47 protein-coding genes (2 of these 47 running past the window's edge) are annotated in these 57,671 nt (G+C 74.1%); 33 read left to right on the forward strand and 14 right to left on the reverse strand.

The features are described 5' to 3' along the window. The 17 genes from GA0070616_RS28510 to GA0070616_RS25130 all read left to right on the forward strand — a co-directional run. A protein-coding gene (locus GA0070616_RS28510) for a non-ribosomal peptide synthetase (RefSeq protein ID WP_091088276.1) crosses the window boundary here: on the forward strand, positions 1–10,232 show its 3' portion. Its footprint begins 190 nt before the window's first position; 10,232 of the gene's 10,422 nt are visible here — the last part of the coding sequence; its start codon lies off the left edge, out of view; its stop codon occupies positions 10,230–10,232. A 50-nt stretch (positions 10,233–10,282) separates the two neighbouring features. Continuing rightward, positions 10,283–10,489, forward strand: a complete 207-nt coding sequence (locus GA0070616_RS25055; protein WP_091088279.1) for an MbtH family protein — start codon at positions 10,283–10,285, stop codon at positions 10,487–10,489. A gap of 205 nt (positions 10,490–10,694) precedes the next feature. Further along, entirely contained in the window at positions 10,695–11,144 is a 450-nt protein-coding gene (locus tag GA0070616_RS25060) for a cobalamin B12-binding domain-containing protein (protein ID WP_091088282.1), read from the forward strand. After that, positions 11,141–12,379: a methylaspartate mutase gene (locus GA0070616_RS25065; protein ID WP_091088286.1), complete on the forward strand. Its 1,239-nt coding sequence runs from the start codon at positions 11,141–11,143 to the stop codon at positions 12,377–12,379. The genes GA0070616_RS25060 and GA0070616_RS25065 overlap by 4 nt, the downstream gene beginning before the upstream one ends. Before the next feature lie 14 nt (positions 12,380–12,393). Further along, positions 12,394–13,401: an asparagine synthetase A gene (locus tag GA0070616_RS25070; protein WP_091088290.1), complete on the forward strand. Its 1,008-nt coding sequence runs from the start codon at positions 12,394–12,396 to the stop codon at positions 13,399–13,401. Then, the gene (locus tag GA0070616_RS25075) at positions 13,398–14,702 is read left to right on the forward strand and encodes a glutamate synthase-related protein (protein ID WP_091088293.1); all 1,305 of its coding nucleotides are present in this window, start codon (positions 13,398–13,400) and stop codon (positions 14,700–14,702) included. The genes GA0070616_RS25070 and GA0070616_RS25075 overlap by 4 nt, the downstream gene beginning before the upstream one ends. Next, a complete protein-coding gene (locus tag GA0070616_RS25080) occupies positions 14,699–15,628 on the forward strand; it encodes a 3-oxoacyl-[acyl-carrier-protein] synthase III C-terminal domain-containing protein (protein ID WP_091088296.1) in 930 nt (309 codons plus the stop codon). Before GA0070616_RS25075 ends, GA0070616_RS25080 begins: the two co-directional genes overlap by 4 nt. Before the next feature lie 24 nt (positions 15,629–15,652). Then, the gene (locus GA0070616_RS25085) at positions 15,653–17,035 is read left to right on the forward strand and encodes a preATP grasp domain-containing protein (RefSeq protein ID WP_091088301.1); all 1,383 of its coding nucleotides are present in this window, start codon (positions 15,653–15,655) and stop codon (positions 17,033–17,035) included. After that, positions 17,028–18,296 carry a type III PLP-dependent enzyme gene (locus tag GA0070616_RS25090; RefSeq protein WP_091088305.1) on the forward strand — a complete coding sequence of 423 codons (1,269 nt, stop codon included), beginning with the start codon at positions 17,028–17,030 and terminating at the stop codon, positions 18,294–18,296. Before GA0070616_RS25085 ends, GA0070616_RS25090 begins: the two co-directional genes overlap by 8 nt. 33 nt (positions 18,297–18,329) lie before the next feature. Then, positions 18,330–18,590 carry an acyl carrier protein gene (locus tag GA0070616_RS25095; RefSeq protein ID WP_091088308.1) on the forward strand — a complete coding sequence of 87 codons (261 nt, stop codon included), beginning with the start codon at positions 18,330–18,332 and terminating at the stop codon, positions 18,588–18,590. A 2-nt stretch (positions 18,591–18,592) separates the two neighbouring features. Continuing rightward, positions 18,593–19,552, forward strand: a complete 960-nt coding sequence (locus tag GA0070616_RS25100; protein WP_091088311.1) for a beta-ketoacyl-[acyl-carrier-protein] synthase family protein — start codon at positions 18,593–18,595, stop codon at positions 19,550–19,552. Further along, entirely contained in the window at positions 19,549–20,277 is a 729-nt protein-coding gene (locus GA0070616_RS25105; RefSeq protein ID WP_091088314.1) for an acyl-CoA dehydrogenase family protein, read from the forward strand. Before GA0070616_RS25100 ends, GA0070616_RS25105 begins: the two co-directional genes overlap by 4 nt. Next, positions 20,274–21,428: an acyl-CoA dehydrogenase family protein gene (locus tag GA0070616_RS25110; RefSeq protein WP_091088317.1), complete on the forward strand. Its 1,155-nt coding sequence runs from the start codon at positions 20,274–20,276 to the stop codon at positions 21,426–21,428. The genes GA0070616_RS25105 and GA0070616_RS25110 overlap by 4 nt, the downstream gene beginning before the upstream one ends. After that, positions 21,412–22,236, forward strand: coding sequence for a 4'-phosphopantetheinyl transferase family protein (locus GA0070616_RS25115; RefSeq protein WP_091088320.1), 825 nt, complete (start codon positions 21,412–21,414; stop codon positions 22,234–22,236). The genes GA0070616_RS25110 and GA0070616_RS25115 overlap by 17 nt, the downstream gene beginning before the upstream one ends. Before the next feature lie 215 nt (positions 22,237–22,451). Beyond that, a complete protein-coding gene (locus GA0070616_RS25120) occupies positions 22,452–22,781 on the forward strand; it encodes a hypothetical protein (protein WP_139128991.1) in 330 nt (109 codons plus the stop codon). A gap of 9 nt (positions 22,782–22,790) precedes the next feature. Next, on the forward strand, positions 22,791–24,191 hold the full coding sequence (locus GA0070616_RS25125) for an MFS transporter (protein ID WP_091088328.1): 1,401 nt from the start codon (positions 22,791–22,793) through the stop codon (positions 24,189–24,191). Positions 24,192–24,577: 386 nt separating this feature from the next. Beyond that, entirely contained in the window at positions 24,578–24,985 is a 408-nt protein-coding gene (locus GA0070616_RS25130; RefSeq protein WP_091088333.1) for a four-helix bundle copper-binding protein, read from the forward strand. Positions 24,986–25,047: 62 nt separating this feature from the next. On the opposite strand, the gene GA0070616_RS25135 is transcribed toward GA0070616_RS25130, so the two are convergent. Further along, entirely contained in the window at positions 25,048–27,501 is a 2,454-nt protein-coding gene (locus tag GA0070616_RS25135; RefSeq protein ID WP_139128992.1) for a glycogen debranching N-terminal domain-containing protein, read from the reverse strand. A 169-nt stretch (positions 27,502–27,670) separates the two neighbouring features. On the opposite strand from GA0070616_RS25135, the gene GA0070616_RS25140 reads away from it, so the two are divergent. Further along, on the forward strand, positions 27,671–28,456 hold the full coding sequence (locus tag GA0070616_RS25140) for an alpha/beta fold hydrolase (protein WP_175440200.1): 786 nt from the start codon (positions 27,671–27,673) through the stop codon (positions 28,454–28,456). Between the two features lie 66 nt (positions 28,457–28,522). Here GA0070616_RS25140 and GA0070616_RS25145 read toward each other — a convergent pair whose 3' ends face one another. Then, complete coding sequence (locus GA0070616_RS25145) at positions 28,523–28,903, reverse strand: YccF domain-containing protein (RefSeq protein ID WP_091091588.1); 381 nt, start codon at positions 28,901–28,903, stop codon at positions 28,523–28,525. 144 nt (positions 28,904–29,047) lie between these two features. On the opposite strand from GA0070616_RS25145, the gene GA0070616_RS29025 reads away from it, so the two are divergent. The 3 genes from GA0070616_RS29025 to GA0070616_RS25155 are packed head-to-tail and all read left to right on the forward strand — an operon-like array spanning position 29,048 to position 31,315. After that, on the forward strand, positions 29,048–29,704 hold the full coding sequence (locus GA0070616_RS29025) for an NYN domain-containing protein (RefSeq protein ID WP_245712893.1): 657 nt from the start codon (positions 29,048–29,050) through the stop codon (positions 29,702–29,704). Continuing rightward, the gene (locus GA0070616_RS29030) at positions 29,701–30,117 is read left to right on the forward strand and encodes an OST-HTH/LOTUS domain-containing protein (protein ID WP_245712894.1); all 417 of its coding nucleotides are present in this window, start codon (positions 29,701–29,703) and stop codon (positions 30,115–30,117) included. Before GA0070616_RS29025 ends, GA0070616_RS29030 begins: the two co-directional genes overlap by 4 nt. Before the next feature lie 58 nt (positions 30,118–30,175). Continuing rightward, positions 30,176–31,315, forward strand: a complete 1,140-nt coding sequence (locus GA0070616_RS25155) for a CaiB/BaiF CoA transferase family protein (RefSeq protein ID WP_091088340.1) — start codon at positions 30,176–30,178, stop codon at positions 31,313–31,315. Between the two features lie 34 nt (positions 31,316–31,349). On the opposite strand, the gene GA0070616_RS25160 is transcribed toward GA0070616_RS25155, so the two are convergent. The 7 genes from GA0070616_RS25160 to GA0070616_RS25190 form a co-directional block, all read right to left on the reverse strand. Next, on the reverse strand, positions 31,350–35,465 hold the full coding sequence (locus tag GA0070616_RS25160) for a SpoIIE family protein phosphatase (RefSeq protein WP_175440201.1): 4,116 nt from the start codon (positions 35,463–35,465) through the stop codon (positions 31,350–31,352). A 280-nt stretch (positions 35,466–35,745) separates the two neighbouring features. Further along, positions 35,746–37,137, reverse strand: a complete 1,392-nt coding sequence (locus GA0070616_RS25165) for a pectate lyase family protein (RefSeq protein ID WP_091088346.1) — start codon at positions 37,135–37,137, stop codon at positions 35,746–35,748. A 220-nt stretch (positions 37,138–37,357) separates the two neighbouring features. Beyond that, positions 37,358–38,557 carry a Gfo/Idh/MocA family protein gene (locus GA0070616_RS25170; protein WP_091088347.1) on the reverse strand — a complete coding sequence of 400 codons (1,200 nt, stop codon included), beginning with the start codon at positions 38,555–38,557 and terminating at the stop codon, positions 37,358–37,360. Continuing rightward, a complete protein-coding gene (locus GA0070616_RS25175) occupies positions 38,554–40,044 on the reverse strand; it encodes a mannitol dehydrogenase family protein (RefSeq protein ID WP_091088351.1) in 1,491 nt (496 codons plus the stop codon). Before GA0070616_RS25175 ends, GA0070616_RS25170 begins: the two co-directional genes overlap by 4 nt. Next, entirely contained in the window at positions 40,035–41,336 is a 1,302-nt protein-coding gene (locus GA0070616_RS25180; protein ID WP_091088354.1) for an enolase C-terminal domain-like protein, read from the reverse strand. Before GA0070616_RS25180 ends, GA0070616_RS25175 begins: the two co-directional genes overlap by 10 nt. Beyond that, positions 41,333–42,760: a glucuronate isomerase gene (gene uxaC / locus GA0070616_RS25185; protein ID WP_091088358.1), complete on the reverse strand. Its 1,428-nt coding sequence runs from the start codon at positions 42,758–42,760 to the stop codon at positions 41,333–41,335. Before uxaC ends, GA0070616_RS25180 begins: the two co-directional genes overlap by 4 nt. Positions 42,761–42,784: 24 nt before the next feature. Further along, positions 42,785–44,113 carry a Gfo/Idh/MocA family protein gene (locus tag GA0070616_RS25190; RefSeq protein ID WP_091088362.1) on the reverse strand — a complete coding sequence of 443 codons (1,329 nt, stop codon included), beginning with the start codon at positions 44,111–44,113 and terminating at the stop codon, positions 42,785–42,787. 234 nt (positions 44,114–44,347) lie between these two features. Between GA0070616_RS25190 and GA0070616_RS25195 the strand changes: the two genes are divergently transcribed. The 8 genes from GA0070616_RS25195 (at position 44,348) to GA0070616_RS25230 (ending at position 51,919) form a co-directional block, all read left to right on the forward strand. Next, positions 44,348–45,478, forward strand: coding sequence for a LacI family DNA-binding transcriptional regulator (locus GA0070616_RS25195; protein ID WP_091088366.1), 1,131 nt, complete (start codon positions 44,348–44,350; stop codon positions 45,476–45,478). Positions 45,479–45,498: 20 nt separating this feature from the next. Then, a complete protein-coding gene (locus GA0070616_RS25200; RefSeq protein ID WP_091088369.1) occupies positions 45,499–46,842 on the forward strand; it encodes an ABC transporter substrate-binding protein in 1,344 nt (447 codons plus the stop codon). A 28-nt stretch (positions 46,843–46,870) separates the two neighbouring features. Then, entirely contained in the window at positions 46,871–47,854 is a 984-nt protein-coding gene (locus GA0070616_RS25205) for a carbohydrate ABC transporter permease (RefSeq protein ID WP_091088374.1), read from the forward strand. 122 nt (positions 47,855–47,976) lie between these two features. Next, positions 47,977–48,738 (forward strand): carbohydrate ABC transporter permease, encoded by a 762-nt coding sequence (locus tag GA0070616_RS25210; protein WP_425413013.1) that lies wholly within the window; start codon positions 47,977–47,979, stop codon positions 48,736–48,738. Next, positions 48,722–49,333, forward strand: coding sequence for a hypothetical protein (locus GA0070616_RS25215; protein WP_091088381.1), 612 nt, complete (start codon positions 48,722–48,724; stop codon positions 49,331–49,333). The genes GA0070616_RS25210 and GA0070616_RS25215 overlap by 17 nt, the downstream gene beginning before the upstream one ends. Before the next feature lie 50 nt (positions 49,334–49,383). After that, complete coding sequence (locus GA0070616_RS25220) at positions 49,384–50,286, forward strand: DUF6807 domain-containing protein (RefSeq protein ID WP_091088385.1); 903 nt, start codon at positions 49,384–49,386, stop codon at positions 50,284–50,286. Continuing rightward, positions 50,283–51,290, forward strand: coding sequence for a sugar kinase (locus GA0070616_RS25225; protein WP_281188499.1), 1,008 nt, complete (start codon positions 50,283–50,285; stop codon positions 51,288–51,290). Before GA0070616_RS25220 ends, GA0070616_RS25225 begins: the two co-directional genes overlap by 4 nt. Continuing rightward, entirely contained in the window at positions 51,287–51,919 is a 633-nt protein-coding gene (locus GA0070616_RS25230; protein ID WP_091088388.1) for a bifunctional 4-hydroxy-2-oxoglutarate aldolase/2-dehydro-3-deoxy-phosphogluconate aldolase, read from the forward strand. Before GA0070616_RS25225 ends, GA0070616_RS25230 begins: the two co-directional genes overlap by 4 nt. Before the next feature lie 25 nt (positions 51,920–51,944). Here GA0070616_RS25230 and GA0070616_RS28370 read toward each other — a convergent pair whose 3' ends face one another. The 4 genes from GA0070616_RS28370 to GA0070616_RS25245 form a co-directional block, all read right to left on the reverse strand. Continuing rightward, positions 51,945–52,091, reverse strand: coding sequence for a hypothetical protein (locus GA0070616_RS28370; RefSeq protein ID WP_175440202.1), 147 nt, complete (start codon positions 52,089–52,091; stop codon positions 51,945–51,947). Continuing rightward, positions 52,088–52,696 (reverse strand): glycine zipper family protein, encoded by a 609-nt coding sequence (locus tag GA0070616_RS25235; protein ID WP_091088392.1) that lies wholly within the window; start codon positions 52,694–52,696, stop codon positions 52,088–52,090. Before GA0070616_RS25235 ends, GA0070616_RS28370 begins: the two co-directional genes overlap by 4 nt. Positions 52,697–52,708: 12 nt before the next feature. After that, a complete protein-coding gene (locus tag GA0070616_RS25240; protein WP_091091595.1) occupies positions 52,709–53,041 on the reverse strand; it encodes a hypothetical protein in 333 nt (110 codons plus the stop codon). 95 nt (positions 53,042–53,136) lie between these two features. Beyond that, positions 53,137–53,913 (reverse strand): LppM family (lipo)protein, encoded by a 777-nt coding sequence (locus GA0070616_RS25245; protein WP_139128993.1) that lies wholly within the window; start codon positions 53,911–53,913, stop codon positions 53,137–53,139. Between the two features lie 151 nt (positions 53,914–54,064). Here GA0070616_RS25245 and GA0070616_RS25250 point away from each other — a divergent pair, with 151 nt between their 5' ends. From GA0070616_RS25250 to GA0070616_RS25265, 4 genes are all read left to right on the forward strand, one after another. Next, the gene (locus tag GA0070616_RS25250) at positions 54,065–54,517 is read left to right on the forward strand and encodes an NUDIX hydrolase (protein ID WP_091088394.1); all 453 of its coding nucleotides are present in this window, start codon (positions 54,065–54,067) and stop codon (positions 54,515–54,517) included. 61 nt (positions 54,518–54,578) lie between these two features. Then, positions 54,579–54,794 carry a hypothetical protein gene (locus tag GA0070616_RS25255; protein ID WP_245713032.1) on the forward strand — a complete coding sequence of 72 codons (216 nt, stop codon included), beginning with the start codon at positions 54,579–54,581 and terminating at the stop codon, positions 54,792–54,794. Between the two features lie 231 nt (positions 54,795–55,025). Beyond that, the gene (locus tag GA0070616_RS25260) at positions 55,026–55,817 is read left to right on the forward strand and encodes an SDR family oxidoreductase (RefSeq protein ID WP_091091601.1); all 792 of its coding nucleotides are present in this window, start codon (positions 55,026–55,028) and stop codon (positions 55,815–55,817) included. A gap of 179 nt (positions 55,818–55,996) precedes the next feature. Then, entirely contained in the window at positions 55,997–57,262 is a 1,266-nt protein-coding gene (locus tag GA0070616_RS25265) for an MFS transporter (protein ID WP_091088401.1), read from the forward strand. 45 nt (positions 57,263–57,307) lie between these two features. On the opposite strand, the gene GA0070616_RS25270 is transcribed toward GA0070616_RS25265, so the two are convergent. Continuing rightward, positions 57,308–57,671: the 3' portion of a hypothetical protein gene (locus GA0070616_RS25270; RefSeq protein WP_091088405.1), read on the reverse strand. It continues 293 nt past the right edge of the window; 364 of the gene's 657 nt are visible here — the last part of the coding sequence; its start codon lies beyond the right edge, outside the window; the stop codon is at positions 57,308–57,310.

A 57,671-nucleotide genomic window follows, 5' to 3' on the forward strand; every position in this document is an offset into this window, starting at 1 on the left:
TGGACGCCGCCGTCGCCCGGCGGGCCGACCGGCTGCGCGCCGAGGGGGCCGGGCCGGGGCGGCTGGTGGCGGTCCACCGGCCGCGGGGCGTCGAGGCCGTGGTGGCGATCCTCGCGGCCCTGCGCGCCGGCGCGGCGTACCTGCCCCTGGACCCGGGCGCACCGACGGCGCGTACCGAGGCGATCCTCGCCGACGCGTGCGCGGGCGCCCCGCCCACCCTGGACGAGGTGGCGGCGCGAGGTGAGCTGGTGCTGCCCGGCGCCGCCGTGCCCGTCGACACCGCCTACGTCATTTACACCTCCGGCTCCACCGGCACCCCGAACGGGGTGGTCGTCGGCCGGGACGCCCTGGCCCACTTCGTCGCCGGGGCCGTGGACCGTTACGGCGTCACCCCCGCCGACCGGGTGCTCCAGTTCGCGCCGCTGCACTTCGACGCCAGCGTCGAGGAGGTGTTCGTGACCCTGTGCACCGGGGCCACGCTGGTGCTGCGCGCCGACGACATGCTCGACGTGCCCGACCTGCTGGCCGGCTGCGCCACGCACGGGATCACCCTGTTGGACCTGCCCACCGCGTACTGGCACGAGCTGGCCTACGCCCTGTCCACCGGCACCGTTTCGCTGCCCCCGGCGCTGCGGACCGTGGTCATCGGCGGCGAGGCGGCCCTGCCGGAGCGGGTGCGACGCTGGCGGCGGGCGGTGGGGGACCGGGTGCGGCTGCTCAACACGTACGGGCCCACCGAGGCCACCGTCGTGGCGACCGTCGCCGACCTGTCCACCCACGACGGCGGAGACGTGCCGATCGGGCGGCCCCTGCCCGGCGTGCGGGCCGCCCTCGTCGACGGCGAGCTGTGGCTGCTCGGCGGCGGACTCGCCCACGGCTACCTGGGCCGCCCCGAGCTGACCGTGCGCCGCTTCACCACCCTCGACGGCCGGGCCGCCTACCGCACCGGCGACCTGGTGCGGGTACGCCCCGACGGGCAGCTCGGCTACCTCGGCCGCGTCGACGACGAGGTCAAGATCAACGGACACCGGATCGACCCGGTCGCCGTCGAGTCGGTCCTGCTCACCCTCACCGGCGTCCGCGAGGCGGCCGTCGTCGCCCAGGAACTGGGCGACGGGGTGCGGCGGCTCGTCGCGTACGTGGTCGGCGACGTCACCGCCGGGCAGGTGCGCGCGTACCTGGCCGAGCGGCTGCCCGCCCCCGCCGTGCCCGGCGTGGTCGACCTGGTGGCGGCGCTGCCGCGCAGCAGCACCGGCAAGATCGACCGGGGGCGGCTGCGCGCCGCCGACCCGACCCGGACGGCCGGGCGGCCGGAACCGGCCGGGTGGCGTCCCGCTCCGGGCGAGGAACTGGTCCCGCTGTCGTACGCGCAGCGCCGGCTGTGGTTCCTGCACCGCCTGGAGGGCCCGTCGGCGACGTACCACGTGCCCGTGGTGCTGGCCCTGTCGGGCGTGCCCGAGCGGGCGGCGCTGGACGCGGCCGTGGCCGACGTGGTGGCCCGGCACGAGGTGCTGCGCACGGTGTTCCCGTCCGTGGACGGCGAACCCGTGCAACGGGTGCTGCCCACCTCCGGGGTGCGGCTGTCCGTGGTGGAGTGCCCGGCCGCCGAGGTGGCCGCCCGGGTCGCCGAGTTCACCGCCGGCACCTTCGACATCGGCGTCGACGAGCCGCTGCGGGTGCGGCTGTTCGTCACCGGCGCGGAGTCGACGCTGGTGCTGCTGCTGCACCACATCGCCACCGACGGCTGGTCGATGGCCCCACTGCTGCGGGACCTGGCCACCGCGTACGCCGCCCGCGTCGCCGGGCACGCCCCGGACCGGGAGCCGCTGCCGGTGCAGTACGCCGACTACACCCTGTGGCAGCGGGAGCTGCTGGGGGAGGAGTCCGACCCGGACAGCGTGCTGGCCACCCAGCTCGCCTGGTGGCGGGACACCCTGGCCGGCGCGCCCGCCGTGCTGGACCTGCCCACCGACCGGCCCCGCCCCGCCGAGCCCACCTTCGAAGGGGCGTCCGTTCGCGGCCTGCTCGACGCCGACACCCACCGCCGGCTGCGGGATCTCGGCGAGACCTGCCAGGCCACCGGGTTCATGGTCTTCCACGCCGCGCTCGCCGCCACCCTCACCCGCCTCGGCGCGGGCGACGACGTGCCCATCGGCACGCCGGTGGCCGGTCGGCCCGACGAGGCGCTGCACGACCTGGTCGGGTTCTTCGTCAACACGCTGGTGCTGCGCACCGACACCTCCGGCGACCCGGGCTTCGCCGACCTGCTGACCCGGGTGTGCGAGGCGGACCTCGCCGCGTACGCACACGAGGAGGTGCCGTTCGACCTGGTGGTGGAACGTCTCAACCCGGCCCGCTCCCTGGCGTACCACCCGTTCTTCCAGGTCATGCTCACCGTCGACACCCCACCCGGCGACGAGCTGCGGATCCTCGACCTCGACGCCCGGATCACCCCCGCCGGCCTCGACACCGCCAAGTTCGACCTCAGCGTCTCCTGCGTCCCCGGCGACGACGGCGGGGTCGAGGTGTGGCTCCAGTACGCCACCGACCTGTTCGACGCCGACACGGCGCAGCTGCTGCTGGCGGCGTACCTGCGGCTGCTGCGCGCCGTCGCCGCCGACCCGGCCGCCGCCCTGGGCACCCTCGACGTGCTCACCGACGCCGACCGCGCCGGCCTCGACGCCCGCCGCGCCGCCGTGCGCGCCGCCGTCGCCGACCGCGCCCGCAGCCACGCCGCCGAAACCGGGGACCCGGTGCGCACCGAGCTGCTGTGCGGCCTGTTCGCCGAGGTGCTGAGCCTGCCGTCGGTCGGCCCCGACGACGACTTCTTCGCCCTCGGCGGGCACTCCATGCTGGCGGTCCGGCTGGCCAACCGGCTGCGGACGGTGCTCGACACCGACGTCGGCATCCGGGACCTGTTCCTCGCCCCCAGCCCCGCCGCGCTGGAACGGCGGCTCGGCCAGCTGGCCGCCGCGGCCCGGCCCGCCCTGGCTCCCGTCGTCGCCCCCACCGGGCGGGTACCGCTGTCGTACGCGCAGCGCCGGCTGTGGTTCCTCGCCGAGCTCGGCGGGCCCAGCGCCGTCTACAACCTGCCCGTGGTGCTGCGTCCCGCCACCGCCCTGGACCCCGCGCCGCTGGCGGCGGCGCTGGCCGACCTCGCCGCGCGGCACGAGGTGCTGGGCACCGTCTACCGCAGTGCGGACGGAGAGCCGTACCAGATGGTCGTGGCCGGGGCCCGGCCGCCCCTCACCGTCCTCGACGTGCCGGCCGACGACCTCGCCGAGGCGATCGACACCGCCTGCGGGCACGTGTTCGACCTGTCCGCCGACCTGCCGCTGCGGGCCTGGCTGCTGCGCCCGACCGGCGGCGGACAACCCGGGCAGGTGCTGGTGGTGCTCACCCACCACATCGCCTCCGACGGCTGGTCCACCGGCCCGCTGCTGCGTGACCTCGCCGAGGCGTACGCGGCCCGCGCCGCCGGGCACGCCCCGGGCTGGGAACCGCTGCCCGTGCAGTACGCCGACTACACCCTGTGGCAGCGGGAGCTGCTGGGTGCCGCCGACGATCCGGACAGCCTGCTCGGTCGGCAGCTCGCCTGGTGGCGGGGCACGCTCGACGGCGTACCGCAGGTGTTGGAGCTGCCCACCGACCGGCCCCGGCCGGCGGAGGCCAGCCAGCGCGGCGAGATCGTGCCGTTCCGGCTCGACGCCGACACCCACGCCGGGGTGCTCCGCCTCGCCCAGGAGCACGGCGCGACGGTGTTCATGGTGCTCCAGTCGGCGTTGGCGGCGCTGCTGGCGCGGTTGGGGGCGGGCACCGACGTGCCGATCGGCACGGTGGTGGCCGGTCGTGGTGACGAGGCCCTGGACGACCTGGTGGGCTTCTTCGTCAACACGCTGGTGCTGCGCACCGACGTCTCCGGTGACCCGAGCTTCGCCGAGCTGGTGGCCCGGGTCCGCGACGCGGACCTGGCCGCCTACGACCACCAGGACGTGCCGTTCGAACGTCTCGTCGAGGAACTCAACCCGACCCGCTCCACCGCCCACCACCCGCTCGTGCAGGTGATGCTGGTGCTGCAGAACGCCGACGGCGGCGACCCGGAGCCGGCCAGCGCCCTGGCCGGCGAGGAACTGTCCTTCCGGGCCGGCGTGGCCAAGTTCGACCTGACCCTGGCCGTGCGGGAGTACCACGACCCGGCCGGCGGGCCCGCCGGCATCACCGGCGCCGTCGAGTACGCCGTCGACCTGTTCGACCCCGGCACCGTCAGCCGGTTCGCCGACACCCTCGCCCGGCTGCTCGCCGCCGTCGTCGCCGACCCCGGCACCCGCGTCGGCGACGTCGAGCTGCTCACCGCCGAACAGCGGCACGAGGTGGTCCATGCGTTCAACGACACCACCCCCGCCGGGCGGCCCGACGAGCGGATCACCGACGTGTTCGCCCGCCGGGTTGCCGCCGACCCGCACCGCACCGCGCTGGTGCACGGCGACGCCCGGATGTCGTACGGCGAGCTGGACGCCGAGGCCAACCGGCTCGCCCGGCACCTCGCGGCGCTCGGCGTGCGGCGCGGCGACGTCGTCGGCGTCCTGCTGGACCGGGGCCTGCCCATGGCCGTCGCCGTGCTCGCCACACTCAAGGCCGGCGCCGCGTACGCCCTGCTCGACCCGGAGTTCCCCGACGCCCGCCTGACCGCCCTGGTTCCCGACGCCTCGCTCACCGCCCTGGTCACCGACGCCGCCCTGGCCGCCCGCCTCGGCGCGGCCCGACCCGCCCGCACCGTGCTGCTCGACCGGGCCGCCGCCACCCTCGACGCGCTGCCCGCGAGCCCACTCGACCTGCCCGGCGACCCCGGCGACCCGGCCTGCGTCATGTTCACCTCCGGGTCGACCGGGCGGCCCAAGGGGGCGCTGTCCCCGCACCGGGCCGTCGTCGGCACCCTGTGCGGGCAGACCTTCGTCGACTTCGGCCCCGACCAGGTGTGGTTGCAGGCCGCCCCCGTGTCCTGGGACGCGTTCGCGCTGGAGTTCTGGGGGGCGCTGCTCAACGGCGCCACCGTCGTGCTGCACCCGGGGCAGCGGCCCGAACCGGCCCGCATCGCCGACCTCGTCGCCGCCCACGGCGTCACCACCCTGTGGCTGTCCGCCGGCCTGTTCAACGTGCTGCTCGACGAGCATCCCGACGCCCTCGCCGCCGTCGACCAGGTCGTCACCGGGGGCGAGGCACCGTCCGTGGAGCACCTGGCCCGCGCCCGCCGCCGCTTCACCGGGCTGCGGCTGGTGCACGGGTACGGCCCCGTCGAGAGCATGATCTTCACCAACTGCCACCCGGTCGACACCCCGCCGGCCACCGCACCCGTCCCCGTCGGCGCGCCGCTGGCCGACCGGCGCTGCCTCGTCCTCGACGGACGGCTGCGGCCCGTGCCCGTCGGCGTCACCGGCGAGTTGTACGTCGCCGGCACCGGCCTCGCCGACGGCTACCTGCACCGGGCCGGGATCACCGCCGCCGCCTTCGTCGCCGACCCGTTCGGCCCCGCCGGATCCCGCATGTACCGCACCGGCGACCTCGCCCGCTGGACCCCCTCCGGCGCGGTGGAGATCCTCGGCCGCGCCGACGACCAGGTCAAGATCCGGGGCTTCCGGATCGAACCGGGTGAGGTGGCCGCGGTGCTCGCCCGGCATCCCGACGTCGGTCGGGTGGCCGTGGTGGTGCGCGAGGACCGCCCCGGCGACAAGCGGCTCGTGGCATACCTGACCCCCGGCGAACCGGGCGTGCAGCCGACCGTCGCCGACCTGCGTCGCGCCGCCGCCGAGGCACTGCCCGCGCACCTGGTCCCGGCCGCGTTCGTCGTGCTCGACGCCCTGCCGCTGACCGCCAACGGCAAGGTCGACCGGGCCGCGCTGCCGGCCCCCCACCACACCGCCGGCACCCCGTCCCGCGCCCCGCGCACCCCCGCCGAGCAGCTGATGTGCGACCTGTTCGCCGAGGTGCTCGACGTCGACCGGGTCGGCGTCGACGACGACTTCTTCGCCCTCGGCGGGCACTCCCTGCTCGCGGCGAAACTGGTCAACCGGGTCCGCGCCGTGTGGGCGGCCGAGATCGGCGTACGGGACCTGTTCCAGGCCCCCACCCCGGCCGGCCTGGAACGCCGGGTCGCCCGGAGCAGCGGCACCGGCACCCGGGCCCCCCTCACGCCCGCCGCCCGCACCGGCCGGCTGCCGCTGTCGTACGCGCAGCACCGGCTGTGGTTCCTCGCCGAACTCGGCGGCCCCGGCACCGTCTACAACATCCCCGTCGCGCTGCGTCTCGACGCCGAACTGGACCCCGACGCCCTCGCCGCGGCGCTGGCCGACCTCGCCGCGCGGCACGAGGTGCTGCGCACCGTCTACCGGGCCGTCGACGGTGAACCACACCAGCTCGTCCTGGACGGGGCACACCCCGAACTGACCGTGCTCGACGTCGCCGCCGACGCCGTGGCCGCGGCCGTGGACGCCGCCGCCGGCCACGTGTTCGACCTGTCCACCGACCTGCCGCTGCGGGCCTGGCTGCTGCGCCCCGACGGGGACCGGCAGGTGCTGGTGCTGCTGGTGCACCACATCGCCGCCGACGGCTGGTCGATGGGCCCGCTGCTGCGCGACCTGTCCACCGCCTACCGGGCCCGGATCGACGGCACGACACCCGACTGGGCGCCGCTGCCCGTGCAGTACGCCGACTACACCCTGTGGCAGCGGGAGCTGCTGGGCGCCGCCGACGATCCGGCGGGTCTGCTCGCCCGGCAGCTCGCCTGGTGGCGGGGCACGCTCGACGGCGTACCGCAGGTGTTGGAGCTGCCCACCGACCGGCCCCGGCCGGCGGAGGCCAGCCACCGCGGCGAGGTGGTGCCCTTCACCCTCGACGCCGACACCCACGAGGCCGTGCGTCGCCTCGCCCGCGCCTGCGGGGCCACCGTGTTCATGGTGCTCCAGTCGGCGTTGGCGGTGGTCCTGGCGCGGTTGGGGGCGGGCACCGACGTGCCGATCGGCACGGTGGTGGCCGGTCGTGGTGACGAGGCCCTGGACGACCTGGTGGGCTTCTTCGTCAACACGCTCGTGCTGCGCACCGACGTCTCCGGTGACCCGAGCTTCGCCGAGCTGGTGGCCCGGGTCCGCGACGCGGACCTGGCCGCCTACGACCACCAGGACGTGCCGTTCGAACGTCTCGTCGAGGAACTCAACCCGACCCGCTCCACCGCCCACCACCCGCTCGTGCAGGTGATGCTGCTGGTGCAGAACACCGCCGAGGTGGACCCGACCGGTTCGCCGTTCGCCGGCGACGAGATCGGCCTCGACACCGGCACCGTCAAGTTCGACCTGACCCTGTCCGTCCGGGAGACCCACGACACCGCCGGTGGGCCCGCCGGGCTGCGCGGCGTCCTCGAGTACGCCACCGACCTGTTCGACCCGACCACCGCGACCCTGCTCACGCGGCGTCTCGCCCGGTTGGTGCGCGCCGTCGCCGCCGACCCCGACCGGCCCGTCGGCGACGTCGACCTGCTCGACGCCGACGAGCGACGGCTGCTGCACGGGCTCAACGACACCGCCGTGCCCGTCGCCCGGGGCTGCGTGCACGAGGCGTTCCGCGAGCAGGCGCGGCGTACCCCGGACCGGACCGCCCTGACCTGCGGCGACCGGCGGCTCAGCTACGCCGGGCTGGACCGGGCCGCGAACGCCCTCGCCCACCGGCTGATCGCCGCCGGCGTCCGCCCCCAGTCGACGGTCGGGGTGCTGTTGCCCCGTGGCGTCGACCTGGTGGTGGCTACCCTCGCCGTGCTCAAGTGCGGGGCCGCGTACGTCCCGGTCGGCACCGCACTGCCCACCGCCCGGGTGCGGACCGTCCTGGCCGACTCCGGTGCGACGGTGCTGCTGACCGACGTCGCCCACCGTCCGGCCGTCGCCGCCGAACGGGACCACGGCACCGTCGTCGTCGAGTGCGCCACCCCGGCCGGCGCCCCCGACCACGACCCGGCCGTCGACGTCGGCGAGCAGGCCCTGATGTACGTCATGTTCACCTCCGGGTCCACCGGTCGGCCCAAGGGCGTCGGCGTCACCCACCGCAACGTGCGCGACCTCGTCGCCGACCGGTGCTGGGACGCCGGGCACCACCGCCGGATGCTGGTGCACTCCCAGTACGGCTTCGACTCGTCCACCTACGAGATGTGGGTGCCGCTGCTGCACGGTGGGGAACTCGTCGTCGCCGAGGGGGACAGCACCGACCTGCGGGAGCTGGCCCGCACCATCGAGCGGTACGACGTCACCGCCGCCTACTTCACGATGGGCCTGTTCCACGTCATGGCCGACGAGGGACTTGACACCCTGGCCCGGCTCAAGGAGGTGTGGACCGGCGGCGACGTCGCCTCCCCGGCCGCCGTGCGGCGGGTGCTCGACCACTGCCCGGACACCGTGCTGGTGCACAGCTACGGCCCCACCGAGGTCACCTTCGCCTCCCACCACCAGCGTTTCGAGACCGCCGACCGCCGGTTCACCGGCGTGCACCTGGGACGACTGCTCGACAACACCCGCGCGTACGTGCTCGACGACCGGCTGCGCCCGGTGCCGCTCGGCGGCACGGGCGAGCTGTACCTGGCCGGCGAGCAGGTCGCCCGCGGCTACCTGGGCCGGCCCGCGTTGACCGCCGAACGGTTCGTCGCCGACCCGTTCGACCCGACCGGCGGCCGGATGTACCGCACCGGCGACCTGGTCGCCTGGACCAGCACCGGCGACCTGCGGTTCGTGGGCCGCGCCGACGGCCAGGTCAAGATCCGTGGATTCCGGATCGAGCCGGCCGAGGTGGAGGCCGTGCTCGGCGCCCAGGCCGGCGTCGGCCAGGTCGCCGTCGTCGTCCGCGAGGACCGGCCCGGCGACAAGCGGCTCGTCGGCTACGTCGTGCCCGCCGACGGCGCGGACGTCGACGAGGCGACCCTGGTCGACGCCGCCGCGCGGCAGCTGCCCGGCTACATGGTGCCCTCGGCGGTGCTGGTCCTCGACCGGCTGCCGGTCACCGCCAACGGCAAGCTCGACCGACGGGCCCTGCCCGCCCCGCAGCACGGGACGGCCGCCGGCCGCGCCCCCCGCACCCCGGCCGAGCAGCGGCTGTGCGCCCTGTTCGCCGAGATGCTCGGTGTCGGCCGGGTCGGCCCCGACGACAACTTCTTCGACCTCGGCGGCCACTCCCTGCTGGCCACCCGCCTGATCGCCCGGGCCCGCACCGAACTCGGCCTGGACCGGGCCGTGCGGGACCTGTTCCAGCGGCCCACCCCCGCCGGGCTGCTGGGCGACGGGGCCGACGACGGCACGGCGACGGGGGTGCTGCTGCCGCTGCGCACCACCGGCACCCGCCCGCCGCTGTTCTGCGTCCACCCCGGCGCGGGGATGAGCTGGTCGTACGCCGGGCTCACCCAGCACCTCGGGCCCGACCAGCCGGTGTACGGCCTGCAGACCCGCGCCCTGTCCACCCCCGGCTACCGGGCCGGTGGCGTGGGCGAGCTGGCCGAGGACTACCTCGCCGAGATCCGGCGGGTGCAGCCCCACGGGCCGTACCGGCTGCTCGGCTGGTCCTTCGGCGGAGTGGTCGCCCACGCCATGGCGACCCGGCTCCAGGCGATGGGGGAGGAGGTGGAACTGCTGGCGCTGATGGACGCCTACCCGGTGCCCGCCGAGCAGGCCACCCGCCCCCGCGACGACCGCGAGGTGATGCGGATGCTGGTCGGCGACGACACCGACGACCTGCCCGACGGCTTCCTCGACCGGTACGACCCGCACGCCGTGGTGGAGGTGCTGCGCCGCCGTGACCCGGTGCTGGCCGGCTTCACCGGCGCGGAGGTCCACGCGCTGGTCCTGGCCGCGGTGAACCACGCCGAGATCATGGCCGCGTACCGGCCGGAGGTGTTCACCGGCGACCTGCTGTTCTTCTCCGCCGGCCGGGCCGGCGCGGACACCACCGCCGGCCGGGCCGGCGCGGACACCACCGCCGGCCGGGCCGGCGCGGACACCACCGCCGGCCGGGCCGGCGCGGACACCACGGCCGGCCGGGCCGGCGACGGTGCGGGGGCCGACCGGCTGACCCCGGCCCGGTGGCTGCCCCACCTCGACGGCCACCTGGAATGCCACGACATCGACACCACGCACCTGCGCATGACCGAATCGGAACCACTCGCGGAAATCGGCGGGATCCTCGCCGGGAAACTGTCCGGAACCGCGTGACGAATTGCCTGTCGACGAATCGTCAGTCAACAACGAGAGAGGAAACTGACATGGTCAACCCGTTCGAGGACGAGAACGGCACCTTCCTGGTCCTGGTCAACGACGAGGGGCAGCACTGCCTGTGGCCCGTCTTCGTCGCCGTGCCCGCCGGCTGGCAGGCCACCCTCGGCCCCGCCGGCCGGCAGGAGTGCCTCGACCACATCGAGCGCACCTGGACCGACATCCGGCCGAAGAGCCTGCTCGCCCAGTACGCCTGACGCAACCCGACGGCGGCCCCCCACGACGGCGTGGGGGGCCGCCGTCATGTGTGGGGACCGGTGCCGCTCCTGCCCGCCTTCCTGCCCCTGCAACTACCGGCTGCGGCCCGTCCGCGCTCCTAGGGTCGACATCAGCACAACGAAACCGTCGGACGCGCGAACCGCGCCCGCACCGGTTGTCCCCTCCCATTCCCGGAGAGCCCCGATGGCGCTGTCGCAAGCTGCGAGAAAAGTCCTGCTGACCGGAACCGTCTCCGACTCCCACACCTGGAACCTGGTGTTCCTGGAGCTGCTCCTCACCGAACAGGGGTACGCGGTGGACAACCTCGGCCCGTGCGTGCCGGTGGAGCTGCTGGTGCGCCGGTGCCGGGCGTACGCGCCGGACCTGGTCGTGGTCAGCAGCGTCAACGGCCACGGGTACGCCGACGGCCTCGCCGCCGTCACCGGGTTGCGAGCCGAACCGGACCTGGCCGACGTGCCGGTCGTCATCGGCGGCAACCTCGGCCTCGACGGTCGGGACGACGCCCACCGCAGGGCTCGGCTGCGCGCCGCCGGCTACCAGGCCGTCTTCGACGACGGCGACCTGCTGGCCTTCGAGCGGTACCTCACCGCGCTGACCGGTCAGCCGCGGACCCCGGTGGGGCGGCCGGCATGAGCACCGGACAGGTCTCCTTCGGCCGGTTCGTCGCCGACGCCGCCGCCGCCGGCCGGCTGGTCGTGCAGCCCCGGATGGGTTTCAGCGACCTGCGCCGCATGCGCGCCGGACTGGAACGGACCCGGTTCGCCGCCGCCACCACCGTCGGCACCGTCACCATCGACAGCTACACCCGCGTCGGTGCGTACGCCGCCGCCCGGCGGGCCCTCGCCGAGGGCACCCCGCTCAACGGCTACCCCATCGTGGCGTACCCGCAGGAGACGACCCGCGCCCTGTTCGACGGGGTCCGGGACGACACCTTCCCGGTGCAGGTCCGGCACGGCTCGTCTCGACCGGAGTCGATCATCCGGGCGCTGACCGCCGCCGGGCTCGACGCCACCGAGGGTGGCCCCGTCTCCTACTGCCTGCCCTACGGCCGCACCCCGCTGCGCGAGTCGGTGCGTCACTGGGCGCGCGGCTGCGAACTGCTCGCCGAGCGGGCCCCCGGCACCGCCCACGTGGAGAGCTTCGGCGGCTGCCTGCTCGGCCAGCTCTGCCCACCGGGGCTGCTCGTGGCGATCAGCCTGCTGGAGGTGCTGTTCTTCGCCCGGCACGGCATCGGCAGCGTGTCGCTGAGCTACGCCCAGCAGACCAACCCCGACCAGGACGCCGAGGCGGTGCGGGCACTGCGCCGCCTCGCCGGGGAGTTCCTGCCGGCGCACGTGGACCGGCACGTCGTCCTCTACACCTACATGGGGGTGTTCCCGACCACGGTCGGCGGCGCCCGCCGGCTGCTGGAGGCGTCGGCCCGGCTGGCGGTCCGCGCCGGCGCGCAGCGGCTGATCGTCAAGACCAGCGCCGAGGCGCACCGCATCCCCACCGTCGAGGAGAACGTCCGCGCCCTGGAGACCGCCGCCGCCACCGCCGGGACCACCGACACGGGCGGGCCCGAGGTGCCCGACACCGGCGTGTACGCCGAGGCCCGGGCCCTGGTGGAGGCGGTCCTCGACCTGCACGCCGAGCCGGGCCGGGCCCTGCACGCCGCGTTCCGCCGAGGGCTCCTCGACGTCCCGTACTGCCTGCACCCCGACAACGCCGGCCAGTCCCGTAGCTGGATCGACGACGCCGGGTGGCTGCGCTGGTCGGCGGTCGGCGGGATGCCGATCCGGGCCGCGGCCCCCGGCGACCGGCCGGCCATGACATCCACCCGACTGCTGGCGGCGCTGCACACCGTCGCCCGCAGGTACGACCACTGACACCGGGAGGCGACATGCACACCACGGACGACCCCGCACAGGCCACGGCCGGCCCGCCCCCGCTCGGCGAGCACCTGGTCGCCCCGAGCACCCGGGCCGCCATGACCATCCAGCAGGAGGCGCTGTACGCGGCCCGCGAACACCTGCGCGGCCAGGGCTTCACCGAGCTGCTGCCGCCGCTGATCGGCCCGGTCACCGACCCCGGCGGCCGGGGTGCCAAGGCCCTCGACGTCGACTACTACGGCCACCCGTACAAGCTGATGACCAGCGCGATCCTCTACAAGCAGGCGTCGCTGCGGGGCTTCGACAAGCTGTTCTACATCGCCCCGAACGTGCGGGTCGAACCGCCGGAGACCGCCGGCACCGGCCGGCACCTCGTCGAGTTCCACCAGATCGACGTGGAGATTGCCGGAGCGTCCCGCGACGACGCCATGGACGTCGCCGCCGGTCTGCTCACCCACGTGGTGCGGCACGTGCTCGACACCGTTCCCGACACCCTCGCCGCGCTCGGCCGCGATCCGCTGGCCTTCGCCGAGCTGGTCACCGGCAAGTTCGACGCCTGCACCCACGCCGAGGCCGTCGAGCGGCTGCGCGGCGGCGGGCACCCGCAGAGCGCCGACGCCGAGATCGACTGGGTGGGGGAGGAGACCCTGTCCCGCGAGGCCGACCGACCGTTCTTCGTCACCGACTACCCGAAGGGCTCCCGCGGCTTCTACGACCGGGAGGACCCGGACCGGCCGGGGGTGCTGCGCAACTTCGACCTCATCGCCCACGGCGGGTACGGGGAACTGGTCAGCGGCAGCGAACGCGAGGCCGACTACGCCACCATCGTCACCCGGATGCGGGAGAGCGGCGAGAACCCCGCCAAGTACGACTGGTACCTGCGGCTGGCCCGCGAGGGCATCCCCGCCAGCGCCGGCTTCGGCATGGGCGTGCAGCGACTCGTGCGTTTCCTCACCGGCCTGGACGCCCTGTGGCAGGTCAGCGCCTACCCGAAGCTGCCCGGGGTGGTGGCCCCGTGACCGGCGTGCACGCCCCGGGTCTGCCCGAGGACCTCATCCGCGCCCGTGCCCGGCGCGGCACGGCCGAGGTGTTCCCGTCCCCCGACACGTACGGCCGGCAGCTGTTCGGTGCCGGGGACACCGACTCCCCGGCCGGCGACCCGCGGGTGGCCGACGAACTGGACGCCGCCCGCCTGGTGCCGCCGGTGTTCATGCCGCAGCGGCTGGAGAAGCTCATCGACCTCGGCCGGGAGCCGGTGCACGACGACGTGGACCTGACCACCTCGGTCGGCGGGTTCGCCTCGCCGCTGCCGCTGTACGTCTCCGCGTTCGGCTCCACCCGCATCGCCGCCGGTGACGCCGGGATCGCCGCCAGCCGGCAGGCCGGTCAGCTCGGCATCCCCATGGTCATCGGGGAGAACCTGGTGCCGGTGGGCGGCTACCGGCGCGACGCCGCCACCCGGTCGCCGATCCTGGCCCGGCTGCGTGCCTACGCCGACGCCTGCCCGCCCGACCGGGGCGGCGTGGTGGTGCAGCAGAGCACCGAGGACGCCGACTCCGAGGTGTGGAACCTCGTCTACAGCGACCCGTCGGTGCGCGGTCTCGTCGACTCCGGCCGGCTGGCCTTCGAACTGAAGACCGGCCAGGGCGCCAAGCCGGGGCTGGGCGGCATGACCGTCGTCGGCGCCGACGACGCCCGGCGGCTGGCCGACCGGTTCGCCGTGTGCGACGTCCTCGGTGGCGACGGGTGGCTGCGCTGCGCCACCCCCGGCACCTTCACCGAGGAGATCCTGCGCCAGCAGGTGCGTTTCATGCGCAACAACTTCCCCCGCGCCCGGGTGTGGGTGAAGTTCCACCCCGGTCGCGACGTCGCGCACGCCGCCGCCACCGCCTGGCGGGCCGGCGCGGACGCGGTCACCGTCGACGGGGCCCAGGGCGGCACCGGATGGGCGCCGCGCGCCTTCGTCGGCCAGGTCGGCCTGCCGCTGGCCGAGTGCCTGCGCCGCATCGGCCGGCCGGAGGGCTGCCTGCTGGTGACCGGCCGGATCTGGGAGGGCGGTCGGGCCGTACGCGCCCTCGCCGCCGGTGCCACCGCCGTCGGGCTGGGCCGGGCCGCGCTGCTGGCCGTCGACGAGGACGCCGAGGCCGGCCTGGTGCGGCTCGTGCAGGCCCTCGCCCTGGAGGCGCGGCTGCTGGTCAGCGCCCTCGGCCGGTACCGCGTCGACGCGCTGACCTGCGAGGACCTGTGGTGGCCGGGGCAGCCCACGGCCATCTCCACCAAGGCGGGGCAGCCCGTCGCACCGATCGGAGGTCGGGCATGACCGCACTGCTGGACGTCGGGTGTCGCGTCCCCGACCTGGCCGTGGACATCGGCGACGTGTGCGCCGCCGTCGACGCCGACCCGCGCCTGTTGTGGACGTTCCGCCGCTTCTACGGGCTGAACTCGGTGCGTCGCGCCCCCGACGAGGACCTGCGCGGCCTGATGACCGCCGCGGTGCGGTCACTGACCGCGCTGCGCGGCAACGAACACCGCATCCGGTACGTCGTTCTGGCCCGCACCATCAGCACCGTCGCCCGGGCCGGACAGACCCCGCTGGAGGACGTCTGCGCGGCGCTGGGCCTGCCGAACGCGGTGGGCTTCACCCTCACCCAGCACGCCTGCGCCACCGGGCTGCTCGCCGTCGACCTGGCGGGGCGGTTGCTGGCCGGCGACGGCGACCCCGACGCCCTGGCGCTGGTGCTCACCGGGGAGAAGGTGTTCAACCCCATCCTGGAGATGATCCCGGAGAGCACGGTGATGGGGGAGTCCAGCGCCGCCTGCCTGGTCGCCCTCGGCGGGGAGCGGGACCGGCTGCTCGGGTACGCCACCCGCACCCTGGGCCGCTACGCCGAGGATCATCCCCCGCACGCCCTGGACCCGCAGTTTCTCAAGGACCACAACGAGGTGCTCGCGGAGGTGATCCGCGAGGCGGCCGACGCCGCCGAGGTCACCGTCGACGAGCTGACGGTGATCCTGCCGCACAACGTCAACCGGCTGTCCTGGTCGTGGACCTGCCGACTGCTCGGCATCCCGCTCGACCGGGTGTACCTGGACAACGTCCCGGTCACCGGACACTGCTTCACCGCCGACCCGTTCATCAACTACGTCCACGCCCGCGACGCCGGCCGGCTGCGCCCCGGCGACCTGTACCTCATGGCGTCCGTCGGGCTCGGCGCCACCTTCTCCGCCGCCGTCTGGCGCCACTGACCCGGACCAGAAAGGGACAACCCGATGTCACCGCCGCACCCCAACTTCCTCACCGGCGTCAAGGCCGCCTGCACCGGCGACCCCGGCACCCCGTTCGTGCTGCTCGGCAACTTCGAGGTCGAGGACGAGTGGGCCCGCGACGAGGTGGGCCTGCCCACCGTCGGCGGCCGGGCGTCGGCCGCCATCGTCAACCGGATGGACGAGTTCACCGTCCTGCTCGCCGGGCCCGACGACCACGTGGTCCTCAAGTCCGCCCCCGACCCCGACTACCTGCACTGGCTGGCCGGCCTCGGCGTCGACCTGCCCCGCATCCTCGTCACCGACAGCCACGACCCGGCGGCCACCGTCAGCGTCGACGCGCTGCGCTCACCCCGGCTGCTGGCGGCACTGGCGGACCTGGCCGCCCGGGGGGCGCACCTGCTGCCACACGGCATGTCGACCCTGGAGGAGCAGCTGTGCGCGCTGACCGGGCTCGCCCCGGCGCTGCCGCCGGTGCCGGTGGTCAAGGCCGTCAACAGCAAGATCTACAGCCGGCGGGTCGCCGCCGACCTGGGCCTGCCGCAGGCCACCGGCTGGGAGTGCGAGACGGTCGGGGAGTTCGCCGCCGCCGCGGCGCACGCCGCCCGGTCCGTCGCCGCCGGCCGCCGGGTCGGCGTGAAGGACGCCTACGGGGTGTCCGGCAAGGGCATCGTCGTGGTCGACGACCCCCGCCGGCTCGACCAGTTGGTGCGGATGGTCACCCGCCGGGCCGAGCGTACCGGCGACCCCCGCGTCGCCCTGGTCATCGAGGAGTGGGCCGACAAGGCCCTCGACCTCAACTACCACTTCACCGTCGGCCGCGACGGTGCGGTGCGGTTCGACTTCGTCAAGGAGGCGCTGACCGAGAACGGGGTGCACAAGGGACACCGCATTCCCGCCCGGATCTCCGCCGCCCACGCCGGGCAGATCATGGCCGCCGCCGACCGGCTCGGCGCCCGCCTGGCCGCCGACGGCTTCCACGGCGTCGTCGGCGTCGACGCCATCACCACCACCGACGGCGGGCTGCTGCCGGTGCTGGAGATCAACGCCCGGAACAACATGTCGACGTACCAGACGGCCCTTCAGGAGCGGTTCATGGGCGCCGACACGATCGCCACCGCCCGGCAGTACGACCTGACCCTGACCGGCCCCGTCCGCTTCGCCGACCTGCGCGACCAGCTCGGTGAGCTGCTGTTCGACCCCGCCCGGGGCAGCGGCCTGCTGGTGAACAACTTCGCCACCGTCAACGCCGCCGCGCCCGACACCGACGACCCCCGCCCGTACGCCGGCCGCCTCTACGGCCTGCTGATGGCCGCCTCCGAGCAGGAGTTGGCAAACCTCGACCGCGCCATCGTGGCGACCGTGAAGAAGGAGCCCGTCCATGTCTGAGTCGACGTCGCTGGGAGGCGTCCCCGTCACCGAACTGGTCGAGCGGTTCAGCACCCCCCTGTACGTGTACGACGGTGCCACCGTCACCGCCCAGTACCGGGGCCTGCGGGAGCGGCTGCACCCGGCCGTGGAGATGTTCTACTCGCTGAAGGCCAACCCGAACGTCAGCGTCTGCGCGCTGCTGCACTCCCTGGGCGCCCGCGCCGAGGTGTCCTCCCTGACCGAGCTGGTCACCGCGCAACGCGCCGGTGTTCCCGCCGACCAGATCATGTTCCTCGGCCCCGGCAAGAGCCGCGACGAGATCACCTCCTGCCTCAAGGAGGAGATCACCCTCATCTGTGAGTCGTTCGGCGAGCTGGCGCTCATCGACGAACTGGCCGAGGGGCTGGGTGTGACGGCCCGCGTGGTGCTGCGCGTCAACCCCAGCTTCGCGGTCAAGGGCGGCGGGCTGACGATGGGCGGCAAGCCCCGCCAGTTCGGCATCGACGAGACCGCCCTGCTCGACGCCCCGGATCTCGCCGCGCGGCACCGCCACGTCCGGCTGGCCGGTTTCCAGGCGTACATGGGCACCCGCTTCCTCAGCGAGGACATGGTCGCCGAGAACACCACCCGCATCCTCGACCTGGCCGAGCGGCTCGCCGCGCACCTGCGCGTACCGCTGGAGGTGGTCGACGTGGGCGGCGGCCTGGGCGTGGCCTACTTCGCCGGTGAACGCGACCTGGACGTGGTCGCGCTGACCGACCAGCTCAACCCGGTCTTCGCCCGCTTCCACGAGCGGCACCCCGACACCCGCCTCGTGATGGAGTTGGGTCGCTACCTCGTCGGCCACAGTGGCACGTACGCGGTGCGGGTCCGCTACGTCAAGGAGTCCATGGGCGAGCGGTTCGCCGTGGCCGACGGCGGCACCAACCACCACATGGCCGCCGTCGGCATCGGCTCCTTCGTCAAGCGCAACTTCCCGATGCGCCTGCTCAACCGCGACAGCGCCGCCGAGCCGGTGAAGTGGAACGTCACCGGGCCGCTGTGCACCCCCAACGACACCATCGGCAAGGCCGTCGAGCTGCCGGCCGACCTGCGCCCCGGCGACGTGGTCGGGGTCGAGCGCTCCGGCGCGTACGGCCCGACCGCCTCGCCGGTGCACTTCCTCAGCCACGGCTACCCGGCCGAGGTGCTGGTCCACGACGGCGAGCCGCGGCTGATCCGCACCCGCGACGACGTCGACAGCATGCTCGCCGCCCAGATCCTGCACGACTTCCGCTGACCAAACACCTTCCCTGAAAGGCAGGACAATCTCATGATCACCACGCAGACCGCCGACCCGCAGGTCGTCTCCGCCATCGTCGCAGCCCTGGCGGAGGTGCTAGGGCAGGACCTCACCGACGTCACCGAGCAGACCCGGCTGTTCGACGACCTGAGCCTCGACTCCACCAGCGTGCTGGGCCTGCTGATGGCCCTGGAGGACGCACTCGACATGCAGGTCGACCCGGAGGGCCTGGAGCAGAGCCACCTGGAGACCGTCGGCTCGCTGGCCGCCTTCATCACCGAGAGCCGCTGACCGTGCCGGTCCTGCGGCGGCTCGAGGAGCAGTCCGGTCCGGCCGCGCCTGGTGACGCGGCCGGACCGGCCCTCGAACGCATCATCCCGTTCACCTTCGTCCCGGGCCCGGCGCTCACCCCGGACGACGCGTCCGCGCTGGTCAGCCAGTTGGAATCGTTGTACGGCCCGTTCACCGACCTGGACTGGCTGACCGGGGGCGCCGGGGTCAGCTACCACGACATGGTCCGCCACGTGGTCGGCGAACTCGGGCCCGCGCTGGCCGACGTCGACCTGGCCATCACCGTCGACGCCAGCCCCGACTGCCGGAACCAGAGCTTCCCCGCCGCGCTGCTGGCCGAGCTGCTGCCGGGGGCACCGTTGCAGATGGGCGTCTCCGAGCAGGGCGTCGCCGGTCCGTTCACCGCCCTGCGCATCGCCCACCAGCGGCTGCGCTCGGGTGCCGCCCGGCGGGCCCTCGTCCTGATCATGGAGCAGTCCACCCTGCCCCCCGACGACGCGGCCGTCCGCCCGACCCGCGACGTGGCGGTGGCCCTGCTGCTGGGGCCGGACGGCACCGTCGCCGTCGACCCGCCGACCATCACCGTCACCCGGACCGACCCCGACTCCCGGACCGACCCCGACTCCCGGGCCGCCGCCGAGGCCGACCTGGTCGTCGCCGGTGCCGGGCTGACCGGGACTCCGCCGGGCACACCCGTGGTCCGGGCTCCCGGCGGGCACCCCTGCGCCGGGGTGTGGCTGGCCCTGGCCGAGGCGCTGGCCGGCGGGACCAGCCCCGCCGGTCGGGTGCTGGTCGCCGACGTCGATCCGGTGCTGCCGTACCGGTGTGCCGTCACCCTCACCCCTTCCGCCGCCCGACCCGAACCGCCGGCCCGGGACCGCCGTCCCGGCCGGGCCCGCACCGTCGACCACCCGCCGGCCGCCGAGCCGCGCCCCCGCCGCCCGAGGGAGCTGGTCCCATGACACCCACCGCCGCGCCGCCCGCCGCCCGGGCCGGCCACGCCCCGCACCCCACCGGCGGCGACGCCTCACCACAGCACCCGCGACCCGGGCCGGTCGACCCGCGCCGGCACCGCCTGGTCGCCTACGCCGACGGGCCCGTCGCGGCCCTGGCGGCACTGCACGACGCGGTCCACCCCGGCGTCCTGCCGGCGGGGCCCGGCGGGCACACCCTGCTGCCCGCCGAGGTCGACGCGACCTGTGACCGGTACGCCACCGGCGACGGGCCCCGGCCCCGGGCCGGCCTGACCGAGTTGGCCCGCGTGCCGGTGGGCGACGCCGAACTGGTCGCGCGGCGGCTGCCCCGTGCCGCGCCGCCGGACCCGGCCTGGACCACCGGCGTCGCCTGGATCCGCCTCGGCCTGGCCGAGCGACTGCTCGCCAGGGCCGCCGCGCACCTGCGCGGCCGGTCCGTCGCCGGGGCACCCACCCTGAATCTGCCACTGGTGCGGGCATTGCTCGCCGACGCCGCCGCCGGTGTCGCCGAGGCCCGCGCACTGCTCGACACCGACGCCGGCGACCCCTCCACCCTGCGCCGGGTCCATGAGGGACTCGACGAGGTGGGCCGGCGCTGCCTGCACCTGTTCGGCGCCGCCGGGTTCCTCGCCGACGGGCCCGGCAGCGAGGTACGCGCCTCGGAACTGCTGGCCGACACCTACCCACCGCCGACCGAACTGGAGGCGCCGTGACCACCGAGCTCCTCACCGACCTGCGGGCGATGGCCCGCGACCACGCCGCCGCGCTGCGCGTGACCGCCCTGGACCTCGACCGCGACCCGACGCTGGCCACCACCGGCCTGCACCGGGCGGTGCCCTGGCGGCAACTCGTCGGCCTGCCCGCCGCGCACAACCCAGACCCGCTGCGGGTGCGCGGCCGGCCCGTCCTGCTCGACACCTGCGTCGAGCAGGTCACCGTCCTGGAGGAACTGGCCCGCGCCGACGCGGGCGCGGTGCTGGCCCTGCCCGGCCCGTCGATGTCCGGCTCCGTCATCGCCGACCTCGCCGACGACCAGCAGCACGACCGCTACTGGACGACCGTGGCCGACGGCCCCACCTGGACCTTCTTCGGCATGACCGAACCGGCGCACGGCTCCGACCCGGGCGGGATGACCACCACCCTGCGACCCGACGGCGACCGGCTGCTGCTGACCGGCACCAAGCGATTCGTCGGCAACGCCGCCCGGGCCCGCCTCGGCGTCGTCTTCGCCCGCCGCCACTCCGGCCCGCTCGGCGTGGTCGCGGTCCTCGTCGACACCACCCGGCCCGGCTTCGAGGCGGTGCCCCTGCCCACCCTCGGCCTGCGCGGGCTGCAACTGAGCGAACTGCGCATGCGGGACGTGCCGATCGAACCCGCGGACGTGCTCGGCCGGCACCGCTCGGCCACCCGGCAGGGCATGTGGGCGGCCACCCGTACCTTCCACCGCTACCGCCCGGTGGTGTCCTGCCTGGCCCTCGGCGTCGCCCAGGCCGCGTACGATCTCGTGACGGCCGAGCGGCGCGGATTCCGCAGCCACGAACGGCACCTGCTCGACGGTTGGGCGCAGCGGCTGGTCGGCACCCGCGCCCTGGTGCTGGCCGCCGCCCACAGCGCCGACCGCGACCCGGCCGACGGCACCCTCGCCTCCGCCGCGAAGATCCGCGCCACCGGCCTCGCCGAGGAGATCACCACCACGGCCGTGCGGATGCTCGGACCCGGTGCCCGCTGGGACCACCCGCTGCTCGACAAGTTGGTGCGCGACGCGCGGGCCTTCGAGTTCATGGAGGGCACCGGCAACATCCAGCGCCTCACCCTGGCGCAGGGCTACCTGCAGGGACGGCTCGGCGATGCACGCGCGGCCTGACCCCCCGCCGGCCGGGGCGGACATCTGGCACATCGGTCTCGACGTCGACACCGACACCGTCGACGTGGTCGCCGCCCTGCTCGACGCCGACGAGCGGCGGCGCGCCGGCGACCTGCGCGACCCGGTCGCCGCGCACCGCTTCGTCGTCGCCCACGGCGCGGCCCGGACCGTCCTCGCCCGCTACCTCGGCGCTCCCGGCGACGCGGTGCACTGGGCCCGCGGGCCGAACGGCAAACCGTTCTTCGAGGGGCAGTGGAGCCGTTGGCAGTGGAGCCTGAGCCGCTCCGGCGGTCACGCGCTGCTCGCCGTCCGGTGGACCGGCCCCGTCGGGGTGGACCTGGAACGGGTCCGCGACGGCCCGCCGACGGTGGCGCTGGCCACCCGGTTCCTGCCCGCCGAGGAGGCCGCGGCGGTGGCCCGGCACAGCGACCCGCACGCCCGCAGCGCCGCCTACCACCGGCTGCTGTCCCGCAAGGAAGCCTGCGTGAAGGCGTCCGGCGGACGCTTCCTGGAAGGGCTGCGGCTGCGGGTGCTGATGCCCGGCACGGTGGAGGGCACCGGACCGCTCGCCGGGCAGCGCTGGCTGCTGCGGGACCTGCCCGCCCCGCCCGGCTACGTCGCCGCCCTCGCCACCACCGGGGACCGCCTCGGCCGGCTCCGCCTGTTCGAGTGGGGCTGGCCGCCCGAGCGGTGGCGCGAAGGTGCCGCCGTCCTGCCCGGCCAACCGCCGGGCGGCGACCGCGCCGGTCCGTACCGTTCGGAGCACGTCAGTCCGGTCCCGTCCCGCGGCCCGAGGGGGATCCGATGAGGTACGACCCGCGTCCCGATGACGGACCGTGCCGGCCCACCGCATCCCCCCGGACGCGGGGGTGGCCCGCCACCGACCGTCCCGTTCCGGCCGCCACCCGCGCGCCGGTACCCGTCGCCGCTGCGGAGCCGACCACCGTCGGATCCGGCGCGGTCGGTGGCCTCTCCCCTCGACGGGATCCGGGGGGAGGGGCCACTCCGGCCGGCGTGGTGCGGGTGCGGTTCACCCCGTCGGACGTGCCCGTGCTGACCAGCTGTCCCGCCGACCGGACGGCGGCCGTCCAGGTCGTCGCCCGGACCCTGGCCCGGCTGGGCCGCTCCGACCTGGGCGGCACCGTCGAGGTCAGTACCGGCGGGCCGGTGAACGCCGACGACGAGCGCGCCGCCACCGTCCTCGCCGTGGAGTACGCGCTGCGCGGCGGCTGCGGACCCGTGCAGCTGCCCGCACCGACGCGCTGGCCCGCCCCGGCGGGCTGCGGGGGCGACTGCCCCTGCCCGACGACCATCCGACCGACCGACCCGGGACCCGGCTCCCCGAGACAGTGAGGCAATTCGATGACATCAGCTGATACGGCCGAGGCCACCCGGGCCGGCGCGCGGGCGGCGATCCAGTGGCGCAAGGTCATGGTCCTGACCGCCGGCCAGGGCCTGTCGCTCACCGGGGACTACGTCCTGCTGGTGGCGCTGGGCTGGACCGCCGTCCAGATGGGCGGCGCGGGCGCGATCATGACCCTGATGCTGGCCGGCACCGTCCCCCGCGCCCTCACCCTGATCTTCGCCGGCCCGATCGCCGACCTGGTCGGCCCCCGCTTCGTGCTGCTGCGTACCACGTCGGCGCGGGTGCTGCTGCTGGCCGCCGGCGCCGCGGCCACCCTCAGCACCGACTGGTTCTGGCCGCTGGTAGTCGTCGCCGCCGTCGAGGGGGTGCTGCTCGGCATGGGCAGCCCCGCCAGTCAGAGCCTGATGCCCCGCCTGGCCGAGGGTAACCAGCTCGCCCGGGCCAACTCCCTGTCGGCGATGGTGACCCGCATCGCGCCGATCGTCGGTTCCCCGATCGGCGCGTGGATGATCGCCACCGGCGAGCTGTGGCACGCCATGGCCGCCGTCTCGGTCACCTGCGCGGTCTCCTGGTGCGCCATGTTCGTGGTCACCCGGGGCATGACCGGCACCACCCGCGAGCCCGGGGACAACCTGCTGCGCCGCTCCGGTGACGGGGTGCGCCTGCTGCGCTCGTACGCCCGGCTGCGGTGGCTGTTCCTGTGCGCGTTCTGCCTCGACATGGCCTTCGGCTGGCCCATCGACGTGGCGCTGCCGCTGCTGGTGGACGGGCGCGGCTGGGGCGTCGGCTCGGTCGCCGTCGTGGTGGTGGCGTTCAGCTCCGGCGCCCTGTTCGCCGGTGCCCTGGGTGCCCTGCTCGCCCACCGGGTACCGCTGTTCGTCCGGCTCGTCGTCACCGGCGTCGGCATCGGCGTCGGCATCCTGCTGATGGCGCTGATGCCGTCGGTCGTCACGCTCGCCGCCGTCGGCGCGGGCGTCGGCCTGATGGCCGGCCTCAACGGGCCGGCCATCGTCACCGTCTACCAGCAGGCCTCGCCCCGCGCCCGGCTGGGCACCGCGATGTCGATGCTGACGCTGGCCAGCATCGGCACCACCCCGGTGTCCATCGTGGTCTTCGGTGCCCTGTCCACCGTCATCGGGGTGACCGCCACCTGGCTGGTCTGCGGGGCGGTGGCCCTGGTCGCGCCGGTGGCCGCGGTGATGGCCCTGCGCCAGCCCGTCCCCGCCGCCGAGCCGGTCGCCGAGCCCGCGTCGACGGCACCCGCCGCCGAGGCCGGCACCGCCCAGCCGGCCACCGCGGACCGCGCCGCCGCGCCGGGTGGCGAGGTCACCGACAGCGACGAGACCGAGGCGCAGCGGACGCAGCCGAGCCTGGTCACCGCCGGTCGCCCCTCCTGACCGCTGTCACCGTTCCCGACCACCGACCGCCCCGACCACTCCGACCGCCGCGCCGTCATCCCGGCGCGGCGGTCGCCTGCTTCCGGGATCGCGCGGACCGCCGGCGCAGCACCGCCACCGTGGCCGCGCCCGTGACGCAGCTGGCCATCGGCCCGGGTGGCGGGCCGTCGCGAACGCCGGACCCGCCGACCACGCGGCAGCGCCTCGGCGATCGGGTCGAGGTCGGCCTGCCCGGCGGCGGCCACCGACGCACGCCGGGCCGACCCCGAGGCGATCCGCGGCGACGACGGGACGCGTGTCGATGTGGCGCATGACGGCACCGGCAGTGGGTAGGGCGTGAAGGATCCGATCGAAAGCAGAAGGATCCGACCGGAAGGAGATCTCCCATGCCGAGCACCACGTTGCCGATGCTGGAGACGTACCCGAAGTCGATCAACCTGGACCGTAAGCTGCTCGCCGCCACGATCGACGCGCTCAACGACTGCGCCCAGGCGTGCACCGCGTGCGCCGACGCCTGCCTGAGCGAGGACATGGTGGCGGAACTGACCACCTGCGTGCGGACCAACCTGGACTGCGCGGACATCTGCGCGACCACCGCCCGTGTGCTGTCCCGGCACACCGGCTACGACGCGAACCTCAGCCGCGCCCTGCTGGAGGCCTGCGCGACCGCGTGCCGGTCCTGCGGTGACGAGTGCGGGGGCCACGCCGACGCCCACGAGCACTGCCGGGTGTGCGCGCAGGCGTGCCGGACCTGTGAGAGCGCCTGCCGGGAGTTGCTGGCCGCGATGGCCTGACCGACCGGGGCCGCCACGCCGGGCACCGGTGCCGGACGGCGACCCGCGCGACCGTCCCGTGGTCAGGCCATCACGGGGCGGTCGCGGAAGGGACGGCCCCGGCCGAGCGCGTCGGCGTACCCCCAGCGGCCCCGGACGTCGCGCAGTTCGATGGTGCCGATCTCCTCGGGCACCCCGGCGTCGACGGCCAGGTGGTCGGCGTACGGCTCCAGGCCCAGCAGCACCCGGAGCAGCAGCAGGGGAACGCCTGCCGAGGGCGCGTACGGGCTGTCGGTGAAGCTGTGCGGCACGGGCACCTCGGTGGTGGTCCGGTCGTAGCCGGCAAAGAAGGCCGGCAGGCGTCCCTGGAAGTGCCGGGCGGCGTCGAGCAGGGCGACGGAGAGCTGGGCCGCCTCCCGGCGGAAGCCGTACCGGCGCAGCCCCCAGGCGATGATCGAGTTGTCCCACGGCCAGACCGCGCCGGTGTGGTGGCCCAGCGGGTTGTACTGCCAGTCGCCGTGGGCGAGGGTGCGCACCCCCCAGCCCGACCAGAGGGCGGGGCCGAACAGGTGCCGCACCACGGCCGCCGCGCGCTCGGGCGGGACGATCCCGCTCCACAGCAGGTGACCCAGGGTCGACGACGACCCGTCGGCCTGCTTCCCGTCGGCCTGCAACGCCAACGCGTAGCAGCTCCGCTCCGGGATCCAGAAGTCCCGGTGGAACCGTTGCCGCAGCGCGGCGGCCTCCCGCTCCAGATGGTCGGCGTACGCGGGGTCGCCCCAGAACCGCCGGGCCAGCCGGGCGGCGCGCAGCCGGGCGTCGTACGCGTACCCCTGGATCTCGCAGATGGCCTGCGGGAACGTCGGCAACCGCCCGTCACGGAAGCAGACACTCGCCGGTGAGCTGCGCCAGCTCTCGTTGACCGGCCCGGTGGGGGTCTGCCGGCGGGTGGACCAGACATAGCCGGTGCCGGTCGGGTCGGCGTGCGTATCCAGCCAGGCGACGGCGGCCCGCGCCTCCAACTCGTAGGCCCGCACCAGGGCCGCGTCACCGGTCCAGCGTTCGTACTCGTCGAGGAGGATGACGAACAGGGCCGTGGTGTCGGCGGCGGAGAAGTCGGCCGCGCCGGGGCTGTCGTTGAACGCCGCCGACTCGCCGTAGCGGCTCTCCTGGAGGATGCGACCGGGCTGTTCGCCCCGGAACGGATCCATCCGGGCGCCCTGGCTCAGAGCCAGGATCCGCAGGGTGGTCACCGCCCGGTGGGGCAGGAAGGGCAGCACCTGGAGGCTGCTGACGATGCTCTCCCGCCCCAACAGGGTCATCGACCAGGGCAGCCCGGTGGTCGGCAACCGGTCGCGGAAGTTCAGCCCCTGGTAGTACAGGGCCGCCAGGTCGTCGACTCCGCGCCGGTACGCCTCGCTGAGCGGTTGGTGGTCGGTGGTCAGTCGGGGTGCCACGGCGACGGTCTCCTCGATCTCCCGCCCGATCTCCCGGCGCGAGCGGTGCGCCGAGCTGGTCAGCCGTTCCCGCAGGTCGCGACGGCGCAGGTCGCGAACGAGCGTCAGCACCCGCAAGCGGGTCGACCAGGTGCCGTGCGGGGCGACGGTGACGGTGAACGTCAGCCCCCGCGCGTCGATGGTGGCCGGTTCGCTGGAGGTGATCACCGTTTCCCGGTGCAGGGTTCGGCGGCGGTAGTGCAGGCGCAGCGAGTCGTGGTCGATCGTGGTGGTGACGTCCCGGTGGCGGCAGAACCCGTCGCGGATCTCCGCCACCTCCGCGAAGTCGGATCCGACCTCCAGACGGATGGTGTAGCGCACCGGCTCCGGCGCGTAGTTGAACAACGTGACGTGTTCCTCGAACGACTCCCCGAGCCAGCGGTGCCGCAGGATCGAGGTGGTGGTGCTGACGTAGTGGGTGGGTTGTCCGGGCACCAGCCCGAACTTCACCTCGTAGGAGTGCACCTCGTCGATCGACAGCACGGCGAGGCGTTCACCGTCGACGGTGAGGTGCCACGTCGACAGGAAGCGGGTGTCGAAGTAGAACAGCCCCAGCGGGGTGGTGGGGGCCGCCTCGACGTCGCCGTTGCGGGAACTGATCAGGAACATGTTGCCGAAGAAGGCGCTGGTCGCGTCGTGCAGCGCGATGGGGGCGCGCGCGGTGTGGCGGGACACCTCCTCCAGCGGGGCCGGGCCCGAACTGTCCGCGGCCGGCGGCAGCAGCCGGCGGAAGACCAGCAGCAGCGACAGGTCGCCCTCGATCGAGACGATGCCGCGGATCAGCATGGCCACCAGGTGGTCGGCGCCCAGGCAGAGCCGTTCGAAGGCCGTCCGTTCCATCTCCACCACGCAGTCGGGGTCCCGGCCCGTGGGGCCGACCTGAACCTGTCCGTCGGCGAGGGTCACCCAGAAGACCACCGGTTCCCCGCCGGCCCCCACGAGGTCGAACCGGATGGTCCCGGCGGGCTGGGTGGGCAGCCGGCCGGGGGCGGCCTGCGCCAACCCGGCGAAGAACGCGTCGAGTCGTCCATCCACGGCCACGCCCCCATCCACGGCCACGCCTCCGTCAACGCGCGTCCCCAGCAGCCCGCCCGCCAGACATCACAATCAGCCCTTAACCCAGCAAAGCCGACGGTACGCTGTGGCGGACCCCGCCGATCGCGCTTCAGTGGAACGACAGCACCGGGCACACCGATCCGGGAGGGTTCCCATGACACATCGACACACCGCCGCGGGGATGTGGTATCGAACCTACGGCCACGGTCGTCGAGACACCTACCTGCTCGTGCACGGCTGGGCGGGTGACCACCGGTTCATGGTGCCCCTGGCCCGCCACCTCGCCACCGGGCGATCCCGGGCCATCGTCGTCGACATGCCGGGACACGGGCAGAGTCCACCCCCGCCCGAGGGGTACGGCGTGCCGGAGATGGCCGCCCGGCTGCGGGCCTTCGCCGCCGAGTTGGATCTCTGCGACGTCACCATCGTCGGGCACAGCCTGGGTGGGGTGTGGTCGCTGGAAGCCGCCGCCGGGGACCGTGACCGGTTCACCGGCCTGGCGCTGCTCGACTCGGCGGTGGCCGGCCCGCCCGGTTCGGCCGAGGGGATAGCGCAGGTCGCCGCGTCGCTACGCGACGACACGACCGGGCAGGTCCGCGAATCGATCGTCCGGGCCTACTTCCTGCCCCGGTCGGACCCCCGCCTGGTCGAACGCGTCGTCGAGGCGATGGCCGAGCCGAGCACCGAGGTCGCGTACGCCCCGATCGCCGCCCTCGCCGCGTACGTGGCCGCCGACGCCGACGCGGCGGCCCTCGCGCGCTGGGACCGTCCGCTGCTCTTCGTCGGCAGCAACTCGCCCTACGCCGACTACGCGCGACTGGCGCAGCTGGCCCCGCAGGTCAGCATCGGGCAGACCGTCGGCTCGGGGCACTTCGTCCAGCTCGAGGTGCCCCGGCAGATCGACGCGATGCTCGACCGCTTCCTGGAGATCACCGACTGAGGCGGGTGTGCCGTGCCGCCCGGGGTCGGACGCGACCGGGGCGGCCCGCCGGTTGGGCCGGTGCCGTCACGGGGCCTCGACGACCTGCTGACCCAGCGGCCACAACGCCGCCTGCACGAGCTTGAAGTTGGCGATGCCGAACGGGATGCCGATGATCGTGACGCACTGCGCGACGCCGGCGACGATGTGCGACAGCGCGAGCCACCAGCCGGCCAGCACCAGCCAGAGGATGTTGGCGACACCCGAGGCGACGCCCGCGGTGGGCTTGGGCATCAGGGTGCGGCCGAAGGGCCACAGCGAGTACGCGGCCAGTCGCAGCGCCGCCACCCCGAACGGGATGGTGACGATCAGGGCGAAGCAGATGAGGGCTGCGATGCCGTAGCCGATGGCGAGCACGATTCCGCTGCCGAAGACGAGCCACAGGAGGTTCAACGCGAAACGGATCATGCTCTCCATGGTGCCTGCCAGCCGCCACCCGAGCGCCGGCCCGACCGCCGCCGCCGTCTCGAACCGGCTGCGGTACACGCCCTCGGCCGCGCGCCGTGGTCGGCCTGAGCAGCCCGGGGCCGGTGCCCGGCGTAGGGTGGCGGGGTGGATCACGAAGACCGGATCGCCCTGTTCCTCGACTACGAGAACCTCGCCCTCGGGGCGCGGGACCACCACGGGGGAGCGGCCTTCGACCTGCGGCCCATCGCCGACGCCCTCGCCGAGCGCGGCCGGGTGGTGGTGCGCCGGGCGTACGCCGACTGGTCGTACTTCGACTCCGACCGGCGGATGCTCACCCGCAACCACGTCGAGCTGATCGAGATCCCGCAGCGGATGGGTGCCTCCCGCAAGAACGCCGCCGACATCAAGATGGCCGTCGACGCGGTCGAGCTCGCCTTCGAGCGCGACTACATCTCCACCTTCGTCATCTGCACCGGTGACAGCGACTTCACCCCGCTCGTGCACAAGCTGCGCGAGCTCAACAAGCGGGTCATCGGCGTGGGGGTGGAGAAGTCCACCTCGGCGCTGCTGCCGCCGGCCTGCGACGAGTTCCTCTACTACGACCGCCTGGAGGGGGTGGAGATCCCGGCCCCCGGGAACGTCGGGGCCGGCCCGCCCGCCCGCCGCAGCCCCCGCAGGTGGAGCAGGAGCCGGAGACCCGGCCCGCCACGGAGGAGAAACCCGCCCGCGACGTCGACAGCCTCGCCGTCCTCGTCGCGCAGACGGTGGCGGGACTACAGGGCAGTTCCAGCGACGAGGTGACAGCGTCCCGCCTCAAACGCACCCTGCTGCGCAAGGACCCGACGTTCAGCGAGTCCGACTACGGGTTCCGCACCTTCGGCGAGCTGCTCCGCCACCTCGCCGGGCAGAACGTCATCGAGCTGGCCGAGGGCCCCGCCAAGGGTGACCCGGCGGTGTCGCTGCCCGAGACCGGCGACCGTGAGCTGGGCTTCGGGCTGTTGCGTACCGTCGTGCTGGAGGTGGCCGGCGGCGACGGCGCGGTGCCCCTGTCCGGGCTGAAGAACCAGCTGCGCCGGGCCCGGCCCGACTTCAGCGAGAAGAAGCTCGGCTACCGCAGCTTCCTCCAGTTCTGCAAGGCCGCCGCCACCGGTGACGTGGTCGACCTGGAGTGGAGCGCCGAGGCCGACGACTACCTGCTCACCGTGCGTCCCTGACCCGGGTGCGCGCCGGCCGGGCCGGGACCGATCATGGGCGGCGAGGGAGGGAGCGCCGATGGCGCAGCGGGACGGGTCCGGTCCGCTCAGCGGGATCCTCGTGGCGGACTTCTCCCGGATCCTCGCCGGGCCGTACGCGACGATGCTCCTGGCCGACCTCGGCGCGGACGTCGTCAAGGTGGAGGGCCCCGACGGGGACGACACCCGGGCCTGGATGCCGCCCGTGCGGGGGGACACGTCCACCTACTACCTGGCCGTCAACCGCAACAAGCGGTCGGTGGTGCTGGACCTGACCGACCCCGGCGACCTGGTCCTGGCCCGGACGCTGGCCCGCCGCGCCGACGTGCTGGTCCAGAATCTCCGTCCCGGCGGCCTGTCCCGCTTCGGCCTCGACCACGCGGCCGTCGCCGCGACCAACCCCCGCGTCGTCTACGCCTCGATCAGCGGCTTCGGGGCGGGCGCGGGCGCGTCGCTGCCCGGCTACGACCTGATGGTGCAGGCGGCGTCGGGCCTGATGAGCCTCACCGGCGAGCCCGACGGCCCCCCGTACAAGGCCGGTGTCGCCGTGGTCGACGTGATCACCGGCCTGCACGCCGCCGTGGGGATCCTCGCCGCCCTGCACCACCGCGAGCACACCGGGCTGGGACAGCACGTCGAGGTGAACCTGCTCACCTCGGCGCTGTCCGGCCTCGTCAACCAGGCCAGCGGCCACGTCGCCGGTGCCGCGTCGCCGTGGCGGATGGGCAACGCCCACCCGAGCCTGTGCCCGTACGAGCCGCTGCCCACCGCCGACGGGGATCTCGTCGTGATCGCCGGCAACGACGCCCAGTTCCGGCGCTTGTGCGGGGTGCTGGGCCTGCCCGGGCTGCCCGACGATCCCCGGTTCACCCGCAACCGGGACCGAACGGCCCACCGGGCGGCGTTGCTGCCGATCCTGGTGCGGCGGTTGGCCGGGCGTACCCGCGACGAGTGGTTCCGGGACCTGACGGCGGCCGGCGTGCCGTGCGCGCCGATCAACAGCGTCGCCGACGGCGTCGCCCTGGCCGCGGAACTGGGCCTGGATCCGGTCGTCGACGCCGGCGGGGTGCCCGGCGTGCGGCACCCCGTCGCGTTCTCCGACACCCCGCCCCGGTACGACCTGCCACCGCCGGGCATCGACGAGCACGGCGAGCAGCTCCGGGCCTGGTTGGCGGACTAGCGGAGAATTACCCGCCGCCGCGCCCCGGTCGGGTTCACGCCGCGGCGGTGACCCACTTGACCAGCCGGACGGTGGTGCCGTCGGTGCTGCCGGCCACGGTCGCCTCGTCCATCAACCGCGCCATGATCAACCGACCACGCCCGCGGTCGCCGTCGCTGTCGTCGGACTCCCGCCAGCCACCGGTGTCGCTGACCACCACCTCCAGCCGGTCGGCCCGCAGCCGGCCCCGCACCGTGACCGTCGCGCCCGGCGTGAACCGGTAGCCGTGCTCGATGGCGTTGGCGCAGGCCTCACCCGCGGCGATCAGCACCGCCTCCGTGTCGGCCTCGCTGATGCCCAGCCCGGTCAACCAGTCGCGCAACGCCCGGCGGGTCGGTGCCAGCTGTGCCGGGTCGGCGGTCAGGGCGGCGGTGAACACCGCCGGCTCCCGGTGCCGGTACACCAGCACCGCCACGTCGTCGTTGCGTACGCCCGGCAGCAGGTCCCGTACGATCCGGTCGACGAGCGTCCCCTCCGGCAGCACCCGGCCCTCGGTCAGTGCGGCCACCGCCCTGGAGATGCCCGCGTCGATGAGTTCCCGCCGCCGTTCCACCAGCCCGTCGGTGTAGAGCAGCAACGTCGACCCCGGGTGCAGTTGGCCGGCACCCTCGGGCCGCCCCCGCACGGCCACGCTGGCCAGCGGCACCGACCCGGCCCGGTCCAACAGTTCCGACGAGCCGTCCGGGTGCACCAGGATGCCCGGCGGGTGCCCGGCCGAGGAGTACCGCACCAGCCCGAGCCCACGGTCGATGATCGCGCAGAACACGGTGGTGCACGCGCCGCCGGGGATCAGCCGGGCGAAGTCGTCCAACGCGGTCAACACCTCAGCCGGCCCCTTGGCCTGCAACAACAACGCCCGGCAGGCGCTGCGCAGCTGTCCCATGACGGTGGCCGCCGGCAGGCCCCGGCCCACACAGTCGCCCACCACCACCCCGACCATGTCGCCGGGCAGCGACACCACGTCGTACCAGTCGCCGCCGACCTCCAACGGTCTCACCGCCGGCTCGTAGCGCACCGCGAACCCGGCCGGCAGGTCGGTGGGGCCGAGCATCGCCCGCTGCATGGCCAGGGCCACCGCCCGCTGCGTCTCGTACGCGCGCGCCCGCACCAGCGCCTGCCCCAACGCCGCGCACAACTGCCGCACCAACGGCAGGTCCACGACCGGCTCCGACCGGGGCCGGTCCAGCTCCAACCAGATGCCGCCCGTGCCGCCACCCGCCTCCAGCCGGGCCCCGACGGCCGTCCACCGACCCACGTCGTCACGCACCGGCCGGGGCTCCCCGTCGGCGGGCAGCGAGTCGATCGCCGACCGGACGGCGCGGCTGGCCTCCAGCCCACCGGTCACCATCAGCGGCACCCCGGCCGCGTCGGCGCAGACCGCCACCCCGCGCGCCCCGCCGAGCAGGTCCCGCAGTTCCGACAGGCCCACCTCCAGCACCTCGGCGAGGTCGGTGGCCCCGGCCAGTCGGGCCGTGAGGGTGGCCAGCGTGGCCTGCCGCGCCCCCGCGCGGACCTCCTCGGTGACGTCGCGCAGCGTCGCCACGTACAGCCGCCGGCCGGTGGCCGGCTCGCGCAGCGTGCTGTACACGGCCTCCGCGTACACCCGGTGCCCGCCGGCGTGCCGCAGCGGCAGCACCACCCGTCCCCGGTCGCTGCTGCGCGCGCTGCGCAGGGCGTCGGTGAGCCGCCGTCGGTCGACCGGGTCTGCCTCGGTGCGCGGCCACCACGGGTGCGGCGGCGGCACGGGCGCGGTCAGCACCGGCACCCCGATCAACCGGCAGAACGCCTCGTTGGCCTCCACCAGCGTGCCACCGAGGTCGACCACCGCGAACGCGTCCTGCATCGACTCGATGAGTGCGGCCCGCCAGGTGGCCTCCCGGGTTCGCAACCAGGCCAGCTCCAGGTGGGCCCGCACCCGGGCCAGCAGCTCGCTGGAGGAGAACGGTTTCGGCAGGTGGTCGTCGGCGCCGGCACCGAGCGCCTGCACGGCGGCCTCCTCGCCGGTGTGGGCCGAGAGCACGATGACCGGCAGGCCCGCCGTACGCCGGTCGGCGCGCAGCGCCCGGAGCAGCCCGAAACCGTCCAGCCGTGGCATCATCACGTCGGTGAGTACCAGGTCCGGCCCCTCCCGGGCGACCAGGTCGAGCGCCTCGACGCCGTCGACCGCGCCGAGCACCCGGAAATGCGGGCCGAGCAGCGCGCACAGGTAGCCGCGCAGGTCGGCGTTGTCGTCCACGACCAGCACCGTCGGCGCGTCCGCGGCCGGCTCGGCTCCGACCTCGTCCACCGCGCCGGCCTCGGTGAGCCAGCTTCGCATCCGTTCCGGCGCGGCGGGTCCCACGCCGTCGGGCCGCCCGTAGGGAAACCGTACGGTGAAGGTGGAGCCGCTGTCCTCGACCGACTCGACGCCCACCTCGCCGCCGTGCAGCCGGGTCATCTCCCGCACCAGGGCCAGCCCGATGCCGGTGCCCTCGGTGGTCCGCCCGCCCGCGGCGTGCACCCGGTGGAACCGGCGGAACAGCAGGGGCAACTCGGCGGCCGGAATCCCGATGCCGGTGTCGGCCACGCTCAGCACGATCTGCGCGTCGTCGCCGGTCAGGGTGAGGCGCACCGTGCCGGAGAGGGTGTACTTGAGTGCGTTGCCCAGCAGGTTGACCACGATCTTCTCCCACATGTCGCGGTCGACGTACGCGGTTCGTGGCAGCGGTGCGACGTCCACCTCGAAGCGCAGACCGGCCTGCCGCATCGCGTACGCGAAGGACTCGGCGATGCCGGCGGTGAGCGACGCCAGGTCGGTGGCTGCCCGCTCCGGTGTCAGCCGGCCGCTCTCCACCCGGGTGACGTCGAGCATGTCGTCGACGAGCCGGCGCAGCCGGGCGGTGTTGCGGCGCACCAGCTCCAGCCGCTGCCGTTGGGTGGGTGAGAGCGGGTCCACCTCGTCGGCGAGGCTTTCCTGCACCGGCCCGGCGATCAACGTCAGGGGCGTACGCAGCTCGTGGCTGACGTCGGTGAAGAAGGCTGTCCGCGCCGCGTCGATGTCGGCCAGCGCCGCCGCCCGCCGTCGCTGCGCCTCGTAGGCGAGCACGTCGGTCAGCGCGGTGGACACCCGGCCGGCCATCAGGTCGAGGAAGTGCCGGTAGGGGCGGTCGAGATCCAGGAACGGACTGACGCCGACCACCAGCACACCCACCGGCCGGGAGTGCCCGGTCGCGACCAGCGGCAGCGCCACCGCGGTGTCGACCCGGCCGGGCTCGCCTCCGCCGCCGGACCGGGGCGTGCGCGCGTCGAGCCAGGCGGGTCGGTCGATGCGGGCCGCCCGCCCGGTGTGCAGCACCTCGACGATCTCGGCGGGAGCCCGCGAGGGGGCGTCACCCGGCCCGAAGGACGCGGCAGGACGCAGGTCGGGGTCGTCCGGCCGGTCCCCGGCGGGCGGCCCGGCGCTGTCGTACGTCAGGTCCTCGCGCAGCCACACCGTACCCAGCGGCAGGTCGTCGGCGTCGGTGGCGAGCACCCGGGCGACGGCGCGCACGGCGTCGACGGTGCGGTCGGCCTCGGCGATGGACAACTCGCCCAGCTCCCGCAGCAGCGCCAGGCGGCGGTCGCCGACCACCCGTGCGGTGACGTCGGAGGTGGCCACGAAGATCCCGGCGACGTGGCCGTCCGGGCCGCGGATCGGGCTGTAGGAGAACGTCCAGTACGTCTCCTCCCAGAAGCCGCGCCGGAACATGAACAGCCGCTGGTTCTCGCCGTGCGCGGCAACGCCGTCCGTCAGGACCCGGTCGGCCAGCGGCCCCATCTCGGCCCACACGTCGGGCCAGCACTCGGCGGCGGGTTGCCCGATCCCGGCGGGATACTTGTCGCCGAGGATCGGCGTGTAGGCGTGGTTGAAGATCTGCACCAGCTCGGGACCCCACCACAGCAGCATGGGGATGGTGGACGGCAGCACGGTACGCACGGCCGCGCTGAGCTCGGCCGGCCACGCCTCGACGGGTCCGAGCGGGGTGGCCGCCCAGTCGGTGGCCCGGTGCGCCGCGCTGGTCGGATCGTCGCCGGGGAACAGCGCCGCCCTGGCACGACCCGGTCCCGCCCGCCCGCCCTGCTGGTCCCGCATGCCGCCCCTTCCCGTCGTGCGTCCCGGTGAGGGAGCGTTCCGTCGCCCCATTCTCCCCACCTGACCCCACCGTCAACCGTCGGACCGGTCACTGCCGGGGCGGGGACCGGATCGCCGTGGCGGGCCGGGGGCTCGGCGGGTCGAGGTTGGCGCGGGCACGACGACGCGCCGGACCCGGGTGGGTCCGGCGCGTCGGGTGTGACGTCAGGTGACCGTCCGTACGGTGCCGCCCGCCCCGGCGGCGGTGGTCACGGGGCGACCGGACGCTCCTGTGCCGGCATCAGAGCAGGCGGCCGGCGCCGACGAACGCGCCGACGACGAGGGGCACCACCGGGGCGGGCAGCACCGGGCCGCGCCGCAGCGTCGGGGTCCAGCCGGCGTCGGGGCTCAGGTCCGGGTCGAACGCGGCGTTGTACGCGGCCACCAGGTCGACGGGCCGGGCCCGACCGTCGACGGGGTCGACCCAGTTGCCCCTGGTGGTGATGGCCGTGCCGCCCCAGTCGTAGAGCAGGTCCTGGGTCTGCACGCCCGCGCCGAGGGTGAAGTGGTTGTTCTCGAGGTGCACGGCCGACTGCACGCCCACGCCGATGGCGTACTGGAAGTCGTCGCCGCCCAGCCGGTAGTGGTTGTTGTACACGTCGACCTGGCCGAAGCGTACGCGGGGCAGCCGTTGCAGGACGGAGTCGAACAGGTTGTGGTGCAGGGTCACCTTGAGCCGGTCGACGTCGGGGCCGACGGTGTTCGACGAGCCGATCAGCATGAGCTTGTCGCGGCCGGTGAAGCGGTTCCAGGAGACGGTCACCAGGCTGGCGGTGTGGGTGATGTCCAACGATCCGTCGTGCACCTGGTAGGGCCGCCCGAAGTAGGTCGGCTGGGCGCTGTCGGGATTGTCGCCGTCGGTGAAGGTGTTGTGGTCGATCCAGACGTTCTCGCTGCGGCGCACCGAGATCTGGTCGTACTGGGAGTTCCAGTTGCCGGCGTCGCCGTCGGTGGGGGACCAGGCGGGGAAGCAGTCCCGGGCGTCGTCGAAGACGACGTTGCGCACGATGACGTTGGAGACCCGGTCGACCATCAGGGTGAGCCCGGTCAGCCGCGCCCCGCGCAGGCCGACGATGGTGGTGTTCGGACCCACGTTGATCTGCGTGTGCCGGGTCTGGTTGGTCACCGACCGCACTCGGGCCTCCTCCAGCGGGCCGCTGGGCCGGACCCGTCCCCACACCGCCGGGTCGTACGCGGCGAGGTAGGCGTCCCGGGTGTACTCCGGGTCGGCCAGGTCCGTGCAGTCGAGCAGGTGTCCCTGGTCGTCCTCGAAGCCGTCGACGGTGCCCCGGACGTACACGATCTTCGGGGTGGCGTCCGTGGCGTTGGTGGCGTTGTCGCCGCCGAGCGCCGCGACAAGTTCGGCCCGGCTGGACACGACGTGCACCCGCTCGGGCGCGGCGGCGGAGCCGCCGGTCGTGCCGGGACCGGCGGCGCCCCAGCCGTCGTTGTCGGGCAGCGCCTGCCGCCCGAGGTGCCGGGCCCACACCGAGAGCCCGGACGTCGGGAACTCGGACGTCGAGAGTGTGGCCGTGTCGTGGGGTGCGGCGGTGATGGTCTGCGCGGCCGCCGGGGTGGGGGCGGCCGTGAGGGTGAGGGCGATCAGTGCCGCGCTGGCGGCGATTCTGCGCATGTGCTCATCCCGTTCCTTCGCGATTGTTTCCTATTGGTGACGAAGGTTACGAGTGCGGTTTAATAGCAGTCAATACCAATAATGTGCAGGATTGTTGCAGTTATTCGACTCAGCCGGCAGCCCCCGACCTGGCCGGACCAGTCCGGGTCGCCGGCCGGATGCCGGGTCGGGAGACGGAACCCGCCGGCTGCCGGCTCATCCGCAACGCCCGCGGCGCCCCCTATCCCTGCGGCCGCCACGGCGGCACCGCCCACGGCACCCCCAGCTCGGAGGGCAGCGCCCCCCGGTCGGCGGCGGTGCGCAGCACCTCGTTGATCCCCCTGATCCGGACGATCCGCTCGGCCCCCGCACCGACCTGCTCGACGACGTCCCCGCCGAGCAACCGGGGCTCCGGGGCGGCCCGCAACGCCGTCAGCACGGCGGTGAACGGGGCGGTGCGTGCCAGCGGGGCGATCAGCGGCACCGTCCGGTCGGCCCGGTGCTCGATCAGGTTCTCCAGCAGGCCACGCCGGCCCGGCACCTCCCGGGGCGCCTCGTCGCCCGGCAGCAGCAGCCGGTCCGTCGGGTACTCCAGCACCGCCCGCCCGGCGTGCCCCGTCACGGTCACCTCACCCGGCACGAACGCCTCCCCGGCCAGGGTCACCGCCGCCACGATCGGCGGCCCGCCGGCGGACCGCACCCGCAGCACCGCCGTGTCGTCCACCTCGATCGGGCGCACCCGGTACCGCTCCACCTCGATGGTCTCCGGCCGCACCGGCGCGCCGGTCACCGCCTCGGCGACCGCCAGGCACTGCATCACCGCGTGCGCGAGCGGGTTGGCCAGCGCCCCGTCGAGCACGGGTCGGCCGCCGAGGCTGCGCCGGCCCGCCCACGGGGAGCGGGCGTAGTAGCCGTCGGGACGCTGCCACGCGGCGACCGTGGAGATCCCGGTGAGCCGGCCCAGGCGGCCCGCCGTGATTGCGTCGGTCAACGCCGTCAACGCGGCCGAGCCGAGGGCCTGGAAGCCCACCTGCGCCAGCCGCCCGGTGGCCGCCAGGGCCCCGGTCAGCTCGTCGTGCTCCTCCGAGCAGAGCACGGGCGGCTTCTCCAACAGCAGATCCGCGCCCGCCGCCAGCGCGTCCAGCGCGATCGGCAGATGGGTGTGCGGTGGGGTGCAGATCACCACCACGTCCGGCGCGACGGCCGCGAGCATCTCCCGGTGGTCGGCGAACACCCGCGTGTCGGCCGGGACGGGCGCGGCCGGCTCGTCCTCCAGCGGCCGGGTGTCGACCAGGGCGACCAGCCGTACCCGGCCCACGTCGTGCAGCGCGCCGATGACCCGCCGGTGCGACCGCCCGTGCCCGTTCGCACCGACCAGCGCCACCCGCGGTGCGTCGACCGGCGCGCCCCGACCGGCGGCGGACGGCCGCGCGGTGCTCACACCGCACCGGCCAGGGTCGCCGCCACGCCGTGCCGCTGCAGGTCGGTCAGCCAGGCCACCACGTCGGCGCGCACCTGCGCGTCGGCGGCCACCTCGGGCGGGACGACCGCGTCGAGCGCGAAGACCGCGTCCACCGCCCCGGCCGGTGTCTGCGCGGCGGCGGCGAGAGCCTCCTGGATCCGCCCGGCCAGGGGGTCGTCCAGCGGCAGCGACCGGCCGTTGTCGGCCTGCCCCTGCGCGAACCGCACCCACGCGGCGACCACCAGCGCCGCCCAGCGGGCCGGCCGTCCGGCCGCGCGCAGATCGGCGATCGTGTGCATGATCCGTTGCGGCAGCTTCTGCGAGCCGTCCATCGCCACCTGGAGGGTGCGGTGCCGGATCGCCGGATTGGCGAACCGGGCGAGGACCTCCTCGCCGTAGTCGACCACGTCGACGCCGTCGGGCGGGACGAAGCTGGCCGCCACGTCCTCGGCGACCAGCCGGCGCAGCACCGTGGTCAGGTGCGGCATTGCCAGCGCGTCGGCGATCGTCTCGCAGCCGGCCAGGGCCCCCAGGTACGCGGTGGCCGAGTGCACCCCGTTGAGGCCGCGCAGCTTCAGCCGCTCCCACGGACCCGCGTCGGCGCACAGCACCGCCCCGGCCTGCTCCCAGGCCGGCCGGCCACCGGGGAAGTCGTCCTCGATCACCCACTGGGTGTACGGCTCGGCGGCCACCGCCGCGAGGTCCGACACCCCGAGCGCCTGCCGTGCGGCGTCCAGCGTGTCCCGGGTGCTCGCCGGCACGATCCGGTCCACCATGGTGCCGGGGAACCCGACGTGCGCGGCGATCCAGTCCTGCACCGGGGTCGGCGCGCCCGTGAACGCCAGCGCCTGGGTGACCAGGCCCCGCAGCCGGCGACCGTTGGCGGGCAGGTTGTCGCAGCTGACCAGGGAGATCGGGCCGGCGCCGGCGGCGGCCCGGGCCAGCAGGCCGCGCACCAGCAGCCCCGGCACGGTGGCCGGGGACCGCTCGGCGCTCAGGTCGGCGACCAGCTCCGCGTCCGGGCGCAGCACCCCGCTGGCCGGGTCGAGCTGGTACGCCTTCTCCGTCACCGTCAGCGTCACCACCCGGATCGCCGGGTCGGCCAGCAGCGCCACCACCGCGTCGGGATCGGCCGCGGCCAGCCGGACCCCGGCCAGCGCACCCACCACCCGGGTGTGGCGGCCCTGCGCGGACAGCGTGCTCACACTGAACAGGTTGTCCTGTGCGGTCAGGGTCTCCACCAGCGCGGCGTTGCGCGGCGCGACCCCGACGATGCCCCAGTCCCCGCCGGCCACCCCGACCGCGGCTTCGGTGTAGACCGCCTGGTGGGCCCGGTGGAAGGCGCCCAGCCCCAGGTGCACCATGCCGGCCGGCACGGTGCCCGGCCGCACCAGCGGACGGCTGTCGGCCGGCAGCCGGCGCAGCGCCCCCAGGTCGAGCCGGGACGCCCCGACGGTCACCGCCATGCCGGGCCGTCCGGGAAGGAGAACTGCGCGATCGACTCCGGGCGCATGAGCGTGCTGTAGCCGGGGGCGGTGGGCAGCAGGTACCGGCCGTCGCGGGTGCGCACCGGGTCGACGAAGTGCTCGTGCAGGTGGTCGACGTACTCGACCATCCGCCCCTCGAGGCTGGTGCCCACCCGCAGGTAGTCGAAGATCGCCAGGTGCTGCACGTACTCGCACAGACCGACGCCGCCGGAGTGCGGGCAGATCGGCACCCCGAACTTCGCCGCCATCAGGATCTCGGCGAGCACCTCGTTGACGCCGCCGACCCGGCAGGCGTCGATCTGCATCACGCCGATCGCCTCGGCCTGGAGCAACTGCTTGAAGATGACCCGGTTCGCCGCCACCTCGCCCGTGGCCACCCGGCAGCGCCCGCCGGTCAGCTCGGTCATCGCGCGGGCGATCCGGGCGTGGCCGAGGATGTCGTCGGCGTGCGTCGGCTCCTCGATCCAGTACGGGTCGACCTCCGCCAGGGCCGACATGTTGGCGATCGCCTCGTCGACGTCCCAGACCTGGTTGGCGTCCATCATCAGCAGCGCGTCCGGGCCGATCTCGGCGCGGATGATCCGGGCTCGGCGCAGGTCGTCCGCCGGGGGACCGCCGACCTTCATCTTCATCGCCCGCCACCCCCGGGCGTACGCCTCACGGGTCAACGCGCGGACCTTGTCGTCGGGGTAGCCCAGCCACCCCACCGACGTGGTGTACGAGGGGAAGCCGTCGCGCTCCAGCACCGCCAGCCGCTCGGTGAGCCCGTCGCGGCCCTTGTCCAGGATCGCGGTGGCCTCGTCCGGGGTCAGCGCGTCGGAGATGTGCCGGAAGTCGACGCTGGCCACCAGTTCGTCGGTGGGCAGCTCCGCCAGGTACCGCCACATCGGCTTGCCGGCCAGTTTGGCCTTGAGATCCCACACGGCGTTCACCAGCGCGCCGGTGGCCATGTGGATGACGCCCTTCTCCGGGCCCAGCCAGCGCAGCTGCACGTCGGCCGACAGGGAGCGCCAGAAGGCGACCGGGTCGGCGTCGATCTCGGCCACGGTGCGACCCGCCACGTGGTGCCGCAGCGCCTCGACCGCCGCGCAGGTGATCTCGTTGCCCCGGCCGTTGGTGAAGGTGAACCCCGCCCCGGTGGGCCCGGCGTCGGTGCCCAGCTCCACGTACGTGGCCGAGTAGTCGCCCCGGTTGATCGCGTCGGACCCGTCACCGCTGGCGGCGGTCGGGAACCGCACGTCGTGCACGGTGACGTCGGTGATCCTGGTCATGACCTCTCCCCGAACTTGAAGACCGTCTTCGGTAGCCGGTACGCCAGGTCGACGATCGTCTCGGCGGCCTCGTCCATCGGCAGCCGGTGCTCGGCGACGAGGCGGGCCAGGAATCCGGCGTCGATGCGGCGGGCCACGTCGTGGCGTACCGGGATGGAGCAGAACGCGCGGGTGTCGTCGACGAACCCGGCGGTGTTGTAGAAGCCGGCGGTCTCGGTGACCGCCTCCCGGAAGCGGCGCAGCACCTCGGGGGAGTCCAGGAACCACCAGGGTGCGCCGAGGCGCAGCGCCGCGTAGCCGCCCGCCAGGGGCGCCAACTCCCGGGTGAAGGTGTACTCGTCGAGGGTGTAGAGCACCACGGTCAGCCGGGGGTCGTTGCCGTACGCGTCGAGCAGCGGCGCGAGGGCGTGCACGTACTCGGTGGCCTGTGGGATGTCGCCGCCGACGTCGCGGCCGTGCCGGGCGTGCAGCCACCGGTTGTGGTTGCGCACCGCGCCCGGGTGCAGCTGCATGACCAGCCCGTCGTCGAGGGACATCCGGGCGAACTCCAACAGCATGTGTGCCCGGAACGCCTCCGCGTCGCCCGGCTCCGCCCGGCCGCGCCGGGCCCGGTCGTACACGGTCGCCGCGGTGTCGCCGAGATCGAGGGTGCGGGCGGTGGGGTGGCCGTGGTCCGACGAGGTGGCGCCGGCGGCGATGAACGCGGCCCGGCGCGACCGCAGTGCCGCCAGGTAGCCGGCGTAGGTGCCGGTGTCCTCGCCGGTGATCTCGCCGAGCCGGTCGACGTTGGTCGGCCAGCCGTCGAACTCCATGTCGACCACGTCGTCGGGGCGGAAGGTGGTGACGACCCGGCCGCCCGGCCCGCCCCAGCCGTCGGCGGCGAGCTTGGCGTGGCGACTGAGGTCGTCCAGCGGCGACTCCGTGGTGGCGAGCACCTCGATGCCGAACCGTTCGAACAGGGCCCGGGGCCGGAAGTCCGGCTCGGCCAGCTTCGCCGCCACCGCGTCGTAGACGGTGTCGGCGGTGGCCGGCGACAGCGGGGTGTCGACGCCGAAGACGTCGGTGAAGGTCTGCTCCAGCCACAGCCGTGACGGGGTGCCCCGGAACAGGTGCCAGTTGTCGGCGAAGCGGCGCCAGATCCGTCGTCCGTCGGTCTCCACCGGGCTGCCGTCGCGGCTGGGCACACCCAGGTCGGCCGGGGGCACGCCCTGACTGAGCAGCATCCGGGTCACGTAGTGGTCGGGCACGATGAGCAGCCGGGACGGGTCGGGGAACGGCTGGTCGTCGGCCAGCAGCGCCGGATCGACGTGGCCGTGCGGGGAGATGATGGGCAGCTCCGCCGCGAGGGCGTACAGCTCGCGGGCCAGCGCCCGCTGGCCCGGTTCGGCGGGCAGCAGCAGGTCGGGTCGGGTCGGGGTGGGCACGGGGTGCGGCTCCTGTGGTCGGGTTCAGTCGAGGGTGAGCAGGTCGGCGACCCGCACGGGCGCGCCGGTGTCGAAGGACCGGTTCGCGGCCAGGCCGGTCAGCAGGGCCAGCGCGCCGTCGCGGGCGGTCGCCGCCCGGTGCAGCGGGTCCGTGACGCCGCCGAAGATCACCTGCGTCATCCGGGCGTCCGCACCACCGTGGCCCTGCCGGGTGTACCCCTCGACGGCGATCTGCCGCGGCGGCTCCCAGAACGGGCGCAGCGTCAGGGTGGCCGCGCCGCCCTCGGCGGCGGCCTCGGTGCCGTGCAGCGCGGCGCCCTTGAGTGCCCCGGCGGCGGCCGGGCTGACGAACTCGCTCTCGGTGACTTCCAGCTCCAACCGGCCCCGGCTGCCGTTGACCATCACCCGGTAGCCCTCCCACGGCGCGTACGCCGTCAGGTGGTAGGTCATGGTCGCGCCGGTGGAGTAGCGGGCCAGCACCGCCATGTCGTCCTCGATGGTGACGCCGGGGGCGAACACGTTGCGGTCGCGGTGGTAGCCGTCGTCCCGCTCGGCGTCGAGGTAGAGCTCCCGCAGCCGGGGATGCTCGGCCATCCGCAGCGCGAACGGGTCGTCGGCGGCGGCGGGGGAGCCGTGCGCCCGGTCGTAGTCACGGGAGTAGCCGTGCCGGCGGCCGTTCTCGCCGTAGAAGAACAGCCGCCCGGCGGCGTACACCTCGACCGGGGTGGCGTCGAGCCACCAGTTGACCAGGTCGAAGTGGTGGCTGGCCTTGTGCACCATGAGCCCGCCGGAGGACGCCTTGTCGCGGTGCCAGCGGCGGAAGTAGTCGGCCCCGTGGCGCACGTCGAGCAGCCACTCGAAGTGCACCGACCCGACCTCGCCGACGGCACCGTCGGCGAGCAGCCGCCGCACCTGCTCGTGCAGCGGGTTGTAGCGGTAGTTGAACGCCACCGTCACCCGCCGGCCGGTGCGCCGGACCGCGTCGAGGATCCGCTGGCAGCGCGGCGCGTCCACGGTCATCGGCTTCTCGGTGACCACGTCGCAGCCGGCGTCGAGGGCCGCCACCACGTACTCGTCGTGGGTGACGTCCACCGAGGTCACCAGCACCACGTCGACCCGCTCCTTGACGAGCATGGCGGCGAAGTCGCCGGCGTGGTAGGTCGGCACCGGGGGATGGCCCAGCTCGCCGAGCCAGCGGTTGTGGGCGTCCATCCGGGCCTGGTTGACGTCGGCGAAGGCGACCAGCTCGGCGGTGTCGGCGTGGTCGTGGACCAGGGCGCGGACGAACATCTCGGCGCGGGCGCCGGTGCCGACCACGGCGTGCCTGGCGCGGCTGCCGGGTGGGGGTGACACGGGCCGACCTCCTCGGGTGACTGCAAACCTTTGCAGTGAAGTAACCATGGTCGATCGCATGTCGTCAACGGAGCGTCGAGAATCGGCGGCCTTTACCCGAATTAGTCCCGATTGGAGCGCATGGTGAGAGCGTCGCCGCAACACAGCTGTAACCATTCGCCGTTGACACTGGAGCAACCGTTTGCATTAATTGGCGACACCCGTGACCGCCGACACATCATCGAAGGGGGCCTTGTGCCAGTCACCATCCGGGACGTCGCACGGGCCTCCGGCGTGCACATCTCCACCGTCTCCCGCACCTTCTCGGCACCGCACCTCGTCAACCCGGAGACCCGGGTCCGGGTGCTCGCCTGTGCCGAGGATCTCGGTTACCGGCCCAACCGGGCCGCCCGTGCGCTGATCACCGGCCGCACCCACAACATCGGCCTGATCATCGCCGACATCGCCAACCCGTTCTTCCCGCCACTGATCAAGGCGGCGGAGAGCCAGGCCAGGAGCCGTGACTACCACGTCTTCGTGGCCGACACCAACGAGGACCCGTCCGCCGAGGAGGAACTGGTCCACGCCCTGGCCAAGCAGGTCGACGGGCTGCTGCTGTGCAGCCCTCGGATGAGCAACAGCCTGATCGAGCAGCTCAGCCGGGAGGTGCCGTTGGTGGTGGTCAACCGCCAGCTCACCGGCCTACCCTGCGTCCTGATGGACGTCGGGCAGGGCGCCCGGCTCGCCGTCGACCACCTGGTCGGCCTCGGCCACCGGCAGATCGCCCTGCTCGGCGGTCCCCGGGGCTCCTGGACCAACCGGGAGATCCGTCGGTCCGCCGCCGCGGCGGCCCGCGCCGGGGGTGCCGAGCTGACCGTGCTCGGCCCCAACCCGCCCACCGAGCACGGCGGCATCGCCCAGGCGGAACACGTCCGCCGCAGCGGTGTCACCGCCGCGCTCGCCTACAACGACCTGATGGCGATCGGGCTCATCGAAGGGCTCGACGCACTCGGGGTGGACGTGCCACGCCAGGTGAGCGTCGTCGGAGTCGACGACATCACCCTCAGCCGGCTCACCCGCCCCAAACTGACGACGGTGGCCACGCCGACCGCGGCCGCCGGCCGGACGGCCGTCGACATGTTGCTGCAACAGGACACCGATCTCCCGCGCGCCGCGCGGGGCAGCGGTGCCGGCGCGGCAGTCGGCGTCCGTCGCACCACCGCACAGGTAATGCTCCAGACCGAACTGGTCATCCGCGACTCCACCGGACCGGGCCCCCACGCCGGCCGGGGGCGCTCCGGAGCCGCTCCGGCTGGCCCGGGCCCGCATCGCCGTGCGGACCCGGGCGACCCGGTGACGGTCGCCGGTAGCGACGTCGCCTCCTAACGCCAAGGAGTGAGGCAGAGATGCATCCCGCAACGCCGCCCGCCGCGAACACGCCCGCCGGGCGCACCTACCGTACCCCCCTCGCCCGTCGCCGACTGCTGCGCGGCCTGCTCGCCATGGCCGTCGCGGTGCCGATGCTCGGTGCCGCCGCGGCCTGCGGCGACGACGAGGCGGCCGACCCCAACGGCCCCGTCAAGCTGTCCATCTTCTGGTGGGGCGGCGAGGCCCGCGCCGGGCTCACCGAGCAGGCCCTGGACCTGTACACCAAGAAGAACCCGAACGTGACGTTCGAGAAGACCTGGCAGGCCAACCAGGGCTACTTCGACAAGCTGGCCACCCTCACCGCCGGCGGCAACCCGCCGGACCTGTTCCAGATCGACGACAACTACCTGACCGAGTACGCGGCGCGCAACACCACCCTCGACCTGACGCCCTACCAGGAGTCAGGCAAGCTCGACACCTCCAAGTTCCCCAAGAGCCTCTGGCAGTACGGCGTCGTCGACGGCAAGCTCGCCGGCCTGGCCTCCGGGGAGAACACCCAGGGTCTGGTCTACAACAAGACCCTGCTGACCAAGAACGGCCTGCCCGAGCCCACCACCGGCATGAGCTGGGAGGAGCACATCAACTGGGCCGAGCAGGTCGCCAAGAAGACCGGCGTGCCCGGCACCATGGACGCGAGCGCCGTGGACAAGGCCTTCTGGGTGTGGCTGCGCCAGCAGGGCAAGGACCTGTACAAGGGCAACGACCTCGGCTTCACCGTCGAGGACGTGACCAGGTGGTTCCAGATGTGGAAGGACGCCCGCGACCGGGGCGCGACCCCCACCCCGGACGTCATCCACGAGGGCAACGCCACCGACATCACCAAGCAGCTCGTGGTCACCGGCAAGGCCGGCACCAGCTGGGTCTGGGTCAACCAGATGCCCGAGCTGAAGAAGAACACCAAGGACGAGCTGGGCGTGATCGCCTACCCCGGTGACCCCAGCGGCCAGTGGGCCCGCGCCACCATGTACTGGTCGGTGTTCCGGGGCAGCAAGCACAAGGACATCGCCGTCGACGTGATCAACTTCCTGTCCAACGACCCCGAGGCGGTCAAGCTCCTCGGCACCGACCGGGGCCTGCCGGGCAACCTGGACCTGCGCCGCATGGTGAGCGACGACATCACCGACCCGGCGATGAAGCAGTCCATCGCGGTGGAGACCGAGCTGGCCGAGTTGTTCGGCGAGGCGCCGCAGGTGCCGATCAAGGGCCACAGCAAGGTCCGCGCCGAACTGATCAAGGCAGCCGAGAACGCCCAGTACGGCCGGGTCACCCCCGCCGAGGCCGCCGCCCAGTTCTACGCGGCCAGCAAGTCCGCCATCGCCTGACCGTCGACGTCTCGGAGAGGAGCAGCTCGTGGCCCTGACCACGGCTCCCGACCCGACCCGCCGCGGCACCGGATCCGTCCGGCCCGTTGCCAAACGGCACGGGTCCGGACGGATCCGGCACGGCGAAGGTCTGGCCGGGTACGTCTTCCTGTCGCCCTGGCTCATCGGCCTCATGGCCGTCACGGCGATCCCCATGCTGTTGTCGCTCTACCTCAGCTTCACCAACTACGACATCCTCACCCCCTGGTCCGAGGTCGAGTGGGTGGGGCTGGCCAACTACGAGAAGATGTTCACCAACGACCCGTCGTGGTGGCACTCCGTACGCGTGACGCTGAGCTTCGCCCTGATCGCCGTGCCGCTGAAGCTCGCCGCCGCGCTCGGCGTCGCGCTGCTGCTCAACCGGGCCTGGCGTGGCGTCGGCCTGTTCCGTGGCCTGTTCTACCTGCCGTCGCTGCTCGGCGGCAGCGTGGCGCTGGCCATCGTCTGGGTCAACATGTTCAACCGCGAGGGCGCGTTCAACTCCTTCCTCGCCCTGTTCGGCATCGAGGGCAAGCCCTGGGTCAACGACCCGGACTGGGCCCTGGAGACCCTGATGGTGCTCGCCATCTGGCAGTTCGGCGCCCCCATGGTGATCTTCCTGGCCGGGCTCAAGCAGGTACCCACCGAGCTGTACGAGGCGGCGTCCGTCGACGGGGCCGGCAAGCTGCGCAAGTTCGCGCACATCACCCTGCCGATGCTCTCCCCGGTCATCTTCTTCAACCTGGTGCTGGAGACCATCAACGGCTTCCAGGGCTTCACCGCCGCGTTCGTGCTCAGCAACGGCACCGGCGGGCCCGTCGACTCCACCCTGATGTACACGCTCAACCTCTACATCACCGGTTTCACGAACCTGGAGATGGGCTACGCCTCCGCCATGGCGTGGGTCTTCCTCACCGCCATCGCGTTGATCACCGTGATCTTCTTCAGCACCGGGCGTTTCTGGGTGCACTACTCCGACGGGGAGGACCGGTGATGGTGGCGGTGACCGCTTCCCCGACCGCGACAGCCGAGAAACGGCGGGCGCGCAGCCGCTCGATCATTCGGCTGGCCGTGCTGCTCGCCATCGTCGCGGTGGTGCTCTACCCGCTGTTCTGGATGATCGGCAGCTCGGTGAAGTCCCAGGAGGAGATCGTCAACAATGTCGGGCTGCTGCCCGAGACGTTCACTCCCGGCAACTACACGCAGGGGTGGACCAACTTCGACGTCAGCTTCGGCCGGTTCTTCCTGAACAGTGCGATGGTCAGCCTGCTGACCGTCTTCGGCAACGGGGTCAGCTGCCTGCTTGCCGCGTACGCCTTCGCCCGGTTGAAGTTCCGGCTGCGCGGGGTCTGGTTCGCGGTCATGATCGGGACGCTGCTGCTGCCCGGCCACGTGCTGATCGTGCCGCAGTACATCCTCTTCCGCAGCCTCGGCCTCGTCGGCGGGGACTGGCCGTACCTGCCGCTGCTCATCCCGCAGTTCCTCGCCACCGAGGCGTTCTTCGTCTTCCTGATGGTGCAGTTCATGCGGGGCATCCCGCGTGAGCTGGACGAGGCGGCCCGCATCGACGGGGCCAACGCGTTCGGCATCTTCCGGCACGTCATCCTGCCGCTGAGCCGACCCGCGCTGGTCACCACCGCGATCTTCTCGTTCATCTGGACCTGGAACGACTTCTTCCGGCAGTTGGTCTTCCTGTCCGACCTCGACGACTACACCGTGCCGGTGGCGTTGACGCTGTTCATCGACTCCACCAGTCAGAGCGCCGTCGGGCCGATGTTCGCCATGGCGGTGCTGTCCCTGCTGCCCGTGTTCGGGTTCTTCGTCGCCTTCCAGCGGATGCTCGTCGAAGGGATCAACACCAGTGGACTCAAGGGATGAGGTGTCGCGCCGCGACTGGCGCGACACCCTCCGCGACGCGACCGACCTGGCCCTGCTGGGCATCCTGACGGTGCTCGCCGCCGTGCCGGTGCTGACCGCCGCCGCCGCGGTCGGCACCGCCAGCGCCGCCCTGCACGACCGGTACGGCACCGGCGGCTGGCCCACCGCCCGGCAGATCCTCGCCCGGTTCGGCCGCGGCGTGCTGCCCGGCCTGCCGGTCAGCCTCCTCGGGTTCGCCGCGGCGGGCCTGCTCGCGCTCGACGTGGCGGCGCTCGCCACCGGCCGGGTGCCCGGCGGCGCCGCCGCGCTCGCGGTCACCGCCGTGGTGGGGGCGGCCCTGGCCGGCTACGCCGCCGCGGTCGTGGTCGAGGTCGGTGCCACCGGTGGCGCGGGGTGGCGGATGGCCGCCCGCCGCGCCGCCCGCGCCTGCCTCGACCACCCGACGCGCTGGGCCGCCCTCGCCGGCACCACCGGGGTCGCCGCCGTGCTCGCCGTGCTGGTCACCCCGGTCGCGGTGCCGATCCTCGCCGGGTACGCCCTGGCGGCGGTGCACGCCGTGGCCCGCCGGCCGGTGCCCCGCGCGGAGCTGACGTGAGCGCCCCTGCCGGCGGTCCCGCCGCGAGCGCCCCTGCCGGCGGTCCCGCCGTGAGTGCCCCTGCCGGCGGCCCTGTAGCTGACGGGTCCGACCGCCCCGACGATCCCCGGCTGCACGTCGAGGGCGTCGAGGTGGCCCGGTACGTGCTGGCCCCCGACCTCGACGCGAAACACGGCCCGCGGCCCTACCTGCATCCGGTGCGCACCCTCGCCGGGGTCCCCGTCACCGACGCGTTGCCCGACGACCACGTCTGGCATCTCGGCGCGTCCCTGGCCGTGCAGGACGTCGACGGCACCAACCTGTGGGGTGGGCGCACCTACGTCCGCGACGTCGGCTACACCTGGCGCGACGACCACGGGCGCATCGCGCACACCGGCTGGGAGCATCGGTCCCCCGACCGGCTCGACCACCGCCTCCAGTGGCGCGACCGCCACGGCGAGGTCCTGCTCACCGAACGTCGCCGGCTCACCGCCTCGGCCGTGCCCGGGCACCCCGACGCCTGGCGGCTCGACGTGCACAGCATCCTCACCGCCCCACCCGACCGGGATGTGCACCTGGGCAGCCCCGCCACGAACGGGCGCCCCGGCGGGGCCGGCTACGGCGGCTTCTTCTGGCGGGCCGTCGCGGCGGAACCACCGCATGCGTTCACCGCGACCCTCGACGGGGAGGAGACCGTCAACGGCTGCGCCGAACAGTGGGTGGCACTGCGCGGCCGGGCGCCGGACGGTGGGGCGTACACCCTGGTCTTCGCGGGCCTCGGCCCCGGTGACCGGTGGTTCGTGCGCACGACCATGTACCCGGGGGTGTGCGTGGCCTTCGCCTTCGAGGAGCCGGCCCGCGTGCCGGCCGGGGTCGACCGGCACGGCGGGTACCGGGTCGGGGTCGCCGACGGTGCCCTCGACCGGAACGCGGCGGCGGCGCTCGCCGCCACCCTCGCGGAACCCCTACCGTGACCGCAGTCGAGGTGGCGGCCGTGGGGGAGTCGATGGTCGTGCTCACCCCGGCCGCCGGAGTGCCGCTGGAGACAGCCGACCGGCTCGCCGTCACCGTCGGCGGCGCCGAGTCCAACGTGGTCGCCGCCCTCGCCGGCCTCGGGCACCGCACCCGCTGGCTCAGCCGCGTCGGCGACGACCCGTTCGGCCGCATGGTGACCGCCCACGTCGCCGCCGCCGGCGTCGCGACCGACCTCGTCGAGGTCGACGGGCGGGCCCGCACCGGCCTGTACGCCAAAGATCCCGGCCCCGACGGCACCCGCGTGCACTACCACCGGGCCGGGTCGGCGGCGACCCGGATGGGCCCCGCCGTGCTCGACGACGCCCGCCTGGCCGGGGTGCGGATCCTGCACCTGTCGGGGATCACCCCCGTGCTGTCGCGCAGCTGCCGCGCCCTGGTCGAGCACGCCGTCTGCGACCGCCCGGTGGCCGGCGCGCTGATCAGTTTCGACGTCAACCACCGGCCCGGGCTGTGGCCCGCGCGGCGGGCCGCGCCGGTGCTGCACCGGCTCGCCGACCGCGCCGACGTGGTGTTCGTCGGCCTCGACGAGGCCCAGCGGCTGTGGGACACCCGCGACCCTCACGCCGTGCGACGGCTGCTGCCCGGCCCCCGGCTGGTGGTGGTCAAGGACGGGCCCGTCGCCGCCACGGCGCTGCCCCGCGCCGACCCGGCCGTGCGCGTACCCGCGCTGCCGGTGCCGGTGGTGGAACCCGTCGGCGCGGGCGACGCGTTCGCCGCCGGGTTCCTGTCCGGCCTGCTGCGCGGCCTCGGCACCGCCGCCGGGCTGCGCCTCGGGCACCTCCTCGCAGCCCGGACCCTGGCCGTGGCCGGCGACAACGCCCCGCCCGCCGACCGGGAACTCCTGGACACCCTGGTCGCGCTGCCCGACGCGGACTGGGCCCGCCTCGACCCGGCCACCGCCGGGATCCTCCCCGCCCCAGCACAGACAAGGAGCAGCCGGTGACGGTGCACGACCTCGGACGGGTTCTCGGCGACGCGCGGGTGATGGTGATCCTGCGGGACCTACCCGTCCCGGAGACCGTCCGGCTGGCCAACCGGGCCTGGGACCTCGGCATCGACGTGGTCGAGGTGCCGGTGCGCACCCCGCAGGCGTTCGACGCGCTGCGCGCCACCGTCGACGCCGCCGGCGAGCGGGACCGGATCGTCGGTGCCGGCACCGTGTTCACCCCGGCCCAGGTCCGGCAGGCCGCCGCCGCCGGGGCGGCGTTCACCGTCGCCCCCGGTCTCGACCTGGCCGTCGCCGACGCGGCGGCCAGCTACGGCCTGCCACACCTGCCCGGCGTGGCCACGCCCACCGAGGCGCAGCGCGCCCGCGACCACGGCCTGACCTGGCTCAAGGCGTTCCCGGCGGTCAGCCTCGGGCCACAGTGGTTCAAGGCGGTCGCCGGTCCGCTGCCGGACCTGCGGTTCGTGGCGACCGGTGGGATCGACGCCCACAACGCGGGCGACTTCCTCGCGGCCGGGGTGCGGGTGGTGGCGGTCGGATCGGCGCTGAGCGACCCCACCCAGCTCGACCTGCTCGCCGACCTGGCCCGACCGCCGGCCGCTCGGCCCGACACCGCAGGCACCTGAGGGAAACTCCGCCGGGCGTCCGACGTCAACGCTCGGCGAGGGCGCCCGTCACCCGGATCGCCTTGACGATCGCCGGGATCGAGCCGCCCATCAGCACCACAGTGCCCGGCGGCACCGCCAGTCGCAGCCAGGCCGTCAGCTCGGTGGTGGCCGCCTCGATCGGGCCGGTCATCGCGGCGGCGTCCCCTGGACGCGGTACGCGATGGCCTCGGTCCACACGTGCGGGTACACGCCGATCTCGAAGTAGCGGGTGAACCGGTTGATCGGTGCCCCCTGGTGGTCGTGCCAGAGCAGCCACACCGGGGCGATGGTGAACAGCACGTAGTTGGCGACGACCAGCGGGATGTACAGCGGGCCGAGGATGCGGGCCTGGAGGATGTGCACGTCCTCGTGCCGTTGGATCGCCGGGCCGGAGCCGGCGCAGACGGTGCCGAGGGTGGTGGCGTACCGGGGGGAGACCCCCTCGACCACGTTGACCCGGCAGGAGCGCTGCGATCCGGCGCGGTCCAGGGAGTGCCCCACCACCAGGTGCAGCGCGAGGTAGACGGCGCCGACGACGGTGTTGAGCAGGCTCCAGGTGTGGTCCACCACGAACAGGAACACCCCCCGGGAGTCGGGGCCGTACACCCGGGCGGAGGCGACCGCCCAGCCGAACACACCACCGACAACGAGGCCGAGCCCCGCCCCGACCAGCAGCCCGACCGGCCCGCCGACCAGCAGACCGAGGACCGCCGCGGCGACGGTGTGAACAAGTGCGCTGACGAATCCGTAACCCATGACGAGGCCCCTTCAGGCCCAGGGGCGGTTGAAGCGGGGTTCGCCGCCCTGTGCGACACCGGTCGGTGTGCTCTGCCGGCGGGCCGGCAGCTGGTTGATGCCGAGGGCGGCGGAGAAGACGACCAGCCCGTTGAAGAAAGCGATGATCCACTTCTCGGCTCCGGCATCGCTGGCGAAGGCCGCGGTGAGGTACGACAGCACCAGGGCGACGCCCAGCGCGATCCACTTGCGGGCGGGGTCGGCGCGTGGGCCGATCAGTCCGCCGACGACGTTGGCGGTGAGCAGGGTCGCGGCGCTCGCGCCGGTGAGGCTGCCCAACGCGGCCCAGGTGTAGAGGTCGTCCATTGCCGGTCCCCCTCGGTTCTGCGGTGTCGCGGGTGGTGGTGCGGGCCCGTCTGTCGGGGCGGACGGGAACGGTCGGGGCGGCCGGCCGGGTCGGGTCAGCCCGGGCCCGGTGCGGTTCCGGCCGTGACGGCCGGCGTCGTGGTGGTGCCCGGTTCGTCCGGGGCACCCGGACCGGACGGACGGAGGCGCCGCAGCAGCACGACGACGAGCACGGCGACGACGAGCAGGACGGCGACCCCGGCGACGACCAGCGGCCAGGGGATTCCGCCCGTCGACCCGCCGGCGGCGGAGGGACGCGGCGGGGCCTGGGCCACGGCCCGCAGTTCGGTGGGTTTCGGTTGGTTGGGAACCAGTTTCCAGGTTACGGAGCGGTCGTTGACGGTGCCGTTCGCGTCCAGGACACGGCCGGGAAACGTCACGGAGATCTCGAACGCCGTCAGACGCATGATCCCCGTCTGCTCCGACGGTTTGAGTTCGGTGATCTTTCCTTGATACGCCGACAGGTCCAGACCGAGGGTGAAAATGTATCGGTCGCCTTCGCGGATCAGCTTCATGCTTTCGGTGCTGAACTCCCGCAGCGGCACCCGGTCGTAGCTGATCTGTGCGCCGACGGACTGTGCGTCCTCGTACCGGGACTCCTCGCCGACGGGCAGCGCGGGCACGTACCGGCGCAGGTCGGCGAACCCCTGGTCCGGCGTCTTGTTCTTCGGCAGGATCGACTTCCGCGCGGTCAGCAGCAATTGGCCGGAGACCGTGTCGTCGCGGCTCACGTCCAGCCCGGCGTTCAATTCCAGGCATCCGGCGAGCGTCATCCCCAGGGCGAGACACAGCGCGCCGCGGATCATTCGACCGAGCCCGGAACCCGTATTCATGACGACAGTGTGTGTGATCGTCGTCACGAAAGCAGTCGGCGATCGGTCACAAGGCAGTCGCCGATTTTACCGACGCCTCGTCACGTTCGGCCGGTTCGCTCTGACAGATCACGGCGATATTCTGGAGGGATTGTGTACTACAATTCCGATCATGAATTCGGCCGACCTCGTTGCGATCTCCTGCGTCCTGCTCGTGGACCGGCACGGTCGGATCCTGATGCAGTTGCGCGACGGTGCCGCGACCTACCATCCGCACATGTGGGGGCTGCCCGGCGGGCACGGCGAGCCGGGCGAGAGCCCGGAGGACACGGCGGTGCGCGAACTGCGGGAGGAGACCGGGCTGCCCGCGCCGGTCGGGTTGCGGCTGCTCGTCCGTCAGGAACTGCCCGAGCAGCGCCGCGTGAAGCACTACTTCTGCGCCGCGACGCGGGCCCGCCAGGAGGACGTGGTCCTCGGTGAGGGGGCCGCCATGCTGTTCCTGCCCGGAGACGAGGTGCTCGACGGTCGTCCGCTGACGCCCGGAACGCGGGAGGTGCTCGCCCCGTTCCTCGCCTCACCGGAGGTCGTCCGACTGGCCGAGGCCGTCCATCGGAGGGACGGCTGAGGGGCAGTGGCCTGAGGTGGCCTTCCGACCTGGGTGGGGGTTCGGATACGGTCGGTTGGTGATGGTCGAACAGCACTGGTGGAACGGCGACAGCTCACCCCGCGGTCGCCGAGATGTGTACATCCGCACGGACGGACAGCGATGGGACGTCGAGGCGCAGATCGGCGGCGCGTCGGGGCGTTCCCGCGTCCAGGAGTGCACCAGCCGCACCTCGGCACTCATCCTGGCCGACGCCTGGCGGGGCACCCACCCGTCCTGGCGGCAGATGCCCCGCTGACCGGTCCGCGTGCCGGTCAGGCCGGTCCGGTGTCCCTCCGGGCCGGCGGCCGGGCGTGTCGCCCCGAGGTGCGGCACGCCGGACTTAGTTCCGCCTGATCAGGTTCCGCCCGACCCGGTGTGGGATCGGTCGCACCCCGCAGCCGTCACGTTCCGGTCCGCCCGTCCGTCGATCCCGATGATCGACGGATCCACCGGCGCGGGTGCCGGTGGCGACCACAACGGAGCGGCCATGACCTCACCCATCCTCGTCACCGGCGGCACGGGCACCCTCGGGCAACTCGTGGTGCCCCGGCTGCGCGCCGCCGGGCATACCGTCCGGGTGCTCTCCCGCCGCAGCCGGCAGTCCGCCGACGGCGTCACCCACGTCGTCGGGGACCTGCACACCGGTGTGGGTGTGGATGCGGCCCTGGCCGACGTCGAGGTCGTCGTGCACTGTGCGGGCAGCGCCGCCGGCGACGAGGAGAAGGCCCGCCGGATAACGGCGGCGACGGCCCGTGCCGGCGTACGCCACCTGGTGAACATCTCCGTCGTCGGCGCCGACCGGATCCCGGTGACCGGCCCGCTGGACCGGATCTTCGGCTACTACGCCGCACAGGCCGCCGCCGAGCGGGTCGTCGCGGCCGGGCCCGTGCCGTGGACGACACTGCGGGCCACCCAGTTCCACGACCTGATCCTCACGATGGCCCGCGGCCTGACGCGGCTGCCGGTGATGCCGGCCCTGGCCGGTTTCCGGTTCCAGCCGATCGACGCGGCCGAGGTCGCGGACCGACTGGTCGAGCTGGCCCTCGGCGACCCGTCCGGACTCGTGCCGGAGATCGGTGGCCCTCAGGTGCGTGGCATGGACGAGCTGCTGCGGGCCTACCTGCACGCCGCCGGCCGGCGGCGGCCGATCGTGCCGGTGCGCCTGCCCGGTCGGGCCGCCCGAGCCTTCCGGGCCGGGGCCAACCTCGCACCCGACCGGCCCTTCGGCCGGCGGAACTGGGAGGACTTCCTGGCCGAACGCTGTGGCGTGGCAGCCTGAGCCGCCGGCCGCCCGACTCGCCAGCCGGGCCGCCCGCGCTGACCGGGCCGGCCGGGCAGCGGCCGGCCGCACCGGCGGCCCGGCAGTGCCGCGATCCGGTAAGGGGCGGGAATCGTGCTGGTCGTGACGGGTCGGGTGTGGGAGGGTTCGCAGGACGATCCCGCAGGAAGGACCCGTTCGTGAGCCGCGCCGTCGCCCCTGCCGCCGACCCGGTGCCCCCCAATGTCGTACCCCGGGCCGTGCTGGCCGCGCGCACGGGCGTGGCGGTGGTCTTCGCCCTCAACGGTCTGGCCGTCGCCTCCTGGTTCGCCCGGGTGCCCGCCGTGCGGGACGCCCTCGGCCTCACCGCCGGCCGCCTCGGGCTGCTCCTGCTCGCCATGAGCGTGGGCGCGATCCTCGCCATGCCCACCGCCGGACTGGTCGCCCAGCGTCTCGGCACCGCCCGCACTGTCGTCGGTGCGACCCTGCTCGTCGCCGTGGGGTTGACCGTCGTCGGAGTGTCCGCCGAGGTCGCCGGGTCCTTCGTCGGGGTGGCCGTCGGCCTGGCCGCGCTCGGCTACGGCTCCGGCACCTGCGACGTCGCCATGAACATCGAGGGTGCGGCCGTGGAGCGTCGGCTCCACCGGACGATCATGCCCCGGTTCCACGCGGCGTGGAGCCTCGGCTCCGTGGCCGGCGCGGGTCTCGGCGCCGCCGCCGCCCGGCTGGACGTCCCCATCGCGGTCAACCTGGCCGTGCTCGCGGCGGTGGTGCTCGCCGGCACGCTGGCCGGCGCCCGCGTGTTCCTGCCCTCCGCCGAGACCACCGGCGGCACGGAGGCGGCGGCCCGCCGCGGTGGCCTGATCGCCGCCTGGCGGGAACCGCGCACGCTGCTCGTCGGCCTGTTGGTGCTGGTGATGGCCTTCGCCGAGGGCAGCGCCAACGACTGGCTCGCGGTGGCCTTCATCGACGGGTACGGGGTCAGCGAGGCGGCCGGCGCCGCCGCGTTCGGCGTCTTCGTCGTCGGCATGACCCTCGGCCGCACCCTCGGCACGGTGGCCCTGGACCGCTGGGGGCGGGTGCGGGTGCTCACCGCCACCATCCTGCTCGCCGTGGTGGGCTCCGGCCTGGCGGTTCTCGCCAACTCCGGCCCCGTCGCCGTCGTCGGCGTCGCGATGTGGGGGATCGGCGCATCCCTCGGCTTCCCCGTCGGCATGAGCGCCGCCGCCGACGAGGAGGACCGGGCCCCCGCCCGGGTCAGCGTGGTCGCCGTGATCGGCTACACCGCGTTCCTGGGCGGCCCGCCGCTGCTGGGCCTGCTCGGCGACCGGGTCGGCACGCTGCACGCCCTGCTGGTGGTGCCCCTGCTGCTGGTGCCGACCCTGGCGCTGGTGCCCGTGCTGCGCCCGCCGGCGGGCCGCGACGAGGGCGCTCCCAAGACCGCCGACCGACCCGCCGCCGACTGACCCGCCGCCGACTGACCCGCCGCGGGCCGCCGCCCCCGCCGGGCATCAGCGCAGCCAGACCCGCAACGGTCCCACGCCCCGGAACCCGGCCGCGACGGCGACGGCAAGGTCGCCGCCGTGCTCGTAGCCGACCAGGTGGCGGTCCGCGCCCGCCGCGCACACCCCGGCCCACACCCGCGGCGCCGCCGTCGGGTCCGCCGCGAAGACGTTGGAGACCCCCACCACGTCGCCCCCGGTGTGCAGCACCGCGCCGCCGGCCCACCCGCCGTGCCCGTCCGGCAGGCCCAGGACGCGCACGCCGGGTTCGGCCAGCAGCGCGGCCCGGAACAGCGGGCCGCCGCCGTGGGCGGTTGCCCAGGTGGTCAACTGCTCGCTGGTGACCACCGGCGTCAGCTCCGATGCGCCCGGC

It is taken from the genome of Micromonospora nigra, from assembly GCF_900091585.1.
Classification (GTDB): domain Bacteria; phylum Actinomycetota; class Actinomycetes; order Mycobacteriales; family Micromonosporaceae; genus Micromonospora; species Micromonospora nigra.

Bases quoted from the DNA above. Each gene is read 5' to 3' on its own strand.
- GA0070616_RS28370 (WP_175440202.1), bottom strand. From the start codon at position 52,091: ATGACCGGCCCGATCGAGGCGGCCACCACCGAGCTGACGGCCTGGCTG.
- GA0070616_RS25090 (WP_091088305.1), top strand. From the start codon at position 17,028: ATGTCTGAGTCGACGTCGCTGGGAGGCGTCCCCGTCACCGAACTGGTC.
- GA0070616_RS25125 (WP_091088328.1), top strand. From the start codon at position 22,791: ATGACATCAGCTGATACGGCCGAGGCCACCCGGGCCGGCGCGCGGGCG.
- GA0070616_RS25260 (WP_091091601.1), top strand. From the start codon at position 55,026: ATGACCTCACCCATCCTCGTCACCGGCGGCACGGGCACCCTCGGGCAA.
- GA0070616_RS25105 (WP_091088314.1), top strand. From the start codon at position 19,549: ATGACACCCACCGCCGCGCCGCCCGCCGCCCGGGCCGGCCACGCCCCG.
- GA0070616_RS25080 (WP_091088296.1), top strand. From the start codon at position 14,699: ATGACCGCACTGCTGGACGTCGGGTGTCGCGTCCCCGACCTGGCCGTG.
- GA0070616_RS25245 (WP_139128993.1), bottom strand. From the start codon at position 53,913: ATGAATACGGGTTCCGGGCTCGGTCGAATGATCCGCGGCGCGCTGTGT.
- GA0070616_RS25235 (WP_091088392.1), bottom strand. From the start codon at position 52,696: ATGGGTTACGGATTCGTCAGCGCACTTGTTCACACCGTCGCCGCGGCG.
- GA0070616_RS25145 (WP_091091588.1), bottom strand. From the start codon at position 28,903: ATGATCCGTTTCGCGTTGAACCTCCTGTGGCTCGTCTTCGGCAGCGGA.
- GA0070616_RS25055 (WP_091088279.1), top strand. From the start codon at position 10,283: ATGGTCAACCCGTTCGAGGACGAGAACGGCACCTTCCTGGTCCTGGTC.
- GA0070616_RS25180 (WP_091088354.1), bottom strand. From the start codon at position 41,336: ATGACCAGGATCACCGACGTCACCGTGCACGACGTGCGGTTCCCGACC.
- GA0070616_RS25095 (WP_091088308.1), top strand. From the start codon at position 18,330: ATGATCACCACGCAGACCGCCGACCCGCAGGTCGTCTCCGCCATCGTC.
- GA0070616_RS25210 (WP_425413013.1), top strand. From the start codon at position 47,977: ATGATCGGCAGCTCGGTGAAGTCCCAGGAGGAGATCGTCAACAATGTC.
- GA0070616_RS25175 (WP_091088351.1), bottom strand. From the start codon at position 40,044: ATGGCGGTGACCGTCGGGGCGTCCCGGCTCGACCTGGGGGCGCTGCGC.
- GA0070616_RS25140 (WP_175440200.1), top strand. From the start codon at position 27,671: ATGACACATCGACACACCGCCGCGGGGATGTGGTATCGAACCTACGGC.
- GA0070616_RS25250 (WP_091088394.1), top strand. From the start codon at position 54,065: ATGAATTCGGCCGACCTCGTTGCGATCTCCTGCGTCCTGCTCGTGGAC.
- GA0070616_RS25255 (WP_245713032.1), top strand. From the start codon at position 54,579: ATGGTCGAACAGCACTGGTGGAACGGCGACAGCTCACCCCGCGGTCGC.
- GA0070616_RS25200 (WP_091088369.1), top strand. From the start codon at position 45,499: ATGCATCCCGCAACGCCGCCCGCCGCGAACACGCCCGCCGGGCGCACC.
- GA0070616_RS25130 (WP_091088333.1), top strand. From the start codon at position 24,578: ATGCCGAGCACCACGTTGCCGATGCTGGAGACGTACCCGAAGTCGATC.
- GA0070616_RS25155 (WP_091088340.1), top strand. From the start codon at position 30,176: ATGGCGCAGCGGGACGGGTCCGGTCCGCTCAGCGGGATCCTCGTGGCG.
- GA0070616_RS25060 (WP_091088282.1), top strand. From the start codon at position 10,695: ATGGCGCTGTCGCAAGCTGCGAGAAAAGTCCTGCTGACCGGAACCGTC.
- GA0070616_RS25160 (WP_175440201.1), bottom strand. From the start codon at position 35,465: ATGCGGGACCAGCAGGGCGGGCGGGCGGGACCGGGTCGTGCCAGGGCG.
- GA0070616_RS25115 (WP_091088320.1), top strand. From the start codon at position 21,412: ATGCACGCGCGGCCTGACCCCCCGCCGGCCGGGGCGGACATCTGGCAC.
- GA0070616_RS25065 (WP_091088286.1), top strand. From the start codon at position 11,141: ATGAGCACCGGACAGGTCTCCTTCGGCCGGTTCGTCGCCGACGCCGCC.
- GA0070616_RS25165 (WP_091088346.1), bottom strand. From the start codon at position 37,137: ATGCGCAGAATCGCCGCCAGCGCGGCACTGATCGCCCTCACCCTCACG.
- GA0070616_RS25085 (WP_091088301.1), top strand. From the start codon at position 15,653: ATGTCACCGCCGCACCCCAACTTCCTCACCGGCGTCAAGGCCGCCTGC.
- GA0070616_RS25070 (WP_091088290.1), top strand. From the start codon at position 12,394: ATGCACACCACGGACGACCCCGCACAGGCCACGGCCGGCCCGCCCCCG.
- GA0070616_RS25240 (WP_091091595.1), bottom strand. From the start codon at position 53,041: ATGGACGACCTCTACACCTGGGCCGCGTTGGGCAGCCTCACCGGCGCG.